The sequence below is a fragment of the Candidatus Acidianus copahuensis genome (assembly GCF_000632495.1).
In the GTDB taxonomy this organism is placed as follows: Archaea; Thermoproteota; Thermoprotei_A; order Sulfolobales; family Sulfolobaceae; genus Acidianus; species Acidianus copahuensis.
In genome coordinates this window covers 1-57,671 of sequence record NZ_JFZT01000015.1, presented here as the reverse complement: position 1 = coordinate 57,671, position 57,671 = coordinate 1, and the positions used below count along the sequence as shown (strand labels likewise).

Annotated in this window: 54 protein-coding genes and 3 pseudogenes; 26 read left to right on the top strand and 31 right to left on the bottom strand. The window is 34.6% G+C overall.

The genetic code is table 11. From position 1 onward, the window contains the following. Positions 1-347 precede the first annotated feature (347 nt). From CM19_RS01025 to CM19_RS01015, 4 genes are all read left to right on the top strand, one after another. Positions 348-1,499: a glycosyltransferase family 4 protein gene (locus tag CM19_RS01025; RefSeq protein WP_048098586.1), complete on the top strand. Its 1,152-nt coding sequence runs from the start codon at positions 348-350 to the stop codon at positions 1,497-1,499. A 380-nt stretch (positions 1,500-1,879) separates the two neighbouring features. Continuing rightward, positions 1,880-3,139, top strand: a complete 1,260-nt coding sequence (locus tag CM19_RS01020) for an RNA-guided endonuclease InsQ/TnpB family protein (protein WP_052349395.1) — start codon at positions 1,880-1,882, stop codon at positions 3,137-3,139. A 196-nt stretch (positions 3,140-3,335) separates the two neighbouring features. After that, positions 3,336-3,509 (top strand): hypothetical protein, encoded by a 174-nt coding sequence (locus CM19_RS13030; protein ID WP_160164854.1) that lies wholly within the window; start codon positions 3,336-3,338, stop codon positions 3,507-3,509. Positions 3,510-4,120: 611 nt separating this feature from the next. Further along, positions 4,121-5,536, top strand: coding sequence for an MATE family efflux transporter (locus CM19_RS01015; protein WP_048098585.1), 1,416 nt, complete (start codon positions 4,121-4,123; stop codon positions 5,534-5,536). A gap of 309 nt (positions 5,537-5,845) precedes the next feature. Here the strand turns inward: CM19_RS01015 and CM19_RS01010 are convergent, their stop codons facing one another. After that, positions 5,846-6,775 (bottom strand): hypothetical protein, encoded by a 930-nt coding sequence (locus CM19_RS01010; protein ID WP_048098584.1) that lies wholly within the window; start codon positions 6,773-6,775, stop codon positions 5,846-5,848. 663 nt (positions 6,776-7,438) lie between these two features. On the opposite strand from CM19_RS01010, the gene CM19_RS01005 reads away from it, so the two are divergent. The 4 genes from CM19_RS01005 to CM19_RS00990 all read left to right on the top strand — a co-directional run bounded on the left by CM19_RS01005 (position 7,439) and on the right by CM19_RS00990 (position 9,546). Further along, entirely contained in the window at positions 7,439-8,191 is a 753-nt protein-coding gene (locus CM19_RS01005; protein ID WP_052349393.1) for an MATE family efflux transporter, read from the top strand. A gap of 237 nt (positions 8,192-8,428) precedes the next feature. Beyond that, on the top strand, positions 8,429-8,938 hold the full coding sequence (locus CM19_RS01000; protein WP_052349392.1) for a ParA family protein: 510 nt from the start codon (positions 8,429-8,431) through the stop codon (positions 8,936-8,938). 19 nt (positions 8,939-8,957) lie between these two features. Beyond that, positions 8,958-9,293, top strand: coding sequence for a hypothetical protein (locus tag CM19_RS00995; protein ID WP_048098583.1), 336 nt, complete (start codon positions 8,958-8,960; stop codon positions 9,291-9,293). Between the two features lies 1 nt (position 9,294). Continuing rightward, positions 9,295-9,546 (top strand): hypothetical protein, encoded by a 252-nt coding sequence (locus CM19_RS00990; protein WP_048098582.1) that lies wholly within the window; start codon positions 9,295-9,297, stop codon positions 9,544-9,546. Between the two features lie 579 nt (positions 9,547-10,125). Here CM19_RS00990 and CM19_RS13390 read toward each other — a convergent pair. Continuing rightward, entirely contained in the window at positions 10,126-10,251 is a 126-nt protein-coding gene (locus CM19_RS13390) for a hypothetical protein (protein ID WP_268744921.1), read from the bottom strand. Positions 10,252-10,344: 93 nt separating this feature from the next. After that, positions 10,345-11,121: a hypothetical protein gene (locus CM19_RS00985; protein ID WP_048098581.1), complete on the bottom strand. Its 777-nt coding sequence runs from the start codon at positions 11,119-11,121 to the stop codon at positions 10,345-10,347. 122 nt (positions 11,122-11,243) lie between these two features. On the opposite strand from CM19_RS00985, the gene CM19_RS00980 reads away from it, so the two are divergent. Further along, the gene (locus tag CM19_RS00980; protein WP_048098580.1) at positions 11,244-12,314 is read left to right on the top strand and encodes an FkbM family methyltransferase; all 1,071 of its coding nucleotides are present in this window, start codon (positions 11,244-11,246) and stop codon (positions 12,312-12,314) included. Here the strand turns inward: CM19_RS00980 and CM19_RS12445 are convergent, their stop codons facing one another. From CM19_RS12445 to CM19_RS00965, 4 genes are all read right to left on the bottom strand, one after another. After that, positions 12,315-12,611: a serpin family protein gene (locus CM19_RS12445; protein ID WP_052349391.1), complete on the bottom strand. Its 297-nt coding sequence runs from the start codon at positions 12,609-12,611 to the stop codon at positions 12,315-12,317. A gap of 141 nt (positions 12,612-12,752) precedes the next feature. Beyond that, positions 12,753-13,199: a hypothetical protein gene (locus tag CM19_RS12440; RefSeq protein ID WP_052349390.1), complete on the bottom strand. Its 447-nt coding sequence runs from the start codon at positions 13,197-13,199 to the stop codon at positions 12,753-12,755. Between the two features lie 586 nt (positions 13,200-13,785). Then, on the bottom strand, positions 13,786-15,090 hold the full coding sequence (locus CM19_RS00970; protein WP_048098579.1) for a glycosyltransferase family 4 protein: 1,305 nt from the start codon (positions 15,088-15,090) through the stop codon (positions 13,786-13,788). A gap of 64 nt (positions 15,091-15,154) precedes the next feature. Beyond that, on the bottom strand, positions 15,155-16,159 hold the full coding sequence (locus CM19_RS00965; protein WP_048098578.1) for a glycosyltransferase: 1,005 nt from the start codon (positions 16,157-16,159) through the stop codon (positions 15,155-15,157). 35 nt (positions 16,160-16,194) lie between these two features. Here CM19_RS00965 and CM19_RS00960 point away from each other — a divergent pair, with 35 nt between their 5' ends. From CM19_RS00960 to CM19_RS00945, 4 genes are all read left to right on the top strand, one after another. Continuing rightward, positions 16,195-17,379, top strand: a complete 1,185-nt coding sequence (locus CM19_RS00960) for a glycosyltransferase (protein WP_048098577.1) — start codon at positions 16,195-16,197, stop codon at positions 17,377-17,379. A gap of 40 nt (positions 17,380-17,419) precedes the next feature. Next, on the top strand, positions 17,420-18,466 hold the full coding sequence (locus CM19_RS00955; protein ID WP_048098576.1) for a glycosyltransferase family 4 protein: 1,047 nt from the start codon (positions 17,420-17,422) through the stop codon (positions 18,464-18,466). A gap of 675 nt (positions 18,467-19,141) precedes the next feature. Further along, a complete protein-coding gene (locus CM19_RS00950; protein ID WP_048098575.1) occupies positions 19,142-19,663 on the top strand; it encodes a hypothetical protein in 522 nt (173 codons plus the stop codon). A 20-nt stretch (positions 19,664-19,683) separates the two neighbouring features. Then, on the top strand, positions 19,684-21,636 hold the full coding sequence (locus CM19_RS00945) for a hypothetical protein (RefSeq protein WP_048098574.1): 1,953 nt from the start codon (positions 19,684-19,686) through the stop codon (positions 21,634-21,636). A gap of 224 nt (positions 21,637-21,860) precedes the next feature. Here the strand turns inward: CM19_RS00945 and CM19_RS13265 are convergent, their stop codons facing one another. Next, positions 21,861-22,361: a glycosyltransferase gene (locus CM19_RS13265; protein ID WP_235185584.1), complete on the bottom strand. Its 501-nt coding sequence runs from the start codon at positions 22,359-22,361 to the stop codon at positions 21,861-21,863. A 54-nt stretch (positions 22,362-22,415) separates the two neighbouring features. Then, positions 22,416-22,907, bottom strand: coding sequence for a hypothetical protein (locus tag CM19_RS13260; RefSeq protein WP_235185583.1), 492 nt, complete (start codon positions 22,905-22,907; stop codon positions 22,416-22,418). Positions 22,908-23,154: 247 nt separating this feature from the next. Here CM19_RS13260 and CM19_RS00935 point away from each other — a divergent pair, with 247 nt between their 5' ends. The 4 genes from CM19_RS00935 to CM19_RS00920 all read left to right on the top strand — a co-directional run bounded on the left by CM19_RS00935 (position 23,155) and on the right by CM19_RS00920 (position 25,738). After that, positions 23,155-23,850: a glycosyltransferase family 2 protein gene (locus tag CM19_RS00935; protein WP_048098573.1), complete on the top strand. Its 696-nt coding sequence runs from the start codon at positions 23,155-23,157 to the stop codon at positions 23,848-23,850. Between the two features lie 342 nt (positions 23,851-24,192). Then, a complete protein-coding gene (locus CM19_RS00930; RefSeq protein ID WP_048098572.1) occupies positions 24,193-24,450 on the top strand; it encodes a hypothetical protein in 258 nt (85 codons plus the stop codon). Beyond that, complete coding sequence (locus tag CM19_RS00925; protein ID WP_048098571.1) at positions 24,416-24,817, top strand: type II toxin-antitoxin system VapC family toxin; 402 nt, start codon at positions 24,416-24,418, stop codon at positions 24,815-24,817. Before CM19_RS00930 ends, CM19_RS00925 begins: the two co-directional genes overlap by 35 nt. A gap of 516 nt (positions 24,818-25,333) precedes the next feature. After that, entirely contained in the window at positions 25,334-25,738 is a 405-nt protein-coding gene (locus tag CM19_RS00920; protein ID WP_052349389.1) for a hypothetical protein, read from the top strand. 529 nt (positions 25,739-26,267) lie between these two features. On the opposite strand, the gene CM19_RS00915 is transcribed toward CM19_RS00920, so the two are convergent. From CM19_RS00915 to CM19_RS13385, 4 genes are all read right to left on the bottom strand, one after another. After that, the gene (locus CM19_RS00915; RefSeq protein ID WP_048098570.1) at positions 26,268-26,465 is read right to left on the bottom strand and encodes a hypothetical protein; all 198 of its coding nucleotides are present in this window, start codon (positions 26,463-26,465) and stop codon (positions 26,268-26,270) included. A 577-nt stretch (positions 26,466-27,042) separates the two neighbouring features. After that, complete coding sequence (locus CM19_RS00905) at positions 27,043-27,408, bottom strand: hypothetical protein (RefSeq protein ID WP_048098568.1); 366 nt, start codon at positions 27,406-27,408, stop codon at positions 27,043-27,045. Positions 27,409-27,411: 3 nt separating this feature from the next. Continuing rightward, positions 27,412-28,185, bottom strand: coding sequence for an AAA family ATPase (locus CM19_RS00900; RefSeq protein ID WP_048098567.1), 774 nt, complete (start codon positions 28,183-28,185; stop codon positions 27,412-27,414). An 82-nt stretch (positions 28,186-28,267) separates the two neighbouring features. Next, positions 28,268-28,393: a hypothetical protein gene (locus tag CM19_RS13385; RefSeq protein ID WP_268744919.1), complete on the bottom strand. Its 126-nt coding sequence runs from the start codon at positions 28,391-28,393 to the stop codon at positions 28,268-28,270. 411 nt (positions 28,394-28,804) lie between these two features. Between CM19_RS13385 and CM19_RS00895 the strand changes: the two genes are divergently transcribed. Together CM19_RS00895 and CM19_RS00890 are read left to right on the top strand one after the other, a co-directional pair. Continuing rightward, complete coding sequence (locus CM19_RS00895) at positions 28,805-30,001, top strand: metal-dependent hydrolase family protein (protein ID WP_048098566.1); 1,197 nt, start codon at positions 28,805-28,807, stop codon at positions 29,999-30,001. 872 nt (positions 30,002-30,873) lie between these two features. Beyond that, a complete protein-coding gene (locus CM19_RS00890; RefSeq protein ID WP_048098565.1) occupies positions 30,874-32,106 on the top strand; it encodes an MFS transporter in 1,233 nt (410 codons plus the stop codon). A gap of 651 nt (positions 32,107-32,757) precedes the next feature. Here the strand turns inward: CM19_RS00890 and CM19_RS00885 are convergent. The 13 genes from CM19_RS00885 to CM19_RS13500 form a co-directional block, all read right to left on the bottom strand. Beyond that, a complete protein-coding gene (locus tag CM19_RS00885; protein WP_048098564.1) occupies positions 32,758-33,135 on the bottom strand; it encodes a hypothetical protein in 378 nt (125 codons plus the stop codon). Further along, positions 33,122-33,856: a hypothetical protein gene (locus CM19_RS00880; protein ID WP_048098563.1), complete on the bottom strand. Its 735-nt coding sequence runs from the start codon at positions 33,854-33,856 to the stop codon at positions 33,122-33,124. The genes CM19_RS00885 and CM19_RS00880 overlap by 14 nt, the downstream gene beginning before the upstream one ends. Beyond that, entirely contained in the window at positions 33,838-34,263 is a 426-nt protein-coding gene (locus tag CM19_RS00875; protein ID WP_048098562.1) for a hypothetical protein, read from the bottom strand. The genes CM19_RS00880 and CM19_RS00875 overlap by 19 nt, the downstream gene beginning before the upstream one ends. A 618-nt stretch (positions 34,264-34,881) precedes the next feature. Further along, entirely contained in the window at positions 34,882-37,572 is a 2,691-nt protein-coding gene (locus CM19_RS00870) for a hypothetical protein (protein ID WP_048098561.1), read from the bottom strand. A gap of 392 nt (positions 37,573-37,964) precedes the next feature. Continuing rightward, positions 37,965-38,741, bottom strand: coding sequence for a hypothetical protein (locus CM19_RS00865; protein ID WP_048098560.1), 777 nt, complete (start codon positions 38,739-38,741; stop codon positions 37,965-37,967). 758 nt (positions 38,742-39,499) lie between these two features. Next, positions 39,500-39,733, bottom strand: coding sequence for a hypothetical protein (locus CM19_RS00860; protein WP_048098559.1), 234 nt, complete (start codon positions 39,731-39,733; stop codon positions 39,500-39,502). 171 nt (positions 39,734-39,904) lie between these two features. Next, the gene (locus CM19_RS13380; protein WP_268744918.1) at positions 39,905-40,027 is read right to left on the bottom strand and encodes a hypothetical protein; all 123 of its coding nucleotides are present in this window, start codon (positions 40,025-40,027) and stop codon (positions 39,905-39,907) included. Between the two features lie 10 nt (positions 40,028-40,037). Beyond that, positions 40,038-40,874, bottom strand: coding sequence for a hypothetical protein (locus CM19_RS00855; protein WP_048098558.1), 837 nt, complete (start codon positions 40,872-40,874; stop codon positions 40,038-40,040). 696 nt (positions 40,875-41,570) lie between these two features. After that, entirely contained in the window at positions 41,571-41,879 is a 309-nt protein-coding gene (locus CM19_RS00850; protein ID WP_150111339.1) for a hypothetical protein, read from the bottom strand. A gap of 288 nt (positions 41,880-42,167) precedes the next feature. Next, positions 42,168-42,344 (bottom strand): hypothetical protein, encoded by a 177-nt coding sequence (locus tag CM19_RS13180; RefSeq protein ID WP_200869377.1) that lies wholly within the window; start codon positions 42,342-42,344, stop codon positions 42,168-42,170. Positions 42,345-42,738: 394 nt separating this feature from the next. Next, complete coding sequence (locus CM19_RS00840) at positions 42,739-43,113, bottom strand: hypothetical protein (RefSeq protein WP_160164853.1); 375 nt, start codon at positions 43,111-43,113, stop codon at positions 42,739-42,741. Further along, the gene (locus CM19_RS00835) at positions 43,094-44,236 is read right to left on the bottom strand and encodes an AAA family ATPase (protein WP_160164852.1); all 1,143 of its coding nucleotides are present in this window, start codon (positions 44,234-44,236) and stop codon (positions 43,094-43,096) included. The genes CM19_RS00840 and CM19_RS00835 overlap by 20 nt, the downstream gene beginning before the upstream one ends. Before the next feature lie 950 nt (positions 44,237-45,186). Next, entirely contained in the window at positions 45,187-45,303 is a 117-nt protein-coding gene (locus CM19_RS13500; RefSeq protein ID WP_420804699.1) for an AbrB/MazE/SpoVT family DNA-binding domain-containing protein, read from the bottom strand. A gap of 514 nt (positions 45,304-45,817) precedes the next feature. Here CM19_RS13500 and CM19_RS00825 point away from each other — a divergent pair. Next, positions 45,818-46,270 (top strand): hemerythrin domain-containing protein, encoded by a 453-nt coding sequence (locus CM19_RS00825; protein ID WP_048098553.1) that lies wholly within the window; start codon positions 45,818-45,820, stop codon positions 46,268-46,270. A 436-nt stretch (positions 46,271-46,706) separates the two neighbouring features. Then, positions 46,707-46,793, top strand: a pseudogene (locus tag CM19_RS13495) (hypothetical protein); the annotation flags it as partial. Between the two features lie 592 nt (positions 46,794-47,385). On the opposite strand, the pseudogene CM19_RS13490 reads toward CM19_RS13495, so the two are convergent. Next, positions 47,386-47,725: pseudogene (locus CM19_RS13490) on the bottom strand (indolepyruvate ferredoxin oxidoreductase subunit alpha); the annotation flags it as partial. A 276-nt stretch (positions 47,726-48,001) separates the two neighbouring features. Here CM19_RS13490 and CM19_RS00815 point away from each other — a divergent pair. Beyond that, entirely contained in the window at positions 48,002-49,087 is a 1,086-nt protein-coding gene (locus tag CM19_RS00815; RefSeq protein ID WP_048098551.1) for an MFS transporter, read from the top strand. A 1,398-nt stretch (positions 49,088-50,485) separates the two neighbouring features. Here CM19_RS00815 and CM19_RS00810 read toward each other — a convergent pair. Continuing rightward, positions 50,486-51,610 (bottom strand): annotated as a pseudogene (locus CM19_RS00810) (cation:proton antiporter). A gap of 341 nt (positions 51,611-51,951) precedes the next feature. Here CM19_RS00810 and CM19_RS00805 point away from each other — a divergent pair. Beyond that, positions 51,952-52,896 carry a mechanosensitive ion channel family protein gene (locus CM19_RS00805; protein WP_048098550.1) on the top strand — a complete coding sequence of 315 codons (945 nt, stop codon included), beginning with the start codon at positions 51,952-51,954 and terminating at the stop codon, positions 52,894-52,896. 162 nt (positions 52,897-53,058) lie between these two features. After that, positions 53,059-53,469, top strand: a complete 411-nt coding sequence (locus CM19_RS00800) for a PIG-L deacetylase family protein (protein ID WP_235185582.1) — start codon at positions 53,059-53,061, stop codon at positions 53,467-53,469. Positions 53,470-54,105: 636 nt separating this feature from the next. On the opposite strand, the gene CM19_RS13025 is transcribed toward CM19_RS00800, so the two are convergent. From CM19_RS13025 to CM19_RS12435, 3 genes are all read right to left on the bottom strand, one after another. Next, complete coding sequence (locus CM19_RS13025; protein ID WP_160164851.1) at positions 54,106-54,255, bottom strand: hypothetical protein; 150 nt, start codon at positions 54,253-54,255, stop codon at positions 54,106-54,108. A gap of 64 nt (positions 54,256-54,319) precedes the next feature. Beyond that, positions 54,320-55,300: a glycosyltransferase family 4 protein gene (locus CM19_RS00795; RefSeq protein ID WP_052349388.1), complete on the bottom strand. Its 981-nt coding sequence runs from the start codon at positions 55,298-55,300 to the stop codon at positions 54,320-54,322. Continuing rightward, positions 55,297-55,545, bottom strand: a complete 249-nt coding sequence (locus tag CM19_RS12435; RefSeq protein WP_052349387.1) for a hypothetical protein — start codon at positions 55,543-55,545, stop codon at positions 55,297-55,299. Before CM19_RS12435 ends, CM19_RS00795 begins: the two co-directional genes overlap by 4 nt. 272 nt (positions 55,546-55,817) lie before the next feature. Between CM19_RS12435 and CM19_RS12430 the strand changes: the two genes are divergently transcribed. After that, positions 55,818-56,429 carry a hypothetical protein gene (locus CM19_RS12430; protein WP_052349386.1) on the top strand — a complete coding sequence of 204 codons (612 nt, stop codon included), beginning with the start codon at positions 55,818-55,820 and terminating at the stop codon, positions 56,427-56,429. A 44-nt stretch (positions 56,430-56,473) separates the two neighbouring features. Continuing rightward, entirely contained in the window at positions 56,474-57,664 is a 1,191-nt protein-coding gene (locus CM19_RS00785) for an IS200/IS605 family accessory protein TnpB-related protein (protein ID WP_052349385.1), read from the top strand. Positions 57,665-57,671 lie beyond the last annotated feature (7 nt).

Below are 57,671 nucleotides of genomic sequence, written 5' to 3'. Positions count from 1 at the left end.
ACAAAATCTAACATATCATAAAGCCTTTATCCAACTTGAAAGGAAAAATTCCCTTTAATCTATTCCTTTAATATAGTTTTTATTAATTGATGAGATAACGTAGTATGTCTGAAAATAATGATAAAAATCTTAATAAACCATGTTAATTCCCCCCAATTAGGTAGTTAATCATGTAGATAATTAATCATAACCAGACAACTTCCTTTACTTATCCTTTTATTTTGTTTTTGAAGAAATTTCTAATTGGGGATCAAAAAACTCCATTCAGGACTAAGTCTTTTCCTAACCTGGCTCAAAAAAGTTAAAAGATGAGTTCTCCACATAACTCTGAAAATTAAGGTGATCTCATGAAAGTCCTGATTCTTGTAAGAGTTCTTTGGCCAGGAGGAGTGCAGAGGGCAGCCTTTAAAGAGGCATATGAGTTGATGAAAAGGGGGCATGACGTTGATTTGGTATTTATTAGAGAAACTCAAAGAGAAGTTAAGTACAGTTCCTCGATTAATTACACTGTACTTTACCCTCCCACAGTTAAGAAACGCTTACTTGGTAAGATCTTCTGGAAGTTAACCTCAATCTACGCTAAGGGAAGAGGAGACGACGCAACCATTGACCTAGATCTCATCTTTCTTTACGAAATGAGAAGAAAGAAAAATTATGACGTTGTCATCTACTACGATCAGTGGACAGCTCTATTTTCGTGGGTTAGAAAACTTAAGGAAAAAGTGTGGGAAATAAGGGGAAAGAAAGGAGGAGGAGAGAAGAAAGTTGTCTTCGTCCACGAGACGCCACTCTCCAACCCTAATCCTCCACTTCTCCCTAAGCTTATAGATAGATTAGGTCTTTGGAAGGCTAACTGTATCATTACAAACGCTGAGGCTAACAGAGAGGCCCTGGAGAGATATGGTTACAAAAACGTCTTCACTCTTTACCTTGGTAGTGATCCCGTCGATTCTCCTAATTTTTCCTCTAGAGAGGATATAGCCTTGTCCGTAACGATGTGGGATGCTGGTAGACATCCAGAAAGGCTTGTGGAGATATCAAGGAGGCTAAGGAGAGGTAAAGTAGTCATAGCTGGGGACTGGGCCGATAGAACGCTTTTAGAGAAATATAGAAACATGAGAAACGAACACTTGGAGGTAACGGGTCCGCTTCAAGAGGAAGAATTAAGAGAACTTTACAGAAGATCTAAGGCTTTCATACGGTTCGGCTATAATGAGAGAGGACCTGGGATGGGTTCCCTTGAAGCTCTTTCCTATGGAATTCCTCTGATAGTTAACAGAGGGATAGGTATAACTGAGGTTATAAAGGATAAAGAGAACGGATTTATTGTGGAGGAAAACGACTTTGATGGAATATCTAAAATATTGGATGAATTGTTCGTTAACGAGGAGATGTGGAATAAGATTTACGAAAATAACAGAAAACTAGCTGAATCTCTATCCTGGAATAAACATGGTGAGAGACTCGACGAAATTATAAGAAAGATAGCTAATGAATAAAAGAAGACCAGAAAATATTCCTATTTCCTTATCTTCTCTTAAAATTTGAGAATGACCTCTAGTTGAACCAACTAGAGTCTCCCTACTTGATTTTATACCTCCTTTATCTTAACTTTCCAATTAAGGTTGTGTATCCAGTTTATAGACAGCTGTACTTTGATTTCTTTTTTCTGTTCAGGGGATAAATAGTCGTAGCTAGCAGTTTCGCTTAAATCTTGAGATTTTTAAGCAATTAATGACAGCTGTTAATTTTGCAAAGACCAAAAAGAAGTGTGCGAGAGACTATCTCTTACAACTGAAAGCCTCGCTCTTTAGAGCGGGGATGTTATCAAAAAAAGTTTATAAAAAGATAGAGAGTAACTCCTAATGAAGACGGTACGGTGGGTAAACCTAAGAAGAGTAAGAAGGGATCAGTCCCTATGCCTACCGTATCAGTCCTAAGACGCACCATAACTGTAGATCTAATTCAAACAAAAGAACAAGAGGAGGAGTTAAAAGAACTAGGAAACTTGTATTCAAAACTATGGAACCAAGTAAACTATGAAAGGAGAAGACAGTTCTTTAACGGTGAACATGGTGTTGATATCAAGGGTACCTATAACAAGTGGTATAATGAGTACAAGGACATGATAGGTACGATAACAGCACAACAAGTTTTAAACAAAAATAACGAGGCATGGAGTTCATTCTTCTCCTTGTTAAGAGCAAAGAAAAAACTACTACCATTCACCAAGAAGGTCAACCCACCTGGTTATTGGAAAGACAAGAAGAAGAGAAAGTTGATAATAGTGCTAAGGAAAGATCAATACAAGATAGATAAAGAGAAACAAGAGATAGAACTACGCCATTTGGGACAATTCAGAGACTTGGCAATAAGATACAATGGGGAAATTTACTATAGAGGGGAACAAGGGAGGTTAGAAATAATATATAATGACGTATTAGGAAAGTGGTATGCCCACATTACCTTAAAGGCAAATGAAAAACTTGACAGAAAGACGGGTAAGTGGGTTAAAGTACCACTAACACTAAAAGGTAATTTAGTAGGTGGGATAGATATAGGGATAAACAACTTGTTAGCTGCCTACATCTCTGACGGTACACAGATGTTAATCAAGACTAGAGTGTTAAAATCTATCTCGTACTACTTCATGAAACTGATAAGTATGAAACAGAAGTTATTATCCTTGTTCAAACAACCGTTCTCAAATAAGATAAGGAGGTTGTACATTAAGTGGAAGAGGGAGTTAAACGCTATAATAGACACTGCCGTAAGGAAAGTTGTTGAATTCTTGTATAACAAAGGTGTCTCACTAATCAAGGTTGGCTACCCAAAGAACATAAGTCAGAAAAAGGGTAACTTTCTAGTTGTTAACGTATGGTCTTACAAACAAGTTATGGAAAAGTTGAGGGATGTTGCTGAAGAGTATGGTATAACTGTTAAGTTTGTTAACGAGGCACATACTTCAACTAGTTGCCCCATCCACGGTAATGGATGCGGGAAAAGAGTTACAAGGGGTTTGTTTAAGTGTACAACATCTAACAAGGTGTATAGCGCGGACTTGATCGGTGCGTTTAATATATCCATGATCCTGAGTCCTAATGATGGTGGGATCACCAGAGGGATAGGGATAAGCTGAGGTAAGACCACCCCACTGGTCTATGCGTGGACGAGAGGATCGGGGCTGGTAGTACCAGCTAGATATGATTCTATGAGGGTGAAACGTATGGATCAAAACCTATGAACCGCTCTGAGGGGAACCCTTCAGGGCGGGGAGGAGGTCAGAGAACTGAGGTATATGGATCAAGGGATCATCAACCAATAAAACTACAAAAATGAGGTTTAGAGAAATCGTTGACAGACTTATGGGAAGTAAAGAAGAGAGAAGTAACTCTGTAGCTAGAGTCTCATCTGAAACACAGAAGGATGATCTAAACCAGGCGGGAGAGTTAAAAAGCAGGAAACTAGGAATACAAGAGTGCCTAGCATTAAATGTTATAGTTGGTTAAACATAAAGAGGAAGGAACTTCATGAAATCAATAAAAATGATACTAGCAATCAAGTGACAAAAGTAGTAACGTAAAAGGAAAACTATCTTTGGACTGAAAAGGAAGCTTGTAAAACACAAACAGGATTTATATTATCAAAAATTGGACATTCCATTGTTTAACTTGCTGGACTTTTATCTAGTCCGTCATAAGGACAAATAAGATTGATAGACAAAACATCAGATTATTATCATGAAATAGCTTACGTATTAGGGTTATCCGTCCGTTTTTCCATAGAGGGTTAGGTTGTGCAGTGCATTTTACTCCTTTAGGGACTTCTCCTCTCACTCACCTTTCTTGATAGTACAACTACCTTCAATGTGAGGTCAAGGAATCGGGATCAAAGGCACGGCTCCCTGCGAATATCACTCCACACATCTTTGTGCAATGCATATCATTAGTGGGAGATCCAGGAAAAAAACTAAAACGGATTTAAAAACCTCTAGCTACCCTAGAATCACAAACAGTTTTACTGCCCCATTCCTCTCCTTTAACCCCCTAAGGTAAAGATCCCAAATTTAGTTCAACCATCTTACCGAAAATCTTTTAAAAATAAGGAGAAAGCTAGAGTTGTGAACCCAATAAAGAACTGGCTGTTTTCCCTGAGTTCCACAACCTTTAACGTTGTCATTGCTCTCGTCTTCTTCCTTATAACTGCTAGGATAACGTCTCCGGCCTTCTTTGGGAAAGTGGCTATAATACAGCTCCTTGAAGTCATCTCTTCCTCTGTCTTATATTTTGTTCCCGGTCAGATAGTAATGAGAGAGGTGGCCTATCTTCACGCAAGAAAGGAAGTGGATAAGAAAGTGGTAGAAAAGTTCTTAAGCATACCTTTCCTAGCCTTACCCTTCCTACTCACCCTTTTGCTTTTTCCCAACTATGTAAGGTTAGCCGTACCATATCTATTCCTTTACGTAGCTTCCAATGTGGAGAGCCAAGAGATGATGGGGATGGATATGTTCAAGGAGACTACTATATCCGGTTATGCCTTCTTGACTATAAGGTGGGGTATATCTCTAATAGCAGTCTTGGAGAAGAATATTTACCTGTTTCTAGCAATATGGATAGCCGGATCTGTAATAAGTAACGCTTACAACCTGGCCGCAATTTCCAGGAAAATGAAATCCTTGATAAAGCCATCGTTTGACTTCTCCTTCCTTTTTAGGCACTTTAAGGAGTCTTTATCCCTGTACTTGTCTAACTCAACAAGTTTTCTCTCCTCCCAAGGGGATAGAGTCACGACTTCTTACCTATTGGGTTCATACTACCTTGGCTTATACCAGTTCTCTGCCTTAGTCGCAGGAGTTCCTTACATGTTCATTTCATCCATTAGTGGTTCTCTACTTTCAGCGTCTTCCTTTTACAAAGCTTTAGGTAAGGAAGAGGTAGTAATAAGTTCTATTTCCTTCAAGTTTATTGCCCTTCTCACATTTGTTGTTGCAATAGCTTCTTTTCCCCTCGCAAAGTTCCTTATCCCTATTCTCTTTCCTGAATATGTAAAAAGCGTGAACGTTTTAACTCTCTTAATCCTTGTAATGACACTTCCTACACCTGTTGGATTGTTAACTAACTTCATCATAGCCTTTAAGAGAAGCCTTAGACCTTTCCTTTACCTCACTTTGATTACTGCCTCAACTGTATTACTCACTTCATTTCTCCTCATACCAAGGTTGGGAATAATGGGGGGAGCAATATCCCAACTGATCTCCTCCTTGATATCCTCCTCGTTTATTTTATATTATGCAACGTCAACTAAGGTATTTCTTCCAACATTAAAGGAATTTGTAGTCCTTTTGATGTTACCTAGCCTTGGACTATTTGAGTACTTCGCTGATCCACTGTGGTTGGACGTAATTGTCCTCCTAATAGTGTTGACCTTATTTAAGGTATTTAGAGTAATATCAAGGGATGAGGCAAGGATTATGAATTCCTTTTTGCCCAAGTGGTTGAAGTTCTTAGAATACGTAGTGGTAAAGATTAGCTCATAGACAAATTTAAAGAGATGATATTATTATGTATATTATTTTAATATCAGATTTTTCTTTCTTCCTTCTCTTTTTCTTCTTCTTCCTTTTTGATATATTTTGCTGAAATCTTTATCTTAAAAAAAAAAAATCCAGAAGGCATAGCGTAGATTTCCTAATATATTCTAAAATGATCGTTGACAAGGGAGCCCAGTATAACAATGTATAGAGACATCTTAGCGAATAGATTCACTTCCAATATTCTAAAGAAAGATGTAATCAAACCAGATTCATAAAAAATCTTTTCAACAAATGTGAAACGTCCATAATCCCCTACTTTTCTCTTTGTTTGCCTATCCCTCTATTCCTCCATATGCCTATCCCTATTATTATTGTGGATATCGCTATTAATACCAAAGGTATTGTTGGCATAACTTCCTTTACCTCGTTTGATCTTACTCCGACGTTAATTATTCTGTACTCATGAAGGGTGGGAAAAGTAATATTTACCACCATATTCCCTGAGGCAGTTAAGTGAATTTCCCCCTCTCCAAAAGTGGCGTTTCCAGAGATCGCTTCCCTCCCATTTATAAATACTACGTATGGTACGTTTTCCGTAGTAATTACGTTAAAGTCGTTAAATATTACAGTATTTATATCCACGCGGAATCCTGCGAAAGAGAAGTTCCATGGTATATCCGTCAAATAGTCAACAACGTATTTACTGCCGTTAACTACAACGTAAGGAACGCATGTATAACCGTTAACATCTTTGAAAACTGCACTGTAATTTCCTTCTTTCACGCTAGGAAGTCCTCCCAAGACGGAGTGCCACCCGGTGTAGTTATGTACCCACAAAACCCCAGTCATCGAAACAAGTACTGCATAGAAGTTTGATTGCGAGATATCGCTCGCGTGAGGGTCTATTCCCTCATAAAGAACTGGTCCCGGATTTCCGCCGAGCGTTGGGATATCCCCTGAAAACGAAATTACTAGTTCCCTCGCTGTCAGCGAGGATACATTAGTTTTGAAAACGGCAAAGTCTCCAGGATTGCCTGTAAGCGTAAGGTGACTTTCGTTTGAGCTAATTATAACTCCAGGAGTTATATATTGGAAGTCTGTTCCCTGGATTTCATTCGTGAATACTTGAAAAGAGATTGAGAACTTTTCACCGTAAAGGACAGATCTTGGATAATGAAGTAGAATATTACCTCCGTAAGCTGGTAGGGGAAGGAGTATAATCAACAGGAAAATCCACTTCATTGTAGAATCAATTATTCCTGGATTATTATTTTTTCTTATCAGGGTTAGAGGTACGTATTGAAAGTGTTGTTAAATAATGATAAACTCTTAATAATTACGTTAATTATGAGCTAACCGAACAATTTTCATAATTTGGAGACAGTCGATACATACCGTGTAACGCTTCTGAGATATTTAAACCATAGTAACTTTTCTTGTCATATGTGATAAACTTTATTGTTTTCAATAAGTATTATTTTTATATATAGATGAGACTACTGAACGTGATTTTAGACTCTCTAATATATTTTAGCTCTTCGGACTCTTCGTAAGGTTAGCAATATCTTACTTGTTTCTCTACGTAATGAATGCTGTGTAGAACTCCGAAATAGTGGGAATGGATATTTTTAAGGAGAGCATAATCTCTGGCTACTTATTCTTGATTATTAGGTGTGGGATCTCTATAATAGCTGTTCTACAGAAGGAAATCTACCTTTTTCTGCTAATGTGGACAGTTGAAGCATTGATATCGAACTCCTTTAACCTCTTCATGATCTCAAGAAAGCTTAATGCGAAAATTGTCTTGCAGTCGTTTAACTTTCCCTTTATGTTTGACCATTTTAGGAAGCCCTTTCTTTGTACCTATCCAACGCTATCAACTTCCTCTCATCCCAGGGGGACAGGGTGACAACTTCCTACTTGTTGGGTTCCTATTACCTTGGCTTGTACCAGTTCTCAGCATTAGTAGGAGGAGTACCCTTTATGCTCGTAAGTTCAATAGGTGGACCGTTACTTTCAGCCTCATCATACTATAAAGCGTTAGGAAAAGATGAGAAGTTAATGAGCAGTGTAACTTTTAAGTTCGCCTCCCTCCTTACATTTTTAGTGGTGATAATATCGTTACCGCTAGCTAGGGTTCTGATTCCTATTTTATTCCCAGATTACGCTAAAGCTGTTAACGTACTGACCATATTACTGCTGTTAAGCACGTTAACTTTCCCAATAGGGACTCTGACTACTTTCATTGTAGCCTTTAAGAGGAGCCTAAGACCATTCTTCTACATTACCCTAGCAACTGCCTCAACTGTGTTGGTGACTTCTTACGTCTTAATACCTAGTATGGGCATAATGGGTGGTGCAATCTCTCAGTTAATTTCCGCATTCATCTCTTCCTCCTTCGTGCTGTACTACTCCGTATCAACAAAAGTGTTCTTCCCGGGAAAAAGGGAGTCCTTCCTCCTCTCGTTAATACCTCTCATTGGACTTTATGAGTACTTTATTGATCCATTATGGCTAGACGTTATCGCGTTGCTTGGTGTAGTTGTGGTGTTTAAGGTCTTTAAGATAATCAGAAGGGAAGAGGCGAAAGTAGTTAGTTCATTCTTACCTAAGTGGTTGAAGTTCTTCGAGCCCATACTTTTAGGAATAAGCTCGTAAAGGGTAGTTTTCTTAAAGTTTACTAGGTAGAAAGAGGTGTGTAATTAAAGTGTTACCATTCATGGGTAAAATCTTAATAAATTATGTTAGTTACGTAGCAATTATGTAATTAGTCATAAGAAGATGAGACACTTGAAATGCATGAAAAAAGATGTATGAAGAATCTATGTTTCGTTTATATTACTAGGTAAAAATAATAAAGAAAAAGCTTAAGAGTATAAAAAATTAATTTGTAATGTGAGTGAATTAAAGGTAATATTACTCATTAATCAAAAAGGTGGGACTGGTAAGACCACCTTAAGTGCGTTAATTGCTATAGGACTTGCATTACTTGGGAAAAAAGTCTTACTTATTGATGCTGATCCTCAAGCTCATCTAAGTTCATTTTTCATTAAGACTAATGAGTTAGATACGTATCAAGGTGTGCTTCATATGGCAAGGGGTGAGAAGTTTAAGATAATTCCCGTTAATATTGGGAAAATTAAAGGAAAGTTAGGGCTTATACCCTCTAATTTGAGTTATCTTGTAGATGTATATAGGGGTCAAATCCCTCTTACAGATCCCTATGCTTTACATAAAAGACTATATAGAGAACCGGCTATAACAAAAGATTATGAATGGGTGATAATTGATACACCTCCAGAACTTTTTGCACCTACAATATGGGCACTTTATGCTAGTAACTATTTAATAATTCCTTCTAACCTAGAGGAACTTCCGTTAATGGGTGTTAGGATCTTAATATAAGGATATATTACAAGATGTATTGTATACAAAGAACGACTGTAATATACTAGGAATAGCGTTAGTAGGGATAACAAGGAAATTTAGTTCTAGTACTATAAAGAAAATTGAGGATAGGCTTATAGCATTTATAAAGGATAAAATTCCACGAACATTTATCCAAAAATTTTACTATAAGCCTTTCTTCAATACAATGGTTTACGTTCACAATGAGTTAAGTGACTTAGTATTCAGACCAAGAAGATGGGAATTACCTCTAGTTAGAATTATATCACAGAATAAGGATATAAGTGACGAAGTAAAGAACCTTGTTTCAGAGATTGAAAATAGAGTAAATAGTTTTCAAGGGTTGACCTAAAATGGGTGATGATTTCGAGGAAAGGATATCACGCGATCTGTCCATGGAACCTTCTAATTTTATAACATGGGTACTCGAAACGTATAAGACTGTTTGGGAAAAAGGCTATGAGAGAGGTGAAGAAGAAAAACGTGATAAGGGACATGAGGACGTACAGAAATTAGATCTAGAATCTATAATTCAGGAATTTAAGTCAAGATTGATAGAGGAATATAAAGCTTCAAAAAATCCTAAAAAGAAAGCAGGAGAGTAATATGGTTTATAAGAAACTTGCTAAAATATGTTAATGAGGATATATCCCCTTGTAATATAGATATGTGGAAGCTATTTGAAGAATATAAAAAGAGCCGTAATTTAGGCAAAAACACAGAGTATCTGTATAAGTCTTATGTGAAAAAATTTGTTGCGTTTTTACAAGAAAAATGTCGAAAACCTATAAGCCAGTGAACGAGAGCTTCAAGTATTTAAGCCTTACATTCAAACTTCAAGCATAGTACCCACTACTTATGCTAGGAGGGATAGAAAAATATCCCCCCAGTTGCGGGGGAGTATTTTTATATAAGTGACGTCAGCTATTAATAAAACCTTAATGAAGGGCATAAATTGTGTATCCATATTGTCATCTTATCATGATTAACTAGGTAAGTGAGACGTAATTATCATGATTTATTAAATTTTAACAATATACGACTACACATTTGATACACACGACCTAAATCATGCCATAATTAAATAATTGATCATTATTTGGCGATGCTATGCAATGAATTAGATATTATTATTAACTTACAGAATAAATTTAGATTGTTACTGTAAGGTGATGCTATAGACGTTAAGTTTTACTCCTCCTCTTCCTTCTCTCCTCTAGTACATAACCTAAAACTATTAAGATCGCGCTTATAACTAGGAGAGATATCTCTCGAATTGGGTAAACTATCTTCACCTCGTCATTGCTCATGGGAGCAGTTACGCCGACATAAATTACCTTGTATTCGTGAAGCGTAGGGAAGGTTATATTTATTGTAAGGGGCGAGGTAACCTTGATAGAGAACTAACCTTGTCCCATAGAATTAGTAAAGCCTGAAGTGTATTCTTTATCGTTTACGTAAATTACATAAGGGAGTGAAAGAGAGAAATAAGCACCAGATGCATAAAACTCAATTGGTTTTACAAAATCATACCCGGTATCTAACCTTATACCAACGTAAGAGAAATTCCAAGGGATGGGTGTTAAATATCCTATGAAGTATCCTTTACCGTTAATGAACATCTCCTTTACTAGAGTTTTACCCTCATGGTCTTGAAATATTACCGTATAATTTACTGGGGTAGTAACGTTTATCCAATTATCGATTACTTGACCATAAAAAGGTAAAGATGTAAGTGGAGCATACCATGAGGAATTGATATGCAATAAAATTCTTCCATCAAATGTTAATACTACTACCGTAAATTGATTTTGGTCACTGTCTGGTAATGGGATTTCGAAATTACCTCCGTAAAGTGCAATGCCAGGGTCGGATAAAATTGATTCATTATATTCCCCTAAAAATGTCACTCGAATTTCTTCTGAGAGGTTCAGCATAGGAAATACTACGTAATAGCCGTAAGGAGAACCACCTCTATATGTACTATTTATTATTTCTGTACCAGATGAGATTATGGGGAAATTAGTTGAGTTAATTGTTGTTGAGCAAGCTGAAAAGTTAACAGTTAAGGTTTGTCCATACAGTACTTGAGAGGGATAGGAAACGTTAATTAAACCTAGGGTAGGGTTAGTGAAAGTTAGTAATAAAATAAGAATGATGGACAAGATAATCTTTTCCATAATTGTCTTTAAATTTTTACACTCTCATTTAAAACTTTAATTGTAGCAATAGCTAAGATGTCAACGGTATAGGAAGTAATATTTATTACTATTTGATTGGATAGAGATAAAAGATATGGATTATGAATCTTGAAGATGTAATTTCGACAATAAACCAGTTAAGGCATACGTATAGGAATTGGCTAGGGTTAACGTTCAAAATGGCATTATATAAGTTTAGATTAACGAAAATAGCAAAAGCTACTGGGGTTTTAAGAGACGGATTACTTGTTAATGGAGATTATTATAGGCTTCTGGATTTAGCAATTTTGATCGAAAAACTAAACCAACTAGGAATACCGACTGAACTACAAGAGAACAATATAGTAATAAGGCTTCCTAGTACAACCTTACAGTTTAAAAATGAAAGCGATTTCGACATCATTTACAATTTATTATCTCTAATATATTTCGTAATAAAGTATGGCTTAATGATATTTAATGAGGTTAGTGAACTAAACGGCAATTTTGTAAGAATAGACACAAATAATATGATTATTGAATCATCTGACGGAAGTAAGTTTTATGTTAGGTATATAGATCCTTGGACTTTTACTGAAACTTTCATATTAAAGATACATGACAGATTTATAGCTTCTTTCAAAGGTTTAAAAGTTCTAGACGTAGGTGCTGAATTCGGAGACACGTCTGTTCACTTCGCTAGGAATGGAGCTGAAGTGATTGCGATAGAACCAGTTTCAACAAATTATAATGCGTTGCTTCAGAACCTAAAGCTAAACGAAGGGATTAAGGTAACACCAATAAAATGCGCAATAGGTGAGGACGGAGAAGTAACGATGTTTTACAAAGCTGACAGAATTGATGGCTCAGCTTCAGCATTTTATAAGAGCGAGAAAAAAGAAGAAATGGTTAAGAGTTACAGTTTATCTTCACTGCTGGATATGTTGGGTCTTAAAGAAGTAGATTATCTAAAAATGGACTGTAAGGGATGCGAAAGGTACTTATCTGTAGAGGATCTAAAGAGAGTTAAACAACTAGCTAAGATTGAAGTGACTTTAAATAACGTTAATGAATTAAGCGAGATATTGAAAAGAATCAAGGAAGCAGGATTTAAGAAGACTTACATTATATATCATAACCCAGAGTTAACCACTAATATTTTCCTCCACAATACCATATATGCGATAAGGTAATTAGGAATTAGAAATGAGTTTGCTAGACAAATCTTGAGGTCTTAGTTTGTTAAGGTAATATCTCCACTTATAGTTAAAATAAATACGATTAACCATATCTCTTTTGAAGTTAATTACTTCATCTTTCTCTAAACTCCCTCTTATCATGCCCTTAATTTGGAAGTTAATCCATCCGATTTTAGGTTTATATAAGCTAAATATCCTAAAATATAAATCATCATCTTCTACTCCATTTATAAATGTCTCATCTAGAAAATTATTCTTAATTTCCTTTAAAAAACTTGCTTGAAAAATCATAAAAGCTCCTCCGTTAATTATTAGATAATCTTTTGAGCATACAAGGGAGGTTAATTTTTCGTTTCTAATAAATATAGGAATATCCTCATATTTAATTATCGGAATAATTAAGTATTCAACCTTAAATTTGTCTAGGATATTCTATCTAACATTAAATGGAATAACGGCATTTTCGCTTACAGCTCTTTTTAAATATTGCTTATATATCAATCGTCTAATCTTACATATATGAACCATTAGTGAATGATACATGGGGGGTTTAGCAAAAACTACATCATTTTCTTCTACGGTCCTTAACTGTTTAATAAGTTGTTCTGGGCTATCAATACCAATCATATTGTCATTTGATACTATTACCCATGAAGGAGAAAGTGAAAGTGCCTCTTTAATTCCCTCGTTTACAGAATGGGCAAAGTTAAAATATTTCCCTTTACTTTCAACGAAAATTAGTGTGAGTCCTTCATAGGTTTTCCTTATACTTTTTGCATAATAACCATTCATATCCGCAGTAGGTATTACGATTACTACTTCATTGTATTTTCCTTTCTCTACACCTATTTTAACCTCTGCCTTTGGTCTTTGCTTCATCCAGCTTACGAGATCATCAATTTTTTTGAAAATTAGAGAAAAATTTATAAACCGATTCTGGTTCGGAAGAGAGGAACAAGCTATCAACATCTAACGTTTCTGACATTTAATATTTTCTAATTCAAAGTAATTTAAATATTTATCGTTTTAAATGCTTTCTTAAACAAACACAAGGCACGGTCGTGTACGGGTAAAAGCTTAATAAACCGCGTTAAATTTATTCGCTCCTCTATTAATCTTAATAATACGACACTCTCATTTAACTGCTCATTCTGATTGTGAATATGTACCTTATTATGGTCAATACGTTTTAAGTTGTAGATTAAAGGTATAGTTATCCATGTCAGATATGCATAACGGTTACGAATATATTTCGAATTTTTAGTTATCAACAAATCGAATTACGAGATTAACGTAAGCAAACACACATCGTAAACATACATAGTTAAAGCAGAAATTTCATATTAACGATAAGCTATTTGATCAATATATTAATGCTCTTGCATAACAATAGCGTTGTACTAATTTTCTACAAATAATGTAATTAGTCCATCTAATAAGAAGTTTTTAAAATCATGAACATTTTCTAATTTAAGAAGCTTAAAATTTCCAGTATGTTTTCTACTACTTTATCCCAGCTATTATGATCCTCTAAAAATTTCATCAATGTAGGTTCGTTTAACATCTGAAAATATTCATCGTCATTCATCTTCAAGATCTCAAAAGTCTTTTTGGCCATATCTCTAAAACTAGATTCTTTTACAAATTTTACAGCTTTGAAACTTGAGTAAATACTTTTAGGCCCTTCAATGTTGTATGCAATTACTGGTGTCCCCAAAGCTAGGCTCTCAAGTATTACTTGAGAAAAAGTATCTTCATGGGATGGGTAAAGTAAAGCTCTAGCTTTGCTTACAATCTTATATTTTTCTTCTTCTGTGAGAAAACCTAGATATTCTACATTTTCTTTTAAATTAAATTTTTCAATTAACCCAAAGAATTTCTTATCGGAACAATCATAGAATTTTCCAAAGATATATATCTTTATATTTTCTTTTAAATTCTCTTTTAAAAACTTTAAAATAAATGGGATATCAAACAATCCCTTTTTGAACGTTAACCTTGCCCAGAAAACAAGGTAATCCTCCTTATTATTTATAGTTCTATATTTTAGCATTTCTGCATTAAATGCGTTTGATGGATAAAGCACTCTAAGTTTTTCCTTAGGAACTTTCCATACTTCGCCTTCTCCTTTTGAAACTGTAGTAATAACCTTTATGTAGGGGGATCTGAAGATTTTAGGAACCTTAAAAAGTGTATAAACTTGAAATCTTCTCTTCATGAAGTAAAATGGATCTTCCTTTATCTTAGTTAAATATGGAATAAGTTTAATTGAAGTTAAATAAGGTCTTAAATCTGTGTGAATAGTCATCATTGTAGGTTTTTGAAGTACAGACGAGAAGTAGTAGGAGTCTGGAAAGTACATGTAATGATATAGTGCAAAATTTTCTCCAAACAAACTAAGAAACAATTTAATTTTCCAGTTAGGGAGGGTATGGATTACTTCATGGAAAGCATGAATATCATAAAAACTTTTTACTTCCTTAAGTTCCTCCCTATACGCATGTACTATCTTTTCAGGATCTACATTGAAATTATTTTCGCATAACTTATAGACTATTTGCGGAAAATTGAAAGGCATAGAAGATAAAGTTCTACAAATCTCTTCGTTGTTTTCTTTTGTGGCAAAATTTCTTATGCTGTTAAGTGTAGGAATTACTAAGATATTTAATTTTTTATTCAGTCCACTAAGGACTTCTTTAATAAATACTTCACCACCGCCGTAGAATTTTATAACGCTGGAAAATGGTGTAAATACGCCTATTTCATACATCAAGATAGAATTAATCTTTCGTAATATTTAGTTTTATTTTTAACAAGGCTGCTGTAGAACAATCTTACTTTATGATTTCATTATACATATTTACTAAATTCTTAACGTAAGCGTTCACGTTAAATTTCTGAGCAAACGAAATGAGCGCATTTCTATTTATGTCAGAAATTTTATCAATAATCTCATTAAGGTCGTTATTTATCTTTAAGCAATATTTACATACTTCTTCTGGTATATCAGAGTCTTCAAACACAATCACGGGGATACCTCTACTCTGTGCTTCAACAATAGGATATCCAAAACCCTCTTCCTTACTAGGCAAAAAGAAGGCATCAAAAGAGTCATATATTTTGATTAAATCTTCTTCAGGAGCGGGACCCATGAGCCTTATTCTTTTATCTTTTTTTATTTCCTTTATGATTTCCTGCATAATTTTGTTTGAGGTAGAATGATTTCCCCATAACTCGAACAATGCGTTTTCTCTAAGGTTTTTAAAAGCCTTAATAGCCCTTAAAACGTTTTTTCTTTCGCTGTCTATCTTTCCTATATATCCTATCTTTATTATATCTTCTTTCTTTTCTGTCGCATTTCTTTTTTTCTCTTTGAAGAACTTGTCGTCTATAAAAGGGTTCACTACAAAGATTTTTTTATTATAGTTCATTTCAATCAGATCCCTTTTGACCTTGCTCGAGACTGCTATAACTGCGTCGCTTTTTTTGATACTTAATAAATACAAGCGTGATAACCTTGAGAGAGACTCTTGATATTTTAAAAAGAAAAGATCATGGACTGTAATTACTGACTTTGCGTTCCCTTTCAATAGTGGAATGAAGGGTTTTGGTGCTAGTAAGTGAATTATATCAAAGTTCCTATATCTTAATGAAAGGCTAGCTGTAACTGTAGTGAGAAATGCAGAAAGGACTGAGGAATAATCATATATAGGAAATTTTTCAACCTCTAAATATTTACTGAGACTTTCATAAGTTTGTCTTACGTATCTACCTATTCCAGTAACTTTTTCTAAACTGCTAAAGAAATCATCCTTAGATGCTATTAGTAAAACTCTCACAAGATTTTAATTTGTGCACTATATTTAAAACTTGAATGAAGCTCATTGTAGTTAACAAGCTAGGAGATTATTCTGGTGGCAGCAGACACGTCAGAGAGGTTACAAAGAGGTTGACAAAATATTTTGATGTGGTATATGTGCCTTATGCTGACGTGTACACTGAAGATGGTTCAATAGATGACCTAAAAAAGCTAGAAGGTATTTTTAAAATACCGTCAGAAGCTTATAAGGAAAGGAAGTTTAAGCCATTATTGTTCCCTAGATCAGCTAAGTTTTATAAAGAATACGTTGACGAGTTTGATATTTATGGTGATTTTATTTATGACCCTGACTTCGTTACTCCAGAAGCTGTTTTCCTCTCCAATAAGCTTGATGTCTCACTTGGAGCAACCCTTCATGAGCCTATTTATTCCCTTAGTCAAAGTATATCCTACACGTACTATTCGTTAAAGCCATTTGTGTATAGGTCGATAGATTATCTTTTAGGACGAACCTACTGGCTATATGCTATTTCTAGAAGTAAAGTAAAATTTTTGAAAAGAGCCAAATATATTAAATTTATAGCAGGAGTCAGTAAGGGCACACTAGACTCAATAAAGCTAAGGAATGTTAGAAAGGTTTTATTAAATCCTCCTAACGGAGTAGATTACTATTTAGACCATGAAAGTGAGAAAGACGATTATATAATTTTTTGGACTACACTAATTCCCTCAAAAGGGATTTTTAACCTTATCAACATCTTGAATATTTTAAAGCAAAAAGGAGTAAGAATAAAATTAAAGGTCGCTGGTAAATTTTTATACCCTAGGTTTGAAAGACTATTTTTTGACTATATAAAGAAAAAAAAGTTAGACGTAGAATATCTAGGATTTATAAAAGAAGATCACAAATTACGTGAAATTATTGAAAGAGCAAAACTTTTAGTTTATCCTTCCTTAGCAGACGGTTTCTCGCTAGTTATTTTAGAATCATTAGCACTAGGCACACCGGTTATAGCGTACTCTATACCTACTGTTTATTCAGCGTTTAATACACTACCGGCTGTAAGGTTCGTTAGACCTGGGGATATTAACACGTTTGCGACTCAAATAGAAAGGTCTCTTAAGGACGAAGAATTCTTGAGGTCACCCTTCGAAGATAGTGTTAGAGAATTTGTAAAGTTCCACACTTGGGATAATGTAGCAGAGGGCATAGCAAAGATAATAAAGGAGTCGGTATGAAAGAACGTTAATAATTCTAGTCTCGCTGTGGTGACGTAAAATGCGTATACTTATATCCCCTCCTATGAGATTTGGAACCCAATTTACGGGTGCAGCAAGAAGGACACTTGAAGTATATAGCAGAATTCCTAATGTTAGCTTGTGTGTTGACAAAAATACGTTAAAGGAGATAGATGAGTTTTTTGAACCTCTTTTGGCTAATTTTGATATAGTCTATAGTAGTAGTACTTCGAAGCTTGAATTTCTACCAGGCTTTATAAGATGTTTAAGAAAAGCCATAGACTCAGACGTTATACTTTCCTATTCAGAGTATTCTCTCAGTGTAATTTACTCGTATCTGTTGTCAATATTCTCAAGAAAACCTCTAATAATATTTGTGCATCATGTAACAGAGGAACTTAGGGGAGATAGCAAGTATTATCCACTGATTAAGATGGCTTTTGAACATTCATCGGGGATAATATGTCTAGATCAAGAAGAGGTCTACGAAGAACTAAAGAAACTATTTCCAGATAAGGTAATACTAACGTCTACAAATGGGATAGATGTAAGCGGTTACTATACTACAAGCGAAAAAGTGTGCGATGGTCTCTTCATAGGAGATTATGGAGAAAGGAAGGGCGTTAAGTATCTTTACAAGATATGGGATATGGTGAGCGAGAAGATTGATAAACCTAAGCTGTGTATAATGGGGAGAGGTTGGGAAAAACTATCACAGTTACCTAGAAACTCTGAATATCTGGGTTATGTAAGCGAGAAAAGAAAAAGAGAAATTCTCGCTAAATCTAAAGTATTTGTCTTCCCCTCTCTATATGAGGGTTTTTCATTGGTTACAGCTGAAGCATTGGCGTCATATTTACCAGCCGTACTATGGGATTTACCGTGGACAAAGAGATTTTCGAAAGGGGTTATTAAGGTTCCCTTTGACAACGTAAAAGCCTATGCGGATACGGTGATAAGTTTGTTAAATAATGAAGAAATTAGAAACAGGCTAGGAAAAGAAGGTAGGGATTATATATCGAGATTTTCATTTGATGCTATAACAAAACATGAGATTGAGGCGATATCAAAGATTTTGAAGTATTAAATAAATCATGGAATTTTATTATATAATTGTACTAAAGAAGTTTTAGTATACTTAAGTGTTTACTTCACTAATTTAATGAGAAATCTATAATTATAACAATTATTAGTAAATTCCTATGCTTATGATCTTTGTAAATTCTTATAATTATATTTAAGTATGTTTTATTCTTATAAATGTGGACTTAAACTCTAATATTACTTTAATCTTTAACTTAATTATTTAGATTTAATAGTTACACATATTAAGCATAATACAGCTAAGATCTCGTTTCTGTGTGTATCTAAAGTGTTGCTGTATTGTAATAAACTATTTAATTATAACGTAATTTATGTCCTTCATTAAGGTTTTATTAATAATCTACGATACAGCGAAAACACACTTGATCCTTAAGAGTGATCATAAAAGATAAAATTATCTTATTTTAGAGAATCAGCAGTTTAATTTTCAGTTCATAAGAAATCTTATAAAATAGTTTAAATGAGCACACATTTATTTTACTTAATATTAAAGAATCTTCTAACAATATCTGGAGTAGTACTAGAATAGTACCATGTTCAACAATAAGATAACTATATTAAAAATAAACTTTCTGCTATCAATAGAGCATAAATAGGCTTAAATCTCCTAGACTCTATTGCTAAAACTTATATAATATTCATAAAAGCTATAACTAGAATGGGCATTAGTAGTAAAGTCGATAAGTTTAAGGTACTAACTTTATTCGAGTTTTTAGGTTTATGGGTATTTGCGCTCATTCCCATTTATGTTTACCTTTTAAGTAATGGCTATTTTAACAATGGTTTAATTCCTCCTTTCTTCTCCGGACCTCAATTAAGATACCTCTTTTTCCCATCAGTTTATGTTCCGGAAATTGGCGTTTATATTAATCAAGCGGTTGACTATCTATTTCTTCTGGTATTCCCTACATTTAACATTATTATACTAGATAAATTATTTCTTCTCGTAATCTTTTCCTCAGTGTACTTTTTGCTTTACTTTCTTCTAGATCTTGTATTAGATACATTCGATATTAGCCACAGGTTATTAATTAAGGCGATTGGTGTTATAGCATTTTTCCTAAATCCTTTATATTTAGAACTTATAACAGCTCAATACTACAACGTCATTTTCGCGGTACTAGCTATAGCTTATTTCTTCGTAAAAATAATTAATATTAATATAAAAAATAAAAAATAAATAAATACGATATTATAAAAATGGGCTTAGCAATTTCTTTTTCAGCTATAATGGATCCTAGATTTTATGTATGGTTAATTTACCTTTTAGTTCCTTTCATATTGGGCACTTTAGCCTTAGGAAGAAGAAAGTTCTTAAAAACGCTAGTAACTTCACTGCTAAGTTTATTAGTAACTTTGCCTTTCGTTGCTTTTGAATATTTCATCTATATATATCCATCATTATTAGTTGTAACTTCAGTATCTAAGGCTATTTCAGCACCTGCTTTTAGACCGGACACTTTTTCAACCATAGCATTTTTCTCACCCGACGCTACATTCCTCTTCATCTTTGATTTTATTAGTGAATGGTGGACCACAATAGCTTACTCTCCGCCTAGTATTCTATTCTATCCTCGTACCAAATGGTGGTATCTCCCTACAATAGGCAGAGAAGATAATGTTCTATTTCCTAACGATCCCATATCCTATATCTGGTTTGCTTCCTTATCTATATTTTTTATTTTAATGTTAATTAGTCTCTTTGATAAAGATAGAAAACAATACATATCTCCTCTTGTCGCATCTTTACTTTTCTTAATAGCTATTGAAGTAGGAACTAATTTCCCAGATACAAAATTTACTTATTATCTCGAGGTTGCTCCTTCGCATCTACCGATAATAGGAGGAGTATTTGCAACTACTTTTGCAATTCCCTTTTATGCTGAGTGGTTAAACCTTTCCATATACTTAATCTTAATTCCAATAAGTGTTAATTATCTACTGAATAAGGTAAAAAGAATCAGATTTAAGATTATTATACCTTTAATTATAGTGATCTTATTCTCGTTCGCTAGTTGGCAATACTTCAATGGTACTTTGTATCCTTCGCAAGATACAGGTTCATTTCCAGGTAATAGTGTATCTTTACAAGGTTATTATGCTCCTCTTTATCCTCCACCACAGTGGGTTCACGTAATGAATATAATGTCTACTAATAATGCTGGAAGAGTTTATGTTGGTGAAATAGGCTTCTCAGAAAAATGGACTAATTATCAGTTTATCTTAAACTCTCCTCCATTAATGCCAGGTTGGGCAACAATCTCTCCTCCGCCTGTTCAAAATATTTCTCAGACACCCCTATCTTATGATATAGCGGGCATAAGATATCTCTTTATAGATAACACATCTTACATCCCGCTGAACAGTTATTTTATTTACTCATATTTGCATTACTCCGGCTTAATACCCGTTGTTAACTCAAGTGATGTATACCTTCTTGAACAGCCCAATGCTTCAATATTCAGGTATTCTTATAATGCTCTTTTCTATAACGGAACAGACGAAAATTTAGTATTTGATGTGCTTTACAATTTATATCCACTATTAAATTATACACCAGCCATTGTATCTCCAGTGAAGATGCAAAATACCATACCAATAGTATTAAATCCAGAGAGTGTTTTATCATCACAAATAAGTGTTTACAACGTAACGAATGTAACGGAAATTAATATACATGAAGGAAAGTATATTGTGTTTAACGATACAGACATAAGTCATATAAGTAAATACATCCTAAACGTTTCTAATGCTTTAGTCATGAAGGTCACTGGGATACTAGTTTTTGTACCTTTTACAATCAATTTCTCTTCCCTTGTGAGTTTTCCACTCAATTACGTTTTTACTCAGTTTACGACAGAGTTCTCATTACATACTCCGAAAAACGTGTTTGTAAGCTCCAGCTTACCATTACCTTCTGCTGAAGTTAATAGCGGTAATTTATACTTAGGTCATAATGTTTTTGGGCAATTAATCTTTTATAGCAACGGAATTTTACTCTTACATTTAAAATATGGCGAATTGGCGAATTTATTACTGATTAGTGTTGATCTTCTATTCTATGGGATCTTTGCTTACATAATAATTTACAAAAGAATGTTAAAAGCTGTAGTAATTACTCTCTTAAAACGCTCCTTGAAAAAGAATATTTAAGTGAACGTATGATTTTAAATTAATACTGATTTTTAAAATGTGCTATACAGAATAAATGTAAATTCCTTAAAATCTATTAAGACTGTAAATAAAACTGCTATTGGTTACGAACATGAATTATAATGATCTATTTTAAGCCAACATTAACTTAATCTATAATTTGTTCAACACAGCATTAAACGCAAATCTTAAAAGAGAATCGAGTCTTTAAGCCAACTGAGTGTTTATTGATGAAGAGAACGAATATATTGTACCAGTTCTTTAGTTTGAGATTCAACAGAGAACTCAAGAGCTCTTTTCCTACAATTTTCCGAGAACTTATCATTATATCCTTGTTCATATATAGTTACTGCCTTATAGTACAGATCTTTTTCACCATAAGCTAGCCATCCCGTCTTTCCATCTATTATTGTCTCACTAGGGCCACCTGAATACTTAAATGCTAATACTGGAGTGCCTGAAGCCATCACTTCTATGGGTATATAACCAAAATATTCAGAATCGTAAGGATAAATAAGGAAGAGAGCTGAGGAATATAACCGTTTTAACTCATGATCAGAGACTCTTTCTCCCAAGAATTCGGCATTTGGTACCTTATATCCTATAACTTTCATCTTAGTTTTCTCAGCTATTTTGCTTAGAACATCAATGTGTGCGCCATAACCTCTTTTTAGAATAACTAATATGAAGTTTTCTTTATCATGTCTAAATTGATAATTCTCCACGTCTAGCGGTGGATATACTACTCCTTCTGGGACTCTGTGATAAAAGGCTGAGACTTAATTAGCTGTGGTATTACTGTTAGCTAATACCATATCATATTTCTTTGCAGCTTCACTAAACGCTAAAACATTTTTAACTGTAAAAAGGCTTGCAATAGATCTTATTATCCTTTGTTTTCGATAAAATTCTTTCCAGAAGAAAATAAGCCCTAGTACTCCTTGTGCCCATAATATCATCTTACCGTTTCTTTTGAGGTTAATTATAGGTACTAAATCATCATTAGCTACAATGTAAATAGAGTCATCATTAAGGTAATCAGAAAACTTCTTGAAAATTAAGGGATTCCCCATAAAAGTGTAAAAATCATGAATCAACCCTAACTTACCTCTCAAGTTAATAATATGATCATTCTCAATACTACTAGTTAACGTAATTACTTGTGAATCTATATTAATTTGCTTTAAACCTTTTATAAAATTCAATATTGCTTTACTTTGTCCATCATATTGAGTGAGATGTCCAGCTAAGAAATTGATTGTAATATCCATTGAATGACTTATTATTCTTAATAATTTAAATCATACGCTTCTCTAATATTAATAATTACATCTTATACCAGACTTATATTTAAAAACATTTCAAATGCTCAACGTTGTTACGTTTCTAACTATTTCCTGCAAGAAGATATATTAATTTTTTATTAATAAAAAAGAGATACAAAAATTATAGATTCAGAAAACTCTTTATATCTCTTAGTCTAGTTACCCTTTTATAATTCAAGGTTTATATTTCAATGTGATTTCAGTAATAATCAGAAGCAAGGATGAAGACGTAAGCAAGTTGATAAACTCATTACCTAGTGACGTTGAGGTTATCCTTGTAGACTCCTCAAAATCACCACCTCATTACAGTAGGGAAAACTTAAGGGTTATTCACACGAACGTGGGTAGGTTGGAGGCTAAGTTAATTGGTATTAGGGAAGCTAGGGGCGATAAAGTCCTCTTCATTGATGCAGACCAGTTTCCAGAGAGTGGTCTCATTGAAGAGTTAGAGAAACTAGACTGTGATGCAGTCCTAATTCCAGAAAAGTCTGCCAACAGAAATGTTGTCGGTAGACTATTAGACCTACAGAGGGACTACTTAGTTAGATACGTTAAGGTAAAAGGTTTCTCTCCTTACGTTGTAGCTGTACCTAGGTGTTTTAAAAGGGAGAAACTGTTAAACGTTGACGTAAAAGATTTGAACGTTGTTAGCCATGAAGATTCAGTTCTTTATTACGAGGCGTTTAATAGTTTAAAGTCCTTTTGCATATCAAACCATGTGATTTTTAACGAAGACCCTCCATTTTTCGAGTTCCTAAAGAAGTATTATAAGTACAGGAAGAGTACGACTAAGCCATCTCCTCATGACTGGTTAATTTCTAAGTTGAATAAGAATAGGATAATTTTTGACAGGGATGTTGGTTTTAACGGGGTATTCTTGTTGATTTAGTGAAAGGTATACCATATTTGCTTGGTAAGGTGTTTGGGTGAGTTAATGAATGGTGGATGGTATGACAGACTGAACAGACTGGAATTAAAATTATGAGTTCAAATAAAAAGTAGATGGAACCGTACGTTAAGGAGTTTGTATAAGTGTATAGTTAATTATTGACAAAACCCTTAATAAAGGACGTAAATTACCATAGTTGGCTTATCATAATTTGGCTACACACTCAATACACACACCTGTACTGAAATAACTCATAACAATGGATAACTTAAATTCTAGTTCTAGACCTATAGTGAATAGTATCTAAAAAACTTAAATATGTATTAAGAAAAATACTACTTTGTGGCAAAAGTAGAATCAATAAAAGTAAAGGATGAGACTAAGATGAAGTTAATAAAGATAGCTGGAGAATTGGAAAAGCAATATGGTAGAAGGTTCTCTATAGACGAGGTTATTAACTATTTGATAGATAAAAGTACTCTTAAACCAGAGTTATTAGATAGTTTATTTGGTTCTTTAAAAGGAGTTGATTTATATAATGAACTATTAAAAGAGAGGAGATTAGATGAAGAGAGATCTAAAAGGAAGTTTGGCTATTGACTCAGGAGTTATAATCTCAATTCTCCATGGTGAGTATGATGAAATATTTCGTAATATTAGAGAAGGAAAAATAGAACCAATTATAAATATAATTAACTTAATCGAAGTATATTATGTTCTGTGCAAACACAAAGGATGGGAAAAAGCTACAAATATCATTAAGAACTTGATTAACTCTAACTATTTTAAAATAGTTTACGTTAACGATATGATAGTGGAAGAGATTTCTAAATGCAAGTGTGAGTATCCGATATCTCTAGGAGACTGTGCATCAATAGCTACAGCTAGAGCGAATAAGACAAAAGCAATTTTTAGAAGGGAGAAAGAATTAGAAGGACTAAACCTTGATGAAATAATACTGATCTAAATGAGTGTTCTTTTTAATCTTCTTTATCTTATATTTATATCAGTAACTAAAACAAATACAAAGTGATAAACTCTAATATTAACCCTTTTCCAATCATTTTAATTGTATAACATCTCAACACTCCTAGTGACAGCCTTAACCTATAGCCTCGATACGCTACAAACTTAAACTCGTGACTAATGATAAAGAGATATTAGGGAAGTATGAGGGAAGTTTAAGCTTCGAGAGGTTCTTAAAGATTTGAGGAATAATTGTTTCGGTATAACTCTATTTAACACTCTCTTCATAAGGAGATTATTCTCAAGTCTTTATTTGCTAAGTATCTACTTCACCTATTCCCTCTCTATTTTAAGGTATTTCTATCTCCCTATCAACTCGTCCTTTAGTAAGCTGTGTGTATTCAACAGTTTCACTCTTTCGATAAAAATTGAATAAATTCCATATATATTTAACAATTTTGTTATAATATTTATCTCTTGTAAAGGTTTTAAAGGTCAAGGGGAGTAAAACTTAGGGATGGAAATGAAGTTGAAGAGGAGTGAAGTATTTCTCCCCTTGACCCAAGCATTATTAAAGATATTAAAGGTAATAAAAATTAACCCAAACTTCCACACGGTAGAGGAGATTGCAGAAGCACTAGCAGCATACTACCTCCAACTATCATTCCACAAACTAAAACTACCACCATCCACAGCATACTACTACTTCCAAAAACTACAAAACTACCTAGAAGAATTACCAAAGCCAAGGAGGGTAGCAATAGACGAAACAAAAATACTCCACGTCAACGGAAAATACTTATGGGTAATAGTAGACATAGACACAAGGAAAGTAGTAAAAATCTACATGACAACAGGAAGAAGCGGCGCTGACGTGTACAAAATAACAACTAGGAAAGGACGTGCTTTACATACACGATAAGGGACCATGGTACAACATACTACACTGGCAAGGAGTACCAAACAAACACGAGAAGTTCGGGATAAGAAACGTTGTAAAGCAAGTGTTTAGGATTGTAAAGCACGGGTTATCGAGCATGAATTAGCATTTTCTACCAAGCTCAACAAAAAAAGAGAGACAATAACAAGGTAGATGAAAATATTCTTCACAACCTACAATGAATTTATACAATTTATCTCAGAGAGGTGAAATAGATGGATAGACACAATTATCCCATTCTATATCTTCATCAAGATAAACTATTTTCAAGCCAGCTATCTTAACTATTTCTCTTGATGTTAAGAGGAGTTCTTGATCATTACGCAGTTTTACCCTTATTTTATCACTTTCTCTTCAATAGAAGGATAAAATATAGAGTATAATTCTTAAATGTAGTACTGAACTGCTTAATTAGTTCTATTATCCTTTTTGGAGTGGCTAGTAGTACTCTCATACTCTAACATTACGATTACTCTCTATTTAAGGGTTAAGAAACGTATAATACGTTTAGTTAGTCTTCAAATACGTCCTTCATCAAGTAAAGTGCAGAAGTATGCCCCGCGACTTGAATTGCACCTAAAGTGATCCATCCTAAAGCCTCATTGTTTGTAGCTTCTTTAACTTTATCTTTAGCTTCAAAACTAGCAAATGTAGCAAGAGCTGTAATACCTACAGCACCAAATACTTTGAGGAATTTTCCCAAGCTCATAATAGTCTATTATTCTTTAATATGTATATATAAGCTTTTCTAATAATCTTTTTAGTATTACTACTTAAATAGTGAGTAACTTAATGTTGTCTCAGTTAGATTATCAAGTTTCATTCGTTATTATAAAGACGTTCTCTTACAAAGCCTTGACAGTTAAAGGAGTTTACATTTGTTCTACACAGCACATTGTTTAAATAATTTATCCTTACACATGTATTATGTATCAACTATGTCCTCAAATAAACATTAGTGTACATCTGTAGAAGAGAGGTTTTACATAAAAGTGTCATGGAAACTGATTAGGTAATAGAAAGCCTTAGATGTAATTTTAATGATGAATCCTCACACTTATGCTTAATGCGTTTCCTTAATAGTCGCACATTCTAAAAATCTTCTTAGTCTAGCGTTGATACTTTTTGAAAGATCCTTATTATCTTTAGCAACAGCATTAAAGAAATAGGAAAGATCATGCCAGAGGTTAGAATCTTCATTATATTTACAAAGTCTATAGATAAACTCGGCGTAATATACTTTAGCTTTACTATCCTTAACCTCATCAATATTTAATAAATGTTTTTTACATTCCTCCGTGTTTTTTGACAATTATTTTAACCAACTGATATACTAATTCGTCCATATTTTCATGTTCAAACCTAATTACTTCACAACGACTACCGCACGAGTCTCTAATTTTATTCTCTCCTCTTGCAGAAACATCGTTATCTATTAATATGCATGTCCTCTCAGCTTTATCTAGGTCTACTTGATTTCTTAATATATTCGTTACGTTATCTACCCCTCCTGCATAGTATAGCTCTAAATCATCTATATTACCTCTTTTACCCTTGGGTAGACTAACAGGGTTCTTTTTAGAGCATGGTTCTCCCAAAAGTCCAAGGATAAAACATAAGTCTGAGTTTCCTTCTGTTATTAGAACTATCATACATTATCCTCTTAAGTCTATTTCAACATCTCTAAGCCCTAATGCATTCTCCTTGTTAATTACCTTAGAACTGATCCTGTTATCGCTTCTATAGAGCCTTATTACTTGTATATCTTCTATCTTATCTAAAAGTTTATCAAGTAGCTCTTCACTCTGCGTAGTTATAAACCACTGTGTATGGCTATCATTAATTATTTCTGCTATCTTCATCATAAAACCTGGATGTAAATTGTTTTCTAGTGAATCAAACAAAGCTATATCAAGGGTAGACCCTATTAACGTGAGTGCTAAGGAGTAATAACCCCCTCCAAGGTAGTAGACAGGCACTTCCCTATTCTCATAGGTAGCCATTAACGTAAATCTATTGAACTCATCGTTTTTGAACCCAAGAGACTCAAAGATCCCTAATTTTTCTATTGCTTCGAATAACTTATGAATTGGAACTAGATCATTCATTATAGAGAAATACTCTGGGCTAACCAGGTTTGAGGAGAATAGAGGGATGAACTTGTAAACCTTCGTATTGGGATTGTACTTATTTACCGCAAACCCTATCATTCCGTTTGGGAATACATTTACCTTAATAATAGTGTCCCTAACCTTTATCTCATAAACGTTTATTGGAGGAAGATAACCAACATTAACCATTGGATTGGGAATAAGTAGCTTATTGACTATTTCTTCATCCTCCTTTAATACAGGACCTCCATAAATGTGATCTTCATTCACTTCAAGCTCAAACGGTAATGAGATGAGCCTATGGAACCAGAACGTCACCTCTCAGTAATGAAGTCAATTTCATAAGCTTATTTGCATTTAAGATGTCGCCAGCTTCAAAAAACTTTAACATTAGCGCAGTTTATAATAGCTCTAATAGTGTGGTTTTGAACTGTCCGTTACGTCCCACTATAACGTTAACTTTCTTAGGAGTAAAGGAGATGTCGGCATCATATCCTCTCATCTTACTTACTGTAACCTTCTTCAATTCTATATGCTTTCTTTAACTTAAGGGGATAATAAAGCTTGATAGCGAGGAATAATAATAGCTGTAATAGTAGTAGCAATATTATTAAGAAGAAGGCGGTAATTTTTATTTTAATTCCCTATAAAATACTAAACACAGTTATGAAGCTAATTTTTTACATAAAGTTAATAAATTTTGTCAAGAATAAATTTGTATTTTGTTCAACTATTAATAAAATCTTGAATTAATGGTTAAAACATCACTAATTTGCTTACAAGAAAATAGGTTTTATATTTTAAGTAGCATGAATTTTATATAAATATAATGAAAACAGCTCGTTAAAAATTAAAAACGGTAAAAAACACTAGAACTTCGTTTTTTAGAATATTAAATAGCAAAAGTTAAAACTGTTATACACATTAGTCTTGTTATATGAAGTTTTATTTAACAGGTAAAATTTTTGACGGAGAGAAAATAATAGAAAAAGGTAAAGTGTTAATCGAGGGAGACAAAATAGTTGAAGTTTCAGAAAACGAAACTATAGAAAGCGGTGCCAAAGTAATTAAAGGAGATTTCATAATGCCAGGGTTAATTGATTCTCACATTCATTTTTTTGGAGTTGAAGAGGACAACGTTATGTCGTGGAACTTGGTTAACGAAATAGATGTTGCGATAAGGAGTACAAGGGATATGGAAAGACTTTTAAGGTCAGGGTTTACTGCAGTAAGGGATTTAGGTAGCAAAGTCGCTGTTAGATTAGATAAACTACAAAGAAGTGGGGAGATAATAGGCCCTACAGTAATAGCCTCAGGGTACTCCTTAGCAATAACAGGTGGGGACGACGATCCCAAGGATTTGCCCTTGGATTTTGCCCAGAGGATATCATATTCATATTACTGTGACTCCCCATACGAATGCAGGAAAGCTGTAAGAAAAGTAATAAGGCAAGGTGCTAGCGTAATAAAAGTTTACTCTTCAGGGGCTTTTTCTCAAGGAAGCAAAATACTTCCAGGTTTTTCTTTAGATGAACTGCAAGCTATAGTAGAAGAGACGCATAGGTCAGGGCTAAAGGTTGCCTCCCATGCTTACGGTAAAGAAGCTTTGATGAATTCAATTTTATCTGGAGTTGATACAATAGAGCATGGACTTGGATTAGATGAAGAGACTGCTCGACTAATAAAGGAAAAGGGGATATGTTATATTCCAACCTTGGCGACTTATCAAACACCGCTTAACTACAAAGACCCTGAAATAAATAAATATAGAGAAGAAATTGTAAAGAAGCATTTTAATGAGGATATGAAAATAGCTGTTTCTTATGGACTTAAAATTGCTACTGGTACAGATTACGTAGGGTCAAAGAAGAGGCCTCACGGAGAAAATTACGTAGAGTCTGCTTTACTGTCAAAATACATGGATAATATTAGCGTATTAAAATCCTCTACAAGTATAGCTTCAGAGTGTATTGGTTTAAAATCAGGTTACATTAAGGAAGGGTACAAAGCTGACTTAATAGTTGTAAAAGGAGATCCTTCAAAAAATGTTGAAAATCTATCTCCTTCTCACATGTCTTATGTCATAAAAAACGGAAATATATACAAGGGATACGGATTAAATGAAGAGGTTTAATATTTATGAACAATCCATCAAAATATGTAACTATTTCAAATTAATACAATTTTATGAATATATGTAAAGCGATCTATTTATCGGAAATTACGTTGGTATGAACACAGAATATCTTACCAACGTTAGGACTTAGGGCTCGCAGTAGTTAACGTAATTAATTATTCTAAATTATTTTATTTATATAAAAAGGAATGACTAGCCACTGAAGGACTAGATCAATTTCTTCAACTTTTTAATATATTATAAAATATTAGAAATGGATACATTTCTTTATATATGGCTACAACATATCCTTATCCCTTCATCGCTTAAATTAAGCAGGTTACGAAGGGGATTTTAACGTAGTTTTACCTAACGGAAGTGTTATAGGTAATCCAAAAGGTGAAGAACTACCTTTCTAAATATTTACATTGCGATCTCTTATCTAACGCCAACGTTGGAAGAAGAATTAGAATTCCTTGAAGTATTTCTCAACCTTTCTAAAGTGCTATGCTATATTATGGATAGTTCAATTTGTAAAATGAGATTCCAAGGTAGTATAATGAAAGGGATTTGATTTCATACTGTGATGGGGGGGTATTTATGTCAACATCTAGCCCTGCGTGAATTATGTTACTCAATTATTAGCTTTGACGCTTGGTATGTAACTGTACACCTTATACTAGCTTTTTTGCATGGATACCTCTAGATTATGATTAATATCATAGCAAGATGAACCTTAGATAACTATAATCTATATCTCCATGAAAGACGAAAGCCAACGCATCATCTTAATTTGGACTTAATTAATCAGCAAGCTATGCCATTTTCTTTTCGTTTCCTTTGCACTTATCGTTATATTTAAAAATTTCTAAGGATTATACGTTATCGCGATGGAGGAATTAAAGTACATCGATAGGTTGAGAGTGGGGTTCTTCACGCTTACTGGTACGACAATAGAATATTATGATTTTTTCCTTTATGCTCTCTTATCAGTCCTGGTATTTCCGAAGGTCTTTTTCCCACCTGGATATAACCAATTCTTAGCAATATTAGTCTCCCTTAGTACCTACTTTATAACTTTCGTAGCTAGACCTTTGGGGGCTATGATTTTCGGAAACATTGGTGACAAGAAGGGAAGGAGGGAAGGTCTTGTACTTAATATGTTATTGGTAGGAGTCGCATACATTATTATTGGCTTTTTACCAACATATGCCACACTAGGTTTTATATCAATACTGTTATTGCTGATATTAAGGCTTACCTTTGGTCTTGGGCTCGGTGGTGAATATGGAGGTGCTATAGCAATCCTTTTGGAATGCAATAATAGGAAAAGGGCTACCTGGTCTTGTTTCGTTCAAGCAGGGGCTGCGCTAGGAGAGCTTCTAGCTCTGGCTGGACTATTACTCCTTTATAAGGATCTAATTGAGACCTGGAGGATATTGATAATTGTAGGCGGAGTTGTAGCTTTGATCAACTTCTTGATAAGGAGGAGTATAAGTGAAAGTCCCGCCTTTCTTAAGTTATTGAGTGATAATAAGATAGCCAAGATCCCAGTTATAACAACGTTTAAACACTATTACAAGAAAATTCTAATATCATCGGGTATGGTTAGCCTTGCTGCAGGTCTTACAACTATTGTCGCTACTTTCGGATTACCAATAATGAGGTCTGAGGGGATACCGCTGAATGTAGGAATAACATACCTAATCATAGGAGATGCGGTCTGGCTCACCATTCTTGTACCCTTAGCGTTCCTAGGTGATTTATTAAATATGAGGAGGTTAATGATAGTTTATATAGTTGCAGGGGGTATTCTAACGTTTCCAGGACTGATCTTTCTCTTTAATGGAAGACTTCTCTTAATCTCTATAATCCTCCTTAAGGTTTCAACAGCTTCATGGTCTTTATATGGAGTGTTAAATGCGTTAAATTTCCCAACCCCAATAAGGTATACTGGAAGTGGATTATCATATCAACTAGGTGCAATGTATGCTGGTGGACTTTCACCGTTATTAGCGTCTTTCTTCGTAGTCCGTGGGGAATTCTTGGGTGTATATTTTATCGTCTTAATGTACTCTATTATATCGGCAATTTCTACGTTTCTCAATAGAAATATTCTATGAATTTACGTCGTATACAAATCGACTTCTTATGAAAGAATTCTAAAAAAAAAGAAAAATATGAACGAGAATCGATATAAAAAAGAAAACTTAATATGCTAAAGCTATAGTACAGAGTTAAGTGAAGACGATATTTACGTTAGAGAGATAAATGGATCGACACGCTATTTTTGTTGTTTCTACTGTGCAGATACATGTGAGCATAAAGTGAACCTCAATGACTGAGAGTACCCTCTAGGGACAAACGGAGTGAATAAACTAAGATATAGATCATGTAAAAATGGATTAGGAAATATAGAGAGGTTCATAGTGAATAAAATTGGTAGTCTACTTCATATAAAATCGAAGGTCACAAAAGTTAGAAGATTATAACCTCAAAAGAAGAATGTTGTTTAATTAATGAAAATTCTTACGTCATTTCCCTTTACTTAGCATTTTAAGGTTACTTTGCTCACTGGTTAATACGAAATATTAAGTTACCTATTAACATGATAAAGAGCGATTCGTACCAATGCATAGGTAGGTGTGTTGAGATCCGCTTTAATGGATTCTAAATCTTTTAGAAACAAATTGGCGTAAAAGAATTAATAAAGAGAACGGAATGTTTTTGCATAGCGAGGAAAGATAAACATACGAATTATTCCACATATGTTGTTAAATCTTTTTTAATTCGTTTAAAATTTGACGATAGGCATCTTCAACTCTTTCGAAGGTCTCCCTTTTAATTTCAATTGGTGATTCGTAGTACGGTAACTTCACACTCGTATCTACATAGTGGTCGACAGCGTTCCTAGCAGCTCTTAAAATGCGTATATCCCTTCTATATTTCGCTGACTTTAAATTCCTATCTACCCATTTTACAAAATCTATTGGGTCAGCATTACTGCACCCAGTTTTTTCCATCCAATAATTAAAAACAGAGAAGAAGAGCGCACTAATTAATCTCCTAATCTCTACATCTGTAGTTGGATTATTGAAGCAGTTTAACAACCTCTCAATGAAGGTTGTTGGGTCTAGATTATATTGTCTCATCTAAACACCACGCAATTATGAGGGTATCCGCATCCCATACTTTTTCTCCGTAATCTTTCTCCAGTTCTTCCAGTTTCTTCAAAATCTCACCCTCTATCCTATCCCATTCTCTTAAGCTACAGTTCCTCAAAAACACATATACACTATCATCATCTTTTATGTAGGCTACGTCTACGATGTACCCATTCTCGTGGATAACCTTGAGGATTTCCATGGCAATCTTCTTCACTACTTCATCTTTACTCACAGGGTCTTTGATCTTTCCATATTCTTTTAAGAACTTATCGATTGGGATTTCAAGTTTTGGTAAGTCTTCACACACAACACCAACTGCGTATTTTACTAGTGAGGCGTGATTTCTATCACCTATTATGTTTACAATCTCTTCGTAAATTTCCTCCTTTTCTTTCAAAAAGTCTTTACAACAACCTTTCAATCTAATTTCAATCTGGTCTTGCTTTTCACCATACTCAATACTACTAATTGTGGCTTTTGAACTCAAAAAGGAGAGGAATAGAAGGGCACCGTACAAGATTCTAGGGTCTCTAACAACAGACTCATCCTTTATTTTCTTCCACTCATTTAGGAAAGCCTCTATCATAGAATTGCCTAAAGTTCCTATGCCATAGTTTCTAGTCTGCTCTGGGATATTTACTTCTTTTTCTATGTTAATTAGTGGAATATAGCGTGGATTGTTTACCGTCATTTTAAAGGCCTCCATGATACTTTATTTATCGATAACACGGAATACCAAGGTTCATTTGAAGGTGTCCTATAATTCAAATTCCTCGAAGCCATGACTGCTTCTGTCTCCGCTCTGACCATAAACTTCCCTTTAGAGCTATCAGTTTCTAACTCAACTATAGCTGGCTTTTGGTCTTTAATATCAATTATCTCCCAACCGTCCTGTGGGACACCGTTAGGTATGGTCTTGTCCTTTACTTTCTCCTTTAATTCATCTGGGACTCTTTCTATTGTAATTCCAGTAATGCTCTCCACCACAAAGTTTACACCACCATAAGGAGAGAAACCTGTTTCCTTAACGTTAAGGACATAGGTTACAAGAGTTATAACAGTACCGTCAGAAAGCGTCAGTGAACCTTTGCCTATACTCTTTATTAGTTCCATATGCTAATTTTTTCTTAGTTCAATAAATGCTTTGTTTTAAAACTTAAGGTTGAAGTGTTTGTTGTAGTATCATCTTATCATAATTAATTGGTTGAGACGTAATTAGCGTTATTTAATAAGTTTTAACAATATGAGAGGACACATTGGTTCTTACTAACGTTTTATTTTTCTAGTACCTTGTGGAATAAGTTGCAGAGTAACTTAACATTGCCTTGATATAGAACACCAAAATTATTATGAAGATTACCTCACATAAAGCTTTGATAGTCTAAGGAGTTTACATTTATTTATTCCACATGGCAGTGTTTACCCTTTCGTTACTCTTTACATAGTTATGTTTTCTATGTTTAATAGTGCCTTCATAACGAAGAAATAAGTTTAAGCCAACGCGTAAAGTACATAGACTCTATCTAGTTTTTATGTTATTGTATATGAATATTCACTCCTATCATAATCTCTAAAAATAGTAGTGTTGAAGTTCAATTAAGTTAGTTTATTCATTATTGACAACTCAAAAAAAAAAGCCTTCCTCTCTGGAAATTAAGAATCTAATAAAACATTTGATACTCTTACCAAATGAGCTAAAATAAAATGTTAAGGAAAAATTAACAAAATAACTTATTGAATTATTCTGAATTTTTTCGAATTAAAATATTGTTCAGCCAATTTAAGTAAATCCTCAAGACTCAGCATATTATATTCTACGCTTATCTCCTCTTCATTTTGACCACTTTTATGTTCGTTATCAGCCTTACCTTCTTCTTTGTGTATTTCCTCCTTTTCTTCTAACTCTTTAATATCCCTAAATGGTATCATAACATCATATTTAGCATTCGGTTCATTAGAATTTAGATAATTCAGTTTAGAGATCAATGCCTTTAAGTTTAACAGTACTGCTAGTGGATCCATTACTGCGACTACCTTATTAGCTAGGTCACCATACTTATTAGCTAACCCATAAACTTCTTGGTTAGGAAGTATACCTATGCTAGCCTTCGCATCGTAAATTTCATGATTAGATACTTCAAAAACGTCAGGGATTAAATATCCCAAATTGCTTTGTACCCAGATATTGTTAGGATCTGCTTTTCTCTTAGTAATTAAATAAGCTATTGAGTAGTCTTGTAGTAGGTTATGCAACATAGACGTATTTTGTTGATAGAGCTGTAATCCTGGATAGTTCTGTGATAGCAAGTAAGATGTATTGTTTAATAAATCGTAAAATTCAACATTGACGTTTGATAATACATCCCAATTAGGTATTAGTTTGGAAGACCCACCGCTTGCCATATACGCCATAGTAAATAAACTAGGTAGATCGAAGTCCTCAAATAGGATTAATGAAGGTTTGCCACCTATCTGAAGCTGAAGTATATTATATATACATTTAGGCATAATGATTATGGAATATTTTGTACCCATCGCGCCCTTCAGTAACTCTATAAGCCTATTCATGGTTTCAATATTATCAATACTATTAGTGTTACTAGAGCATAGATCACTCTTCAGTACGTAAATACCATCACTAACACCGACCTGCTGTAGGTATTGACTGTTTACCTTAGAGATTATTTTAGGATTAAACACGCTACCGTGAATTTCTGCAACTCTAGAGGCTATTCTAGCTAAAGAATCTTCAATGCCTTTCTTTTCTTCGTCATAGACTATTATAATGGTACCTGATGCAATTACTAAAGAGAAGAACCCAGGTGTGCCATCTGGTGTTTTTAAGCTAGACTCTAGCTTTTTGTAGAACTGGCCACTAATTTTAATCATAGCATTTTGACTAGTAGCTGATTGTTGTTTATGTAATTGAATTTGGGTAGGTGAAGTCGTAGGCTTTAATAAGATGTCTTTAAGGTATATGTTATCGTCTATTATCTTATCGAACCATGGAATTATAACTTCCGCTTCTTTAACAAGTGCCCTTAACTTATCGTACAATTCTTTTGCAAATCCTAAATTATTAGTGTATATATAATAAGAATCTTTATCTGAACCCTCTTTACCAAAGTTTAGATATTTATTAATTTCTTTAGGAACAACGAGTATTATTGCACAGTTACTACAATCTTTAAGGTCCCTAAATACGTCATAAGTAACAAAATATCCTACATGAATCGTGTTACTGGAGGTTCCGGTTTTTATAGGATAATACCTAAACTCATAATGATTCTGTTTTAGAGTATTCTCGAAACTATCTAATGCTTCTTTAATACGTGACATGTTTTTGAGTTCTTCTATATCAAGATTTATATATAGGGCTTGTAGAAGTGATGGTAAGACACTTAAACTAAAATGAAACGCTTTAAATATGTTAAGGGGGCCTTCATCATAAACTAACTTTTGATCCCAGGATCTCATACATAATTTTAGCTTTTCTACATCATTTAGATCATATATATTGTCAATATTACCATCTAATTCGTTTACTAAACTTCTTAATAAATTAATTCTAGTTTTAATGTTAGTTATAAAGGTATCATAATAACGAAAAGAACTAGAGTCAAGAATCTTAAGGTAATGTTTGATATTTTCGCTTTCAGAACGATAGATATAACCGAGTCGTGAAAAGCTATTTTTCAGCAGATAGATAATATATCCACATAATTCGTTGTTGGTAGCTTTCTTAAGTTTTTCCTCGAGTCCTCTTTTAGTATTTTCATCAATATTCTCTTCAGCTATTTCAAATAGATTTTCAAAATTCAATCCTTTCTTGATCATATATGCTATATAGCCTTTACCTTTATTTCCATTATAAAATCTTTTAAAAAATTTTTCTAATTTTTCAGTAAAATCTTCAAAATCCCTATCTTTAAATTCTGTACTCACATGTGGTTGCAATAAATTTATTATATCTTGAAAAGATGAAAACTGAATAGATGTAAATTTAGAAGGATTTTCCTCCCATAATATTTTTAAATAATAACTATCAGGTAGACTTGTATTCTCTTTTGCTACCTTATATATAATCTTCATAACCTTTAAATATATATACTCATTATCTGTAACTTTAAATGGAATTAGTTCTATGTTTTCTTTTGAACTAGTAACTTCTGCTGAGCTGCTATAGCTTGGAACTTTGACTTCAGACTCTGTACTTTCAGACTCTTTAAAGGGAACGGGGAAACTTGAAAAATTAGAAGTGTTGAAAATACTTCTATTATCTTCTTTTTCCTTCTCCTTCCCTTTATGAATAACTGATAAATTTTCTTTTTCATCCTTAGAGACTCTAGACTTATATGAGGAGCTTTCTTCTCGCTCTTCTGGTATTCTGTTTTCCTCTCTATTTTTTTCCTCTTCTGACATTCAATTATCCCATATCATTTTATAAACTTTGTAATAAAAAGTTATTCTTAATTCTTAATATTTGAACAAAATGACGTTAAAAGAACAAGCTAAGGTTTTGTTACCTTTATAATAACATTAATTGATTCCATATTCTTCATATAATATACTATTTATAAACTTGACACAAATGCTGAAAAGTGGAATTTTGTAGCGATAGAATATATCCAATTTAATGAGGGTGCAAATGAGGTTTTTTAGAAAGAATAATCATTGATGATATTCCTACTAAAATTGAACGGCTAGCTATAAACAGGTTTTAAACTCTTTGTATTTAGATAATTGTGTCTTAATGAGTCATCTTAAGGTTCTTTCTATATCTTTCTGTTTTAGTATCTTACTGCTTAACGCTATCAGAGATATAATCCCAACAAGAATGGTATACCCCTAACAGCATATAAAGTGTAGAGCCCAATCTTCTCCTTTAACGAAACACTACATAAGTCCCTCTTCCTCCTCCCGACATTCAACAACTCATTATACGGTGTCTCCCTTAACAGCTTGTGTGTCTTACCGTAGCGGTAGTACTTCTTCATGACGTTAAAAAGAGAAGAATCACCAAAGTGGCGTATCAGAACCTCTCTGACAATTCCAACATCCTTACTGTGATTAAACGCTTCGTAAAATATTAGCTGGTGGTCAGGGTGTACTATTCTCTCAAAGATCTCTTTGGGAATTTTCTTCCTCAAGTTGTCGAATGCGTAATCTAAGACTTCCCTCTTAAAAAGCCTAGGGAGGAGATATCCCCGCAAGGGGTCGACTATGTTGTTACACTCCATTATCACTTTCTTATCTAGGTTTGCCATCCTATCAAGAAAGGAGTTACCTACTTCATCTTCCCCAACAATTAACATGTCGTGGTTTTGAGAGAGTAATTTAATTGCGTTTTGTGATAAGTACCTAGTTTCGTCTAGGATTAGTTCGTATTCCCCGTTAGAGTTCTCATGTGCTAAATACCTAGCGTTTAAGAGACCAGTGTCGGCTTTAACCACTTTAACGTCATAACCGTTTACAATCTCTGGTCTAGGTGTAACCATTATTACCTCGAAGTCGCCTTTCTGCGAAAAGATCGAGTCCAATACTGTTTTGATGTATTTGCCGTGAGTCACTGGGATTTCTATTGATAACACGGATAGAGTATGAAGTGAGGTTTAAAAAGAGTTCTCCCTCTGTGTCTGTGTGATTGTAGAACTAAGAGTTGTTCCCCTTTCCTCCTCTTTTTCTTTAATTATTGTTAATTTATGTGAAAATTTTACGAAAGCTAATATCAAGATTGTAGTGGACCGTTATAATATAAGTATAATATAAGTAAAGCTATAAAATATTTAATGGTAAAGTAATAAATTTGTAAATCTTTTATAAATAAGTTCAATAAAGAAAAAATAAAACTTATAGCTTTTGAATTTCTTAATTCCTCACTTTAGCCTTCTAACAAGGATTTAACAATTTTATACAAAGTTACAATATGTATTACTAGTAGTATTACATACACCATTATTTTTGCCTTATCCATTTTTTTCACATATTTATATTATGTCAGAAAGACTTAAAAAGGTTCGGAAAAAAATGAAAAGTTTTACGTTTCTAAATGCGCTAAATATAATTTAGAAGTTGATAAAATGAATAATAATTAAATTAAAAACAAGAAAAGGTGAAAAGATTTTAGTTATAGTCTTTTAAACTTTTTACATATATTAATAAATATGGAGGTAAATATGAAACAAGATGAAAAAGAAATTCTTAAATATATTAGCAATAACCGTAATATTTATACATATAATAATATATAAAAGAAATTAACACGTTAATATAAATAAATTCATTATTCTAAAAAAATTCTATAAGAGCGGTTACTTGAGCTAATATCGATAATTGATAACACTTTCAACTAATCATTTTTCAGTTTTAATGACGATAAATATTCTAAGAAGTATATAGCATTCTTGAAATTTTTAATTAAATAACAGCATTTCCCTATTACCTCAATGTCACCATGAGCATATTTGGAAGCAAATTCATACATGTCCCTTAGAGTATCATGTATACTTTTAATTTCCTTTTTATCGCTGGTCAACTTAGATAATAACTCCCTATCTACTTCTTCCCACGTCTTTCTTCTCATTTTACTACACCACTGTATGACTTCTTTGCAAGCCCCTTTGTTTTCAAGACAGAATTTTTCATAAATATCTTTACAATACTTCTCTGCAATATCATAAACTCTCTTGTTAACATTAACAACATTCTCATATGTCTTTCTGAATAAGGCAAGTACATTTTTAAAGTCAGATTTCTAAACTTTTTCCACTTCCTTTATATCTAAGGATTGAAAAATCACTCTTTCATCTTCTATCTTTAACCGCTCTTTAAGGTAGTCTAAAAGGTCAATAAAGTTTGGGCATGTAGAAGTTGCCATGTAACTAAACCTAGACAACTTGTTTAGGGACATTTTCTACCTCAAGCGTTACTTGAATACTGTTCTCTAGGTCGGCTTCCCCGTAATCATAAAGTCTAATAAAATAACCATCCCCTATCTGTTTTATCCATGAGCCAGTGAAGTCACCTACACATGTACCAGAGTATAACCTAGCTACGTTTAACGGTATAATGTTCCCACTTAAACGTACGGGTCTCAGAACTTCATTACCTTTATACTTTAACATTTTCCCTACAATAGTCAAATTAGCCTTTGCCTTTTCGTTCAGATAGCATATGTCTAATAAAGAGAATAGGTCTAAGATCTTCTCTCTTACTGATCTGTAATATATGTTGACTTTACCTTCTTCAATATCTATGTGTCTGTCATAAATAATATCACGATAGCATATCTTATCACCAACTTTCTTTAGGTTTAACCTTATTTCGTAAAAGGAGGAGTTAATTGGGTTCATCAACCTAATTTGTTGCGAGAATGATTCCTTCAGTTTTCCTATTTCTTCCTTTACACTGATACATTTAACCCTATAAAAGAAAGGTACGTCACCTATCCAAGTGACTATACCACCCTCTTTGATAAAGTTATATATCAAGCTCTCCTTCTTGTCAAATAGCTTAAGATAGGAGTTGTTATATGCAGTGTATGGTATGACATCTTGTGCAAAAATCAGTGCTTTTTCATTACCGTCCCTCAAGAAATCTGAAATAGTATCGTAATCTAGCACTTTAATGTTATATTTCCTAGCTAAATTCTCTACAACCTCCTTGCTAAAACGCGTAAATTCCGAGTCACTCACTTTATCATCAAAGTAAATGGCAGTTTCCACTTGTTGAGTAGCGTTTCATACTCTTTAAAAGTTTATCTTGCTAGCTCATGTCTCTTAAGTCGAGAACTTAGATGCAAACGAATGTTACGAGCTAAGGTGACCTCACGAACTTCTTGATTCCTTATAATACTACATCACAGACCTACAAGTTATAACAAGCTTTTCCATGTAAGGGTAGAACCTTAATAAACACGTTGATTACGATCTACCAGAACTATTAGAGAAATATACTCTACACACTATCCATATATATCAAATCATCTATTGCAATAGAGAAGCTTGATAAGGTTGAAATGTTTGAGGATTCTAGCAAGAGCCTAGCTACTGACCGTTGAAAGCCCTCCTTCATGTACTTCTAAATCCACAGATCTTTGAACTCCACGCTATAATAATCGTAGAACTCAATTTAATAGTCTCAATTAGGTGATGAGCCTCTTTGAAGGGCATGAGTATTAAAACTTTTTAATTCACAGGTACCTATGATTCACAGGTACCTGTGAAATTTGTCTTTGGGAAGCCGGTTGAAGAACCATACGATAGGGAAAATGAAGTAAAAGAGCTCACTGAGATGACAAAAAGAGGACAACCCACTGCTTAGCTCCCAATTCTCTTTGTCCTCTTCCCTCAGTAAGGCCCCTACATTTGGTGAAATATCGATACTTATTAGCCTTCCCTTTCCGTTAGCCTTCAGAGCATTTAGTATAAAAAAGTTGAATGTCCATTTGCGACTCCACTTTCTACAACAATATCAGGCTTAAAAGCACGAATTAAGGAATAGATCAAATACGAAGAACCTTCTGCAACAGCAAAGTTAGCTGGATAAGATAGTTTTACTTCTTTATATCTCTCTTCAAGAACACTCTTTACCTTTTTATATTCTTCTGCCAAATATGAAATATCTGAAGCACTTAAGTTTATTAACTTTAGTATTTCATTTGGATCTGTAAATGTATTAGCTACTCTGGAGTAAAAGACAATTGGTGGAGAAATATGTCGCCAGAACATTCTTTCTACCATTTTCTTAGTAGATGATTATAGACTAATTCTCTACCATTTCTAGACTTAATCATTTTTACTCTACTAATAACTCGTTTCATATTTATTTTCGTATAATAGCTTTAACATTAAAATTAAAACTTTATCTTAATGTTAAAAAGGTTCTAAAAGTCAGGTAAGTAATAATGTACATTATATTTGGAATAAAAAGAGAAACTACTTTTTCTTTAACTTAAGTTATATATAAGGAAATAAATACTTCTCTACTTTTTCAGCGAGGCGGTTGAAGTATTAGCATTATATACTGCCTTCAAATCTCAGTGTGTATCCAAGAATTTTGTTTGTATAATATCTATCAAAATTTTTGCTAGATGTAACTACTATTACCTCGAAATCGTCTTTCTGCGAAAAGATCGAGTCCAATACTGTTTTGACGTATTTACCGTGAGTCACTGGGATTTCTATTGATAACATGATAGAGTATGAAGTGAGGTTTAAAAGGAGTTCTTTCTCTGTGTCTGTGCGATTGTAAAAGTGGGAGTTAGTTCTCTCTCCCTCCTCCTTTTTTCTTATATGAAAATCTTGTGAAAAATAATACGTTAAGATTATCATGAGCAAACTTCACCAGTATAGAACGTCTTTAAGTATGTAACAATAGATGTAAGGGTACTCCTTTTTTGCGAGTAAAGTGGTTAAGGTGCTGAGGAATAGATGATAAATAGTTGTGAAATGGACGCCACGCTAACCTCCGGGGGGATTTTGGGAGAGCTTAGAGGACTAAAATACATGCGCTAAACATTAAAAATGGACTCCTAGATGCAAGCTGCTAAGTAAAGCTGAACATAACTGAAGGTAAAGTCGGTTATAATCACTGCCACTGGATTAAAAGGGCTCTGAGCGGTTCGTCTAGTTCATTTATATTCTTCCTTTCGTATTTAGAGTAATATTTTATTTCGGTCTCTAGTCTGATTATCTCTTCGTCTTCTTTAAAAAAAGGGTTGCTATCATTAAATACAAAGTAGCATCGCAATTCCTTATCACCAACGTAACCTTTAATAGACTTAATCACCTTCCAGATCTGACTGAGCCCCTTTTTCATATGTGTGATATCTAGATTGTTTTTAAATTCTGCAATCGTAATCTTTTTATCCCCTATACACAACGCATCAGGTCCTCCCATTTCGCATAACACATCAAACTTAATACATACAATTCCGCCTTCATTAAGATATATACTCTTCAAGTGCATTGAACACCTCTTCTGAAGTAGTCTTCAAGACATCAGTCGTACCATCATCATATATGTTAATCTTCACGTTCTTATATCTACCCTTATTGCTCTCTCTCATCTCATATATCGAGACCTTCTCTTTAAGACCTCTCTTGGTAGCTTCTCTTGCAATTATAATTGGTATGATCTCACTATGGGTAGTTATGAAGAGCCTTTTCTTTCCAAGAAGTGAGAGTAAGTATTTAGCCATTTTCACCTGAGCGTTTGCGTGCAAATTGATTTCTGGCTCCTCTATTACCATGCTCTTTATATCTTCATTTCCTCCACTTAATTCAATATAAGCTACTTGAGAAGTACCGGTAGAGACCAATGGCACCCTCTTACCATTATAACTATAACCAACTCTTTTAGTTTTGCTGTTATAGGAGAAGGAGAAGTTATCTAGAACTTGGGAATTTACTTCTTGAGCTAACACGAAAAGAAAATTATGGATTATGGGCTTAACGAACGGAGGGAGGTAAAGTGGGTTAGTTATATAGTTAAGTAATGGTTCTGTAAAAGTAGCTAAAGTAACCCTTTCAGCAGGCAAGTAAACTGAGGGGAAGTATTCCTTCACAAGGTCATAGTAAAAAACATAAAGTGGTAACTCTACGTCAACTTCATCTGTAGGTGAGACCGTCTCAATAACGTCATCTCCGACAAAATTATACATCGGGCTCGTTATACCCTCAACTCTCTTAAACTTAACTTTAGGTTTTTGCTCGCTAGGGTGCTCTACTTTAACAGTGTTATCCTCATATATCTTTATTGACAAGTTATTGAAGATTATATCTGACTCTTTTTCTCCCCAACTTATCAGCTTTTTTACCTCGTCTATTCCAAAGTAGGATGTTATAAGTGCCTTTAATATTTTAGACGTTACATCTGTCAAGTCCTCATTTATGGTTACCTCACCATTCTTCAGGTGAACCTTAACTCCTTCGTAAGGGAAAGGAGCTCCTAATGTTGTTAAAAGGAAGAACGAGATAGAGAAGAATGTCTTGCCACTGTTGTTTGGACCAACGACTATTGTTAGGTCTTTTATGTCTCCATCAAATTCCTCTATAGGTCCCAAGTTTTTTACTTTTAGCCACACATTCATATAAACTCAGTTTATGTTTTTATGTCTTCTTGTAGTGTTGACGTTTTAACGGTTCTGACAAGCTAGGATTTTTGTTTGAAATGAGGTTTATCTTAAGAATTAAGATATTCCTATTAATTGCTTCATCCTTAATTTCGTCCAAATGTCTTCAATAACTGATGTAATTTTGTCGCATTTAGATTCTATAGAAGTAACTTCTAACTCCTTTTCCTCTAGTAATGAAAACAATGATGCTCTGCCATGAAATTCAATAGTTAACACGTATATTTAAACTAGACTGCTCAAAGTGCATTGGGAATGTAATTAATTATTAATAAAAACCTTAATAAAGGACGTAAATTACGCCAGAATTAAATAGTTCAACATAATTTGTCTACACTCTGGAAAAGTCATAAAATATATAACAGATTTAAGCGAAACTGCTGACAACGGCAATGATCACTGAACAGTTTATAACGTTATAACACCATACTTTCTTGATATACTCTGTAACTTTTTATCAAAAGTTGATATGGGCAGTTTTCTGCGCAGAGCCTGAACCGTTATTACAATATCATTATACCCACCTAGAGACAAGTCCTCTTTACGTAGAATATTGATAGCATCAATTATATCATCCCTAGAGCTACAAGAAATTTCAGCCTTAGGGTTATTAATGTTACTGGAGAGGTATGTATAGTCTAATAAAACGAAATGTTTACTCCCCTAAAGAACCAAACTAGTTCATGAACAACTATGTCTAGAATTACCCAACTACTTAGTTTATTTAAGAGCTCAGACGCTTCCTTATGATACTCAAAATCTTAAATCGAACCAAAGATTATTACATTAGTTTCAACGATCGCTTTCATTAAATCCACTTTCCATAGCCCTTTCGATATCTTCTAAAGTTAACTTCCTCCCTAATTTAAGCCTAGGTCTCTCTGCCTTAGGTTTCTTAAAAACTATTTCATCCCCCTCAGCTCTACTTCTAATACATCACTCTCTTTAATCGATAACCTCTCCCTCACCCACGAGGGTATTGTAACTTGGTAATTTCTTGTTACCTTAACCCTATCCATCAATTTACTTTTCAAATTAGTAATATATAACCTTATCTAGTATAAATTAAACGTAAAGAGAGGTGATAGCATGTGAAATGATTAGAAATCTTAAAACCTAATGATTTATTGTGACTTAGCTATACTATCTATAAAGTTCTAAGAATAGATGTCTCGCCATTCCTTTTAGAACCAACAAGCAGTTGCCGGAATTTCCCCTTTATTAGCTTGGCTATTTCATCTAATACTTGATCATTATCAAAGAAGTCCTTTTCGTCCTCTATTGGATAAGGATCAAATATCTTTCAATTACCCATATAAGTAACTTATATAGGTATAAATAAACGGTCCCTCAATATGTTATTAAATCTTAATATGGGATATTGCATAGACCTTTAGTCGGACAATTTCTCACAAATTTAGTCTTATGATGCAGTCTAGGACGGTTAAAAAAGGTTAAATATTAGAGGTCTAAAGAGAAAGGTGAGGAGGAAATAAAATATTCAATTATAATCCTTGGAGGAATTGAAAGCTTATGTATTTCGTGACAAAAATAACTCAAATTGTAAATGATACTACTCGTTTACTACTTTTTGAACATGCAGTATTAAGGATAAGACTCCCATTAATCCTAAAGTTAAAGGATGAGGAAAAGTTGAACGAATTTGAAAAACTTCACGATTTCGTTGTTAACTCACACGCAAAAGTTGAGGATATTGTAGTATTTCCTCTAGTCGAAAAGAAGATTGTCGATCCATATTCCCATGATCATTTACTAATTAAAAAATACGGTGATGGAATTTTAAAAGATAGAAGAATGGATTGGATAGAGAGATATATTAAAACAGTTTTAGATCATAACAAGGGGGAAGAAGAGAAAGTGTTTCCAACTTTAAAGCAAGAAATTTCACTAGAACCTTCTATTAGGATAATAAAGGAGTTTGGAAATGAGAAGTACTATTACATCACAGGGTTAGAAGTCCCTTAATACATCTTTAATAAACATCTCGAGCCTCTTAAAAATTTCTAATTTATTATAAATAAGTTCTGAATTTTTTAGTATACTATAAATAAAATTTTTTGGTATTGCCTTAACCCGTGAATGATTAAATGATAAGGATCTTAAGCCTGTAGGAGGTGTTTCTTCTTTTTTATTATTCTTTCTCCTACTTATCCCGTGTAACTAACAATTTTGTTTGTATAATATTTATCCAATTTTTGTTATTTTATAAAAGTTTTAATGGTTAAGGGATGTAATAGTTAAGGGACAGAAATGAAGAAAGATGAAATAGTTATCCCCTTGACATAAATTATTACATCCCTAATGATTAAGAGGACTAATCAAAAGGAGTTGAGGAATAGGACTTACCAAACCGGGTTTAAGAGTGTATTACTAGAGGTTACGATTGAGCTGAGGATTAGGTGTTGAAGTAGTTAAGGTTAACCTAGCTTATACTTCTATTACATGTTCTAAGTGTGGGGTCGTGAAACTGTTTCTGATTCTAGGGTAGCTAAAGGTTTTTAGATATGTTTTAAGAAATTTTTTGTGATGAATCCCACAGTGATGCTGTGCATTGGTGTGGGGTGATGTCTAGAGGGATCCGTGCCGTTGAGCCCGATTCCTTGATCTCACAAAGGAAGAGAATCAAAATACTATAAAACTTAAGGAAGATAAAAAGGTAGAAAACTGGGATGGACTCCGTCTGAATTACATAGTTTACGAGTGACTATTTTATCACATTCATAAGGTTCGGTTTCATGTTACCAGAGTAATGTAATATCTTGCTTAAGAACAGTTTTAGTAAGAGGTGCAATATTAGGAAGTATGTCATAACTGTCTTAACAAATTAATAGCGTAGTATCAAGGTAACCGATAAAGTAAGACTTAAGGAATAGTAACATATAGTGATAATAAGAGGAGCTAAGAGAGTTCATCGCTTTTCTAAACTTAAAAAAGTAATAAGAAAAAAGGAGTCTCTTATAAGGGTCAATCCCTTCAAGAAGACCTATGGTTATTACGCTAAGGATAGCAATAGGAGTCTGACGAGACATCTTTACCCCTTAACCTTACTTGATTTAACCTTGCTTCGCTGAAATCTACAAAGAACTCCACATAGAGGGATCGCCGACAGTAACTATAATAAGGGCACCTTTTACTCCAGTATAAGAGGTGCTCTCAAGAGGTCTGAGGCTACATTAAGACCTACATGTTTCATTGCTGTGAGGCCAAAATCTCCGTTTATAAATGCACCATAGGCTGTCCCAAATTCCTCTTTCTTATTCGTGATCCACTCAGCATATATGTATTTCCTTGAGGTCGCTATTACCTCTGTTGATGGCGTTCCTGGGTAGCCAGTGACTATTTCTACTCCTGCGCTTAAAGCCCAAAGGCAATCGCTTCGTTTTCCGAAAGAACTCGCTTTGTAGAATTGAGTTGAAACATTTTTAAAATTATAGATTTAATGATAATAAACTTAGCTTTTGAAACCTAAAATAGTTTGAAATGTTAAAAAATTTTCGGCCTCTTGTTTATATCATTTTTTGACCTAGGAACTTTCATTAACCTCATTCCCCATTTCGTACCGTAAAACGTACGCAAAACACCACCTTTTAAGACTATGAAATAAGAATTCTCCATCATCCTCAAAAGAATGTAATCTGATTGAATAACTTAGTAAGTTGGGGAAAACTCTTTTTATCTATCAAGGTATTTTCCACTATGGATAAGGAAAGCTTCCTGCTGATACTCTCTTCTTCAGTATCTGGAATAATTTGGGGGGCTAATATCCTCATAATACCACTATACTTTAAGTCTCTAGGTCTTACCCCCGTTGAGATTGGTATCCTTTTAGGTGGCTCTGTTCTCTTGGGGTCTTTGTTGTCATTATTCTGGGCAGTATTAGGTGATGCTTACGGAAGGAAGAAATTCGCTATATTATCTAGGGGAATAAATTCAGTGTCCTTATTCCTACTCATATCCTCTCCCCTACCATATTTGCTTTCAACTCAAGGAGGTTACGGGCTTATCTCAGCCTTAATTAGTGAGAGGTCAGAGAAAATAGACAATCTATTTGCTTACAGATCGTCGCTACAAACCGGTTTCTCCATGCTAGGTTCCCTCTTACCATTGTTCCTATCATATAAGGAGATTATTCTAATAGACGTCTTTATCGCAACAGCATCAACTGTTATGTTATTCCCGGTAAAAGAAAAGTATAGGGGTTCCGGAAAAGTGAGGCTAAATATATCCTCGTTAAGGCTAATAGGCAAGCTCTCTACAGAGTCCATTATAGGTCTAGGCGCAGGTATATTATTGCCCATGCTGTCCTTATGGTTCAACCTAAGGTTTGGAGTTTCTGCTTCATCCCTTTCTCCCTTTTATACTACATCACAATTTACCTTAGCTCTGGGGTCATTAATGTCACCTAAGCTTGGGAGACTATTAGGTAAAATTAGGGCTATCTTTATAACCCATTTAATAGCCATAGTTTTACTGTTTACTATCCCTTTTGCGCCAAATTTCTTAATTGCAGGCTTACTCTATATAGGAAGAAATGTGATGATGAATATGACTGGTCCATTGATGAGCTCGTTTGTGATGAATATGGTTAGGGAGGAAGAAAGAGGGAGAGCTAGTAGCCTCTTACAGTTGTTGGACTCTATACCAAGGTCCTTAGGCCCCTATCTGACCGGATACTTACTCACCTTAAGAGACTTTTATCTACCTTTTTTCATAACGGGATCGTTGTATCTCATAGCTACTATAATGTTTTACCTTTTCTTTAAGGATGTGAGATTGTCCTAGTCATCGATGTTAGTAGGACCAACATACACATGGTAGAGCCCTAGGTCAGAGAATATTTGGTCAGGGGTTAGGTTTTCATACGATGAGCCGTATATGAAACCTACTACTTCTATCTCGTGATGGTCTAAAGTTACATTCTCAGCTGTATGGTTTAGGGAGAGGAGTACTGTCCGCCCGTCATCGAAATATAAGAGGACATAAAGTGAGGAAAACTAGTTGTTAGACTTAATCCCCATTATACACTCCCATTGCTTATCCCCATTAGCTTAAACTTTAAATTAGAAATTGAGAGATCTAAAATCAAATAAGAGGTCGTAATTTACGTAGGACTTTCATTACCTGAATGGAACCGTTAACGATTACTAAGAACGAATTGTAGTTGTCATCTAAGTATATTGCAATATTTCTATAAATAACGACTTAAATCGTAAAAAATTAGATTAATTGTGCAACATTTAGGAAATTACTCATCATACAACTATATAGTGATAGTTTATATTATTTATAACTATTTTCTGTTAATATTTTCAGAATTATCTATCTTCATTAATTTTTTACATATTTCAGTCATTTCATATTGGCCTCGGAACGTGTGCCTTAAATGATAGAGACGCCCAGTTCTAATCAGTGAAAAGACTAATACTAGGACTAATAGCTCTAGTCTTAACCGCCACATTTGTAGAAGGTGTGTCTAGCCGGTTAGTGAACATTACGCATAAAGCTTCGTCTCCTTTTTCTATGCAATCTAATGCGATACAGCTACCTCCAAATTCACAACATTCCAACTAACACTCTATTAAGTACAACGATAATAGCCCAAACCACTCCAGCAACTATTCTTATGACGATAACGGCCCAGATAATGGTGATGAATCAGCCCATAATTCTACAGTTCTATTAAGGTAATACTTTCAATAACATCACACAGAATTCTACTGGAAGCTCAGCGTTTCATGAAACTGTTAATATATTTCAAGGAGAGACCTATCGCCTAGCAGTTGATGGTGAAAACTTAGATGAGGTTTTCTCCAACTTGACATTGGCTGTAACTATCAATGGTAATACCTACTACATATATCCCGTGGATGGACAAGACCGTATATATATCAATTTCCCATCTGGCACCTATAACGTCACAATCTCTGTGAGTTATACTACTTACTCGTAGATAAGTCAAGGAACTTATGCAGAACTCCTAGTCCACATGCATATCTCACACCATAACGGAGACTCTGGAGACAGCAGCGACTAAGTGCAAATAAGGTAATTTCTCTTTTTTTCCCTTTTTCCTACTCGTTGCCATCTTTTTTATGACCACGAGTAGAGAACCCAGTAATATCCTAAGTTAGATTAAGAAACTAGCCCATTTATGAGACAAATACCTAAAAAGAATAGATCCTATAAGTGTAGTAAGGACATAACTACAATCCCCTCAAAATCAGTTGAGGAAAAGGCGTTTATTGACTGTCCTATGGATGCTACTACTAACCCAGTTTCTCCCCTTGGAACCATACCGATACCTATTAAGGTCGACTGTCTAAGGTCTCTAGTATAAGCTAAAGCAAATGGGAAGACGCCTAAGAACTTAAACGCAAATGCAATCACTGTAAGTTCAACAGAGAGCATTATTACATTAAGGTTTAAGGTCTCTAGGTCAGTTTCAGCCCCAACTGTAACAAAGAATATGGAACCGAAGACGTTCAAAAGAACAGCGCTTATTTCCCTTATTTTCTCGCTCTTGACTGACGTAGAGAGGGAGACACCAGCAATAAATGCCGAGATAATCGGGGAGAAACCCAGATATACCATGATCAATGTAAGTCCAAATAACACAACAAATGGAAACTCTTCTACGTATTTTTCGCCTAACTTATTAGCAAACCTAGGAACTAGCATAATAGTAATTACAAAAACTACTATTAAAATCAGAACCAACTGCGTTACCCTCAAAGTAACGGACTCTACACTAAGAGTATTTCCTCCAATAACGACTAAGGCTACAGAGAGGAGTATGAGGTCTACTACATCATCTGCTGTAGAGGTGGAAAAAATGTAGTTAACACTTCTCCCCTTCAGTCTCATTTCCTCTATAACTGAGGCTATAGCCGCTAGGCTAGTAGCTCCCATAGCGACACCTATAAGGAGTAGAGGAGTCTGTACCAAACCTTGGTAGGTAGATAAAGTATGATACTAAAAAGGTAGGAGGGCTCCGGAAATGGCACCGAAGACTCCATACACTCCGCTAGACCTTATCGTTGTCAGACCATGCTCTAGACCCGAAGCAAAAATGAGTAAAATTATGGAAAACTCTGACATAAAAACTATGTAATTGCTTATTGCAATTACGGGAAAACCCACTATGTTATTAACAAGCAATCCGAGAGAGTAAGGGCCAACTAACATACCGGCTACTATCTCACCCACTATATATGGAAGCTTAAACTTAGCAAATATGGACTTGATCACTTCGGCTACAAAAATGAATAGTGCTATGTCAAACAATGCGATGAATATTTCGTTCATCCTTGCGGAGTGTTAATTATGACGAATATTAAGCTTTTTCGCCTCATACTAAAAGTTGATTAAGCTGTATTTCCTTATGCTGTTTGTTCCGCCTTCTCGTCATAGGTCAAGATTTGCCCAGTGGCGTATAAACTTCATGAGCTAGGTTATTACAATTCCCCTACACACGGTTATCGTAATAGATCCTCTACGTTAAGAGCTGATAAAAAGATACAGAATATAAGGAAGAGATATACCTATTCCACTAGTCCTTTTTGTAAAAACAGGGACAGAACTAGGTTATCGTCGAAGCAAACTTACGTCTTTATCATTTTTATATTTGGTATTTAATTAACTTAGTTATGAGAATAGGCATCAGAGTCATTGTACCGTTGTTGATCTTAGGAATTGCAGTAGCTATTTTTTATACCGTTCCGTTGATACTACATTCCTTAGGTTTAAAGAGCACTTCTACAACTACCTCAGTTTTGTACTATGTTCAAGTAGCAACATACGTTATAATTGGGTTATGGATAGTATCTTCTATCGCTGACGTAATAAGGATAATAATACAGAATCAAGTCGGAAATAGGGCTATTGCTATAGCGAACTCTTTAAAGTACCTTGGTTACATAGTTGTAATATTGTTTGTGTTAATACCACTTGGAATTAGCTCTTCTACATTGATAGCAGAAAGCACTTTCACTGGACTCATTATAGGTCTAGCTCTTCAACCAGTACTAGCAAACTTCTTCGCAGGTTTACTAATTATGCTGACTGGTTATATCGGTGTAGGTGACAAGGTAAGGATTATCTCGACCCAGATACCCTTCCTACCAGCCCAGTCCCCTGGATATAAGTACTTCTCAGCTGACTTCATAGAACATGGCTATAAGGGAACAGTAGTAGATATAGATTTATTTTATTCAAGGGTAATATTGGAAAGTTTAAGGGAATTGAGGGTGCCAAATATAGTGTTACTCAACTCGTCGATACTGGAATACACGTCTAAGTACTCTGAAGAGCAAATCTTTAACGTTAGGGTTGAATTTCCACTCTCAGCAGTGGACATAAACAGTCTGGAGGAATTAGTAAGGGAAGAACTAAGGGACTTCAACATCACTGAAGGCCCTTTTATAAACGAGCAGAGCGACAAGGATCACGTAATAGTGCTTGTAAGATTAAAAGTCTCTATCAATGTAGACTGGAGATACGAAAAGTCTAAAGCGTTGAAGAAGTTACTCAGACTAAGACAAGAACTTATTAATAAAAACCAACAAAAACCAGAATCACAGCCAAAAGCTTGATAACATTGTCTTAACCTCACAGATGTCACGGTCAAAAGTGAATAACACTTCTACGTAACTTTAAGGATGATGTTTGAACTTGTTATAGGTGTCATTTCTTCACCGTTTTCAGATGACATATAAACCATATCTTTTAAATCCTTAGTTAAATTATACTTGTATATGAATGTTCTAGTAATAGCACCTCATCCAGATGACGAAACTCTTTGCTGTGGAGGTTCAATAATGAAGTTTTTAGAAGCTGGAGGCAAAGTGAAGGTAGTAATAGTTACGGACGGTAGATATGGTGCATCAATTAAGGAATTAAAGGGGACTGAGGAACTAGTGAGGATTAGGAAAGAGGAGAGTTTAAGGGCTTTTAAGAAACTAGGAGTAACACAGTTTCTCTTTTTAGATTTTGAGGATACTAGGGTTAAGGATAATAAAGAAAAGATTAAACATTCTCTATCTAAGATCATTGATGAGTTTAAGCCTAATTTTGTGTTCTCTCCAATCCCAACGGATAAGCATATAGACCATTCTAACATAGGAGAGGTAATTTCGGAATTGTTCCCCCGTCTTATTTTTACATAATTTGGGGAGAGGAGATTCCTAGTGAGTATGAGGAGGTAAAGATAGATATTTTACGTTACAAGGTTAGGAAGAGAGAAGCGGTGCTTGAGTATAAGAGCCAGATTGGGGGACTTGACATAGAGAAGTTCTTGGGAGACTTTGAGAGATTTTACTTAAATAAAAAATTATTTAGCTGACCTAATAACGTCTTTTAAACCTGTTGATATCTCCTCTAATGGTTTCTTAGTTGTCTCTTTGCTCAACAAGACAGCCAAACTAATGAAATTAAGGATGTAGTAGTAAAAACAACTAGGGACTCTGAGAAACCCAACTCTTTAACCATAGTGGGAAAATAGAGGACCCATTTGTCCCTAGAGAGTACCTTCCGGTCATTTAGTGTGTTTTAAGGTATCCTCTAGGGACTTACTCCTCACCCACACCTTCATCAATAGCACAGCTACCTCCAGTGCAGGATCATAGGGCATCGAGCTCAACGACACGGAACCCTCTAGACATAATCCCACACCTTTGTACAATGCACAGTATCAGTATGGGACTCGTGACACAGTTTATCTAAAACACATATAAAAACCTTTTGCTACCCTAGAATCAGAAACAGTCTCATGACCCCATTAATGAAGCTGATAGGAGGAGTCCTTATTCAAATGGTGTTAAGTTTAGTTGTTCACGAATTATCGTTGAAGCGAAGGAGATAACGCTCAAGTTATAACCATCAAGCAAGAAACCTGATGAAGTTACTAGGAATGTTTTTATCTTATCAAGTAAGGGTATGTTTTCGAACGACATTAAATTCTAAAAGTTTATTAATACCTAATAATCTTTGCTTGTTTTCCAAGGTCTGAATTCTATTTTAAAAAGAGGGCTTTACTGAGTCTAAAAACTCCTTTAAAGCGTTATACTCAGCATCAGCGACCTTTTTCCACGACTTATGAAAGTCTATGAACTTTTCATACTCATCATCAAACCAATCGCTGTAGTCCTTTGCCCTTAGGACTTCTACGGTTTTCTCTGCCATTCTCTCAACGTCGAACTCCCTGACAAACTTCACGACTTTTAGGCTCCCGAATGTTTCTCTAATACTAGGTATATCGTAAGAGACTACTGGAGTCTTAAGTGCTAGCGACTCTAGAGTAGCCAAAGGAAAAGCGTCAAAGTGGGTAGGATACACGATTACTTTAGCCTTGGCTACGGTCTTGTAAAGTTCTTCTTTACTCACGAAGCCCCTATACTCTATGCCCAGATCATCTATAAGTGACATGAACCTCCTCTTGAACTTATCGTTAAAGAACTTTCCTAGTACGACGAGTTTAGCGTTAGGTACCTTTTCCCTTACCTTCTTCCATATCTTAGGTATCTCGAATAACCCTTTTTCTGGTATTAACCTGGCAAAGAACACAGCGTAGTCTTCCTTATTCAGCGTTGAATATTTTAGCAGAGATTCGTCAAAGGCGTTAGAGGGCTTAAGGACTTTCCATGGAGTATACCCCCTAACGAGTCCGTTTCCCATAAAGTCGTCTATGCTAGCCTTTGAGACCCCTAGTACAAGGTCAATGTCTTTCGAGTACTTCCTAAAAACGCTATCAGTGTACTTATTCCTCAAGTACTTGAGAAGAGATAAGTAGTCTAGACCCCTTATCTTAGATATCATCCTTAAGCTATTAACCGATTTCAAGTTACTTGCTTGTATGAGGGCTACGTTCTTCACACCAGTTTTCTCCTTTAACAGAGACATAACCCTTATTAAAGCGTAACCTTCATGATCAGAAAAGATAATGTCAGCCTCTTTTGCTTCTTCCACGAAGTTCGAATAGTAGTCCGTCTCTATTTTCAAAACCTTGAGGGGGTTTTAGGATATGTACTACAGTCCTTAGACAGTTCTGGCACCTTCTCTGGCACACTTACATTTAGGGTCTTTATGTCCTTAAGTATTGCCTCTACATCTTTTCCACAGAGAGCAGATAGGGGAGGTACGAGGGTGACTTTTGCTTTTCTTGAGAAGTATCTTAGCACATAATAACTCCTAGCTTCACCACCACCACTAAATAATGACGGGTTAGCAATCCTAAATATGTGCATAAATGAGACATTACATCCTACGTATATATATCTTTATCTCCTCTTTAGCTAAGTAGATTAATCTTTCTTTTATTAAAACTCCAACTTTTGATCTAGTCTAAAGGACGCGAGATAGATAACGCTATACAAACCGGAGGGCTCTCTTTTCTAATGCCGGAGTTTGTATACGTGAATTTTTGTAAATTGCTTAATCCACTAGCAATATTTTTAGATTGTTAAAAACTAGAAGGAGGTAAGTAAGTATTTAATTTGAACACAGTTTAATGTACTATATGTACTACCCATTCGACTACTACAACGCCCTTGTAATTTTCCCTCTCATAAGCCTTGTAGTAGGTATAATTCCCCTCTTTCTAGTTAGGGTTAGATTGAGTATACTCGGACTTGGACTATTGGCCTATTTTGTTGCAATAATCGGAAAAGTTGTCGTACAGTTTTTTACAGCTAAACTCATCTTATCTTACCCACCTTATATTATTGGGGCGTATTACGGTACGCAAACCCTTTTATTTGAAGTAGGTTTTGCATTCCTCTTCGTGTCCCTTTACAAAAAGATAACGGTAAGGGATGCCATGGGTTATGGGATTTCCTTAGCTTTTGCTGAAAATGGTATTCTAGTAGGAGCTATTTCATTGATGGAAGGTATAATAACCCTTTTAATTTTCCCTACGTTACCTCACCCTCTACAAGTTATGATATCTGAAAAAGTTAACATTCCTGTCACCTATGACATTTATCATTTTATGGACAGATTGGGTTCGCTCTTAGCCCATACCGCTTGGGGAGTCGCCTCTGTTTTATACTTTGTAGAGAGGAAAAAGGAGTACTTCCTAATAGGGTTAGTGGGATTCATTGTTGACAACTACTCAAGCCTCGCCTTTTAAGGAGGGGTTATTTTTTAAAAACTCTGAGTTATATAGTATCTTATATGTCCTCCGATGAAGGGGTACTAACCAGGACAATAATCCTAAAGGTTAGCCCAGAGGAGGACATCAACTTCTCAAAATGGAAGACCGCGACAAACCTAGTTTTAAAGTGGTTAATACATAAAGCAGTTTGGACTAAAAGAAATGGGGAGTACACAATCTCATTAAACAAAGTACAACAAGTGTGGTACAAGGAGTTAAGGGAGAAGTTTGGTTTTACCTCTTACCAAGCTATAGCTTGTTTAAGACAAGCAATAGCAATAGCGAAGAGCTGGATGAACAACCCAAACAAAGGTAGAGAACCTAGGTTAAGGAAAGACGTTTTGTGGTTGAAGATCGACGATATCAAAGAGGTAAACAAGGAGTATGTTGAGACCTCGTCTTATGGTAAGTTAATTGTTGAAGGGTATTCAAAGACTTTTGATGAGGTTAAGGAATGGAAGAGAGGGGAAGCTAGACTAATGAAACAAGGTGATGAATACTACTTGCACGTTACGTTTAAGAAAGAGGTTGAGTTACCAACACCCTCGAGCAACGCTATCGCAGTTGATATTAACGTTAAGGAAACTGTATACGGTGATGGAAAACACGAGAGGAGGGATGAAACACCCGTTGAGTATTTAATAAACAAGAGGGAGTACGTGTCAGCTTTACAAAAGAAGTATCCATCTTGGAGGTCTCTAAAGAGGGTGTTGTTAAGGATAGTCGCTGTGTACCAGAATATCCACGATGATCTTGTTGATTGGGCTAGAAAAGAAGCTATCAGGGTTATAAACTACGCTAAACGGTTAGGTAAGGACACAATTATACTAGAGGATCTAAACGGACTGAACGAGAGACAGCCTGATCTGAAGAAGTCTTGGAGGGAGAGGTTCCAGTACATGGCTTACCGTACTCTTCAGTTTTGGATATCTTGGGAAGGGTTTAAGCACGGTATAGCTGTGGTTACTGTACCACCACACTATACTTCTACTCATTGCCCTTACGACGGTGAAGAAATGGTTGAGGTTGGACACAGACTCTTTAAGTGTAAGAAGTGTGGTTTTCAAGCTGATAGGGATTCTATTGCAGTTTTAAACTTATTGCGTAGGGGGATTTCTGGCGACCCCAACAGCCACCACAGTGAGGGGTCTGTGAGACCCCAGAGTGGTGGAACCGATGAACCGCATCTGAAGAGAACCATCGCCCTTTAGGGCGGTG

Bases quoted from the DNA above. Each gene is read 5' to 3' on its own strand.
- CM19_RS01025 (WP_048098586.1), top strand. From the start codon at position 348: ATGAAAGTCCTGATTCTTGTAAGAGTTCTTTGGCCAGGAGGAGTGCAG.
- CM19_RS13030 (WP_160164854.1), top strand. From the start codon at position 3,336: ATGAGGTTTAGAGAAATCGTTGACAGACTTATGGGAAGTAAAGAAGAG.
- CM19_RS01010 (WP_048098584.1), bottom strand. From the start codon at position 6,775: ATGAAGTGGATTTTCCTGTTGATTATACTCCTTCCCCTACCAGCTTAC.
- CM19_RS00990 (WP_048098582.1), top strand. From the start codon at position 9,295: ATGGGTGATGATTTCGAGGAAAGGATATCACGCGATCTGTCCATGGAA.
- CM19_RS13390 (WP_268744921.1), bottom strand. From the start codon at position 10,251: ATGAGCAATGACGAGGTGAAGATAGTTTACCCAATTCGAGAGATATCT.
- CM19_RS00985 (WP_048098581.1), bottom strand. From the start codon at position 11,121: ATGGAAAAGATTATCTTGTCCATCATTCTTATTTTATTACTAACTTTC.
- CM19_RS00980 (WP_048098580.1), top strand. From the start codon at position 11,244: ATGAATCTTGAAGATGTAATTTCGACAATAAACCAGTTAAGGCATACG.
- CM19_RS12445 (WP_052349391.1), bottom strand. From the start codon at position 12,611: ATGATTTTTCAAGCAAGTTTTTTAAAGGAAATTAAGAATAATTTTCTA.
- CM19_RS12440 (WP_052349390.1), bottom strand. From the start codon at position 13,199: ATGAAGCAAAGACCAAAGGCAGAGGTTAAAATAGGTGTAGAGAAAGGA.
- CM19_RS00970 (WP_048098579.1), bottom strand. From the start codon at position 15,090: ATGTATGAAATAGGCGTATTTACACCATTTTCCAGCGTTATAAAATTC.
- CM19_RS00960 (WP_048098577.1), top strand. From the start codon at position 16,195: ATGAAGCTCATTGTAGTTAACAAGCTAGGAGATTATTCTGGTGGCAGC.
- CM19_RS00955 (WP_048098576.1), top strand. From the start codon at position 17,420: ATGCGTATACTTATATCCCCTCCTATGAGATTTGGAACCCAATTTACG.
- CM19_RS00950 (WP_048098575.1), top strand. From the start codon at position 19,142: ATGGGCATTAGTAGTAAAGTCGATAAGTTTAAGGTACTAACTTTATTC.
- CM19_RS00945 (WP_048098574.1), top strand. From the start codon at position 19,684: ATGGGCTTAGCAATTTCTTTTTCAGCTATAATGGATCCTAGATTTTAT.
- CM19_RS13260 (WP_235185583.1), bottom strand. From the start codon at position 22,907: ATGGATATTACAATCAATTTCTTAGCTGGACATCTCACTCAATATGAT.
- CM19_RS00925 (WP_048098571.1), top strand. From the start codon at position 24,416: ATGAAGAGAGATCTAAAAGGAAGTTTGGCTATTGACTCAGGAGTTATA.
- CM19_RS00920 (WP_052349389.1), top strand. From the start codon at position 25,334: ATGGAAATGAAGTTGAAGAGGAGTGAAGTATTTCTCCCCTTGACCCAA.
- CM19_RS00915 (WP_048098570.1), bottom strand. From the start codon at position 26,465: ATGAGCTTGGGAAAATTCCTCAAAGTATTTGGTGCTGTAGGTATTACA.
- CM19_RS00905 (WP_048098568.1), bottom strand. From the start codon at position 27,408: ATGATAGTTCTAATAACAGAAGGAAACTCAGACTTATGTTTTATCCTT.
- CM19_RS00895 (WP_048098566.1), top strand. From the start codon at position 28,805: ATGAAGTTTTATTTAACAGGTAAAATTTTTGACGGAGAGAAAATAATA.
- CM19_RS00890 (WP_048098565.1), top strand. From the start codon at position 30,874: ATGGAGGAATTAAAGTACATCGATAGGTTGAGAGTGGGGTTCTTCACG.
- CM19_RS00885 (WP_048098564.1), bottom strand. From the start codon at position 33,135: ATGAGACAATATAATCTAGACCCAACAACCTTCATTGAGAGGTTGTTA.
- CM19_RS00880 (WP_048098563.1), bottom strand. From the start codon at position 33,856: ATGGAGGCCTTTAAAATGACGGTAAACAATCCACGCTATATTCCACTA.
- CM19_RS00875 (WP_048098562.1), bottom strand. From the start codon at position 34,263: ATGGAACTAATAAAGAGTATAGGCAAAGGTTCACTGACGCTTTCTGAC.
- CM19_RS00870 (WP_048098561.1), bottom strand. From the start codon at position 37,572: ATGTCAGAAGAGGAAAAAAATAGAGAGGAAAACAGAATACCAGAAGAG.
- CM19_RS00860 (WP_048098559.1), bottom strand. From the start codon at position 39,733: ATGAGAAGAAAGACGTGGGAAGAAGTAGATAGGGAGTTATTATCTAAG.
- CM19_RS13380 (WP_268744918.1), bottom strand. From the start codon at position 40,027: ATGGCAACTTCTACATGCCCAAACTTTATTGACCTTTTAGACTACCTT.
- CM19_RS00850 (WP_150111339.1), bottom strand. From the start codon at position 41,879: ATGTTCTGGCGACATATTTCTCCACCAATTGTCTTTTACTCCAGAGTA.
- CM19_RS13180 (WP_200869377.1), bottom strand. From the start codon at position 42,344: ATGTTATCAATAGAAATCCCAGTGACTCACGGTAAATACGTCAAAACA.
- CM19_RS13500 (WP_420804699.1), bottom strand. From the start codon at position 45,303: ATGGATAGGGTTAAGGTAACAAGAAATTACCAAGTTACAATACCCTCG.
- CM19_RS00825 (WP_048098553.1), top strand. From the start codon at position 45,818: ATGTATTTCGTGACAAAAATAACTCAAATTGTAAATGATACTACTCGT.
- CM19_RS00815 (WP_048098551.1), top strand. From the start codon at position 48,002: ATGGATAAGGAAAGCTTCCTGCTGATACTCTCTTCTTCAGTATCTGGA.
- CM19_RS00805 (WP_048098550.1), top strand. From the start codon at position 51,952: ATGAGAATAGGCATCAGAGTCATTGTACCGTTGTTGATCTTAGGAATT.
- CM19_RS00800 (WP_235185582.1), top strand. From the start codon at position 53,059: ATGAATGTTCTAGTAATAGCACCTCATCCAGATGACGAAACTCTTTGC.
- CM19_RS13025 (WP_160164851.1), bottom strand. From the start codon at position 54,255: ATGTCGTTCGAAAACATACCCTTACTTGATAAGATAAAAACATTCCTA.
- CM19_RS12435 (WP_052349387.1), bottom strand. From the start codon at position 55,545: ATGCACATATTTAGGATTGCTAACCCGTCATTATTTAGTGGTGGTGGT.
- CM19_RS12430 (WP_052349386.1), top strand. From the start codon at position 55,818: ATGTACTACCCATTCGACTACTACAACGCCCTTGTAATTTTCCCTCTC.
- CM19_RS00785 (WP_052349385.1), top strand. From the start codon at position 56,474: ATGTCCTCCGATGAAGGGGTACTAACCAGGACAATAATCCTAAAGGTT.